The sequence below is a fragment of the Nonomuraea sp. NPDC049309 genome, from assembly GCF_043196965.1.
Taxonomy (GTDB): domain Bacteria; phylum Actinomycetota; class Actinomycetes; order Streptosporangiales; family Streptosporangiaceae; genus Nonomuraea; species Nonomuraea fastidiosa.
In genome coordinates, this window is the sequence record NZ_JBICSH010000001.1 from 1,007,686 (window position 1) to 1,065,356 (window position 57,671).

Here is a 57,671-nt window from a genome sequence, read left to right on the forward strand (position 1 = left end):
GGGCGTCCGCGCACGGCATCGGCTACCTCGACGGCGCCATCATGACGCCGGCCCCCACCATCGGCACGCCGGACGCGGTGTTCCTGCACAGCGGGCCCGAGGAGCTCTACCGCGAGCACCAGGGGACGCTGGCGGCGCTCGGCGGCACCCACACCCACCTGGGGGCCGACATCGGGCGGGCGGCCGCGTACGACCTCGCGCTGCTCGACGTCTTCTGGACCGCCATGGCCGGGTACGCCCACGCGCTGGCCCTCGCCAAGGCGGAGGGCGTCACCGCCGCGGAGCTGGCGCCGTTCGCGAAGGGCATCACCGCGATCCTGCCGCCGCTCTTCGAGCGGGGCGCGCAGCAGGCCGACGCGGGCGACTTCCCCGGTGACATCAACCCGATCACCTCGGCGGCGTCGTCCATGCGGCACATCGTGCAGGCGTCCGAGGAGCGCGGCATCGACGCGAGCGTGATGCGCGCGGCCGAAGGGCTGGCCCGCCGCGTCATCGGGCTCGGACACGGCGGGGACGACTTCCTGCGCATCACCACCCTGCTCAATCCCCGCTGAGCGTCATGAGCCGGGCGGCCCCTTCTCGCCGACGCCGCCGACCGGCTGGGCGCACCGCGACACGCACCCTCCGGCGGCTCCCCGCCCGCCGACGCCACTGACCGGCTGGGCGCACCGCGACACGCGTCCGGCGCGGCTCACGGCCCCCAACGCCGCCGACCGGCTCGGCGCACCGCGACACGCACCCTCCGGCGGCTCCCCACCCGCCGACGCCGCTCACCGGCGGGCGCGCGGTGACGACCGCGCTCGGGCGTGCTGATACTCCTCACCGGCCCCGGCTCATCGAGTCGGGCCGCTCGACGGCGGGCCCGGCCCGTCACCGCTCACCCCTTCACCCCTCCCCCCAGTGGCCGCCCCGCTGCAACGGGTCGGCAGGCGCCCGCTCCGGAGGCGGGCAGCGGGGCCCCAGGGTGCCGGCATGGCCCCCTTGTGCGGCGGGTCAGCGGCCGCCGGTCGCCGAGGCGGGGAGCGGGATGGTGGGGAAGGGGTTGTCGGGGAGCAGTACCACGCGGCGGGGCCGGTCGGGCGTGCCGGCGGCGTCGAGGTGGAGCAGCGCCGCGCCGATGCCCGCCGCGCCCACCATGTAGCCGGTGTCGGCGGTGACCTCGCCGGGCCGCAGCCTCCGGTACGCCTGGTACCAGCGGTAGCCCCGGCCGTTGTGGTCGGTGGCGCGGGAGATCAGGTCGGCGGCCAGCGTGTGGGCGTACTCCAGGTGGGCCCGGTCGCCGGTGACCGCCCACAGGCCGACGAACAGCTCGATCACCCCGGCCGTGCCGCAGCACTGGCAGGCCACGTTCCAGTAGCCCTCGGTGCGGCGGCGCGGCGCTCCGCTGCTGACGATGCCGCGCGCGAGCCGCTCGGCCCACTCCAGGTCGGCGGGGTCGCCGCCCACCCGGTACAGCTCGTAGAACATCCTGGCCACGCCGGCCGAGCCGGAGCAGAAGCCGAGGTAGTGCAGGCCGCGCGCCTGCGGCACGTGGTGCGGCACGACCGCGCAGCGCCCGCTCACGATGCTGACCTCGCGGACGAAGGCGGCGCCGCTGCGCGCCGCGTCGAGGAAGCGCCGGTCGCCGGTGACGCCGTACAGGCGGGCCAGCAGGAACGCGGTGCCGGACGTGCCGGCGAGGAAACCCGGGGTGACGGCGTCGACCGGCAGGTCGGCGCAGTCGCCGAAGCGGTGGCCGGGCACCGGCACGCGGGCGACCCGGAGCCCCGCCTCCACGGCGGCCTCCTCGTACGCCGGCACGCCGAGGTGCGTGGCGGCCCGCAACAGCCCGAGGATGATGCCGCCCTCGCCGCGCTGCGCGGGGTCGTGCGACCATTGGACCCCGTCGCCGCCTTCGGTGCCCTTGCGCACGATGTGGTCGGCGATGGCGGCGGCCTCGGCCTCGAACTGCGTTTCTCCGAGCGTCCATCCGGCCTCCATGAGGGCGATCATGATGCCGGTGAGCCCGTGGTAGAGGGTCAGGTCCTCATGCTCGCGCCAGGTGGCGGCGAGCCGCCTGGCGCCGGCCCTGGCGTCCTCCAGGTACGCCTCGTGCCCGGTGGCCATGGCCAGCTCGAGGAAGAACAGCACCACGCCGGCCGCCCCCGAGTACAGGGACCAGGGCTCGGCGGTGACGGCGGACGCGCCGCGCGTGTCGGGGTTGGCCTGCCACCAGCGGCCGTGCTCGTCGTCGACGGCGGCCGAGCGGACCCACCGCCCGGCCAGGATGGCGGCGGTCAGCGGCGTGTCGGCGCGGGCGCTCGACGCGCGCATCTCGTCCAGGCTCATGGAATTATTTTCCCATAGATTTAGTAGGAAGACTCGGAAAGCGGGCGAACCAGATGTGGTCGGACACGATGCTCCACCCGTCCGGGCCTCGGCACAAATAGCCGCGCGGGAGCGACGGCACTGGCGGTTCCGGCGGCACCACCGGTCCATATGGCGAGAACGGCTCCGCCGCCGCAGAGCGCTTTACCGCCGGAGCGGGCTCCGCGCCCGGAGCGGGCTCCGCCGCCGGCGAGCGGTCCATCGCCGGGGCGCATTCCACTGCCGGACAGCGCTCCGCCGCCGAGACGCGTTCCGCTACCCGACAGCGCTCTCCTGCAGGGGTGCGTTCCACTACCGGACAGCGCTCTAGTGCCGGGGCGCGTTCCACTGCCGCGGGCGGCTCCGCTACGGAGGGCGGCTCTCGAAGCGCCGGTCGCGCGGATCCAGTCGGCCGTCGCCATCACTCGTCCCCGGTGACGCCGAGCGCCCGCAGCAGCTCGGCGCGGACCTCGGCGGGGTCGGTCGTGGCGTCGAGCCGCTTCTCGACGGCGATCCTGCCGCCGTCCAGCACCAGCACCCGGTCGGCCAGCGCGATGGCCTCGTCCACGTCGTGGGTGACCAGGAGCACGGCCGGGCGGTGCTGCTCGAACAGGCGGCGCAGCAGCCGGTGCATCTTCAGCCTGGTCAGGGCGTCGAGGGCGCCGAACGGCTCGTCGGCCAGGAGCAGGCGGGGCTCGCGCACCAGGGATCTGGCCAGCGCCACGCGCTGCTGCTCGCCGCCCGACAGCTCGTTCGGCCAGGCCCGCTCGCGCCCGGCGAGACCGACCTCGGCCAGGCTCTCCCTGCCGCGCTCCTCGGCCCCGGTGAGCCCGAGCACGACGTTCGGCAGCACCCGCTGCCACGGCAGCAGCCGGGCGTCCTGGAACACCACCGACACCTGGTCGGGCACCTGCACCGTGCCGTCGCCCGCCACGTCGGCGTCCAGCCCGGCCAGCGCCTTGAGCAGCGTGCTCTTGCCCGAGCCGCTGCGGCCGAGCAGCGCCGTGAACTCGCCCGGCGCGAGCTCCAGGTCCAGGCCGTCCAGCACCCTGCGCGAGCCGAAGACGCGGGTCAGTCCTTCGACGCGGATCAGCTCGCCAACGTCCGTCGCCACGACAGCGCCCTCCTTTCCACGAGGCGGACCGCGGCGTCGGAGAACAGGCCGAGCAGGCCGTACAGGACGATGCCGACGAGGATCACGTCCGTCTGCCCGTACGTGCGCGCCAGGTCCATCATGTAGCCGATGCCGCTGGTGGAGTTGATCAGCTCGGCCACCACCAGGAACAACCAGGCCGTGGTGACCGCGAAACGCAGGCCCAGCAGGAAGCCGGGCAGCGCCCCCGGCAGCACCACCTTCCTGATGAACGCGCCGCGCGTGAGATCGACGGTCTCGGCCAGCTCGACGTAGCGGCTGTCGATGCCGCGCAGCCCGTTGTGCGTGTGGATGTAGATCGGCACGAGCACGCCGACCGCGATGACGGTGATCTTCATGGTCTCGCCGATGCCCAGCCACAGGATCAGCAGCGGCATCAGCGCCAGGGACGGGATCGCGCGCTTGATCTGCACCGGGCCGTCGATGATGGCCTCGCCCCAGCGGCTGAGACCGGAGATCAGCGCGAGCACCGTGCCCAGCGGAACGCCGATGGCCAGGCCGGAGGCCACCCGGCCGAGCGAGGTCAGCAGGTTGTCCTGAAGGCGGCCGTTCTCGATCAGCTCGCCCGCCGTGGCGACCACGGTCCACGGCGCGGACAGGAAGCGGGGGTCGAGCCGGCCCGTCGCCGACGCCACCGCCCAGAGCGCGAGCAGCAGCAGCGGGCCCACCAGGAAGCCCAGCTTGATCGGGCGGCCCGGCCTCAGCCGGCGGCGGGCCCGTACGCGGGCGGGCGCGACGGGACGCGAGGCGAGCAGAGTCATGTCACGCACCCTCCTTGAGCGCGTCGGCGGCGATGTGCTCGAAGCGGCGGTCGTACAGGTCCTCGGCCTTCAGCGGCTCGTTGCCCGTCTCGGCGGCCAGGATGTCGATGGTCTCCTGGTGCCGGGCGATGACGTCCGTCCAGTCGGACGGGATGTCGGGCTCGCCCGACTGGTCCACCAGGTACCGGCCGTCGTCGGCGTTGAGTCCCTGGTCTTTGACGTAGTAGCCCTCGATCCACTCCTTGGGGTGCTCGTAGACCCAGCGAGTGGCGCGCGCCCACGCGGCGACGTACTCGCGGATGGCGGCCGCCTTGGCCGGGTCCTTCAGCGTCTCGGCGCGGACGTAGAGGTGTGCGGGGTCGTCGCGCAGGCCGTGCTGGATGGTGGTGGCGCCGTCCTTGCCGAACTGGCCGGTGTAGCGCTTGATGTTGACGCCGCCGATCGGCGCGACGTCCACCTGGCGGGACGCCAGCGCGTTGGGGTAGACGTCGCCGGTGCTCGGCAGTTCGACCAGTTCGACGTCGTCCTTGGTGAGCCCGGCCTTCTTCAGCACCCTGAGCACCAGCGCGCCCTGCGCCTGGCCGGGACTGTAGGCGATCTTCTTGCCGCGCAGGTCGGCCAGGCTCTTGACCTGGACGCCTGGCGCGATGCCGAGCTCGTAGATGGGGTGGCCGATGGGGTCCTTGCGGAACTTGGCGGCCACGATCTTCACCGGCAGGCCGGTCCAGGTGGCGTGGATCGGCGGGATGTCGGCCACTGCTCCGACGTCGAGCGCGTTGGCCCTGAAGGCCTCGGTCGTCTGCGGGCCGCCGCTGATGTTGGCCCACTCGATGTCGAACGAGAACTTGTCGATCTCACCGGACAGCTCCAGCGCCACCTTGGTCGACGGGTCTCCGACGATCAGCTTGGTGCCTTGCGGGACCGCGGTCGGCAGCGGCGCCTGCGCAGGCAGCTCGGGCCCTGAGGACTCTTGGGCGGCACCCGGCGTGCAGGCGGTCAGGACCAGCGCGAGGAGCGCGGCGAGCACGGGTCGTAACGAGGACGTGTGGTAGGGGCCCTGGCTCATGACCACGAAGGTACGAGCGCCAGGACCAAAAGTCAACATTTCCTACCAGGTTTACATGATTTTGTGCCGGCGCAGGCCGTGAGCCGGGAGCGACGGCGGTGCGAGCACGCGCCGCTGGAGGGTGCTTTCCCGCGGCGGTCAGCGGTTGCCGGCGATGCGGCGGAAGTCCTCGAGGCTCTGGCGGAAGAAGGCGTGGTCGCTCTCCAGCTTGGCCCTGGTGAAGCGGCCCGGGTCGGCCTCGCGGGCGGACCTGCCCATATCACTCCAGAACGCCTCGGGCGGCAGCTCGGCGGCGCCCTCAGGCAGGAACTTCAGCGCCTCGGCCATCGCATCGGCCGCGAAGGTCCAGTCGGCCTCCACGGCGCGGAACCGCTCGGGATCGGGCGGGCCCGCCACGTAGTGAATCTGGCCCTCCAGGGCCCGGCTCGCGTACGTGCCGCCGACCAGCACCCACTGGCCGGCGTCCAGCAGCTCGGACACGCCGGTGCCGAACGTGACGCCCGACCGCCTGGCCGCGTGCTCGCCCTCGTACGAGACCGGCACCTCCACGCCGCCCGCCCGCACCAGCCACCCGTCCGGCACCTCGATCACCGACGCGCCCGCCGACCCGCCGGCGACCGTCAGATCGAGGTAGATGCGGGCCTCGGCCAGCGAGCGGGCCGTGGCGCCGTCAAGCATGCCGAGCCGCCAGATCCCGGTAGGAGTCACGGACGATCAGCAGCCGGTCGAGCTGGAACCTGCCGGGCTCGGCCGCCCGCATCTCCCGGCCCCGCTGCGACCAGAACGCCTCATCGGGCACCTCGTCCGCGCCCGGCGGGATGAACTTCACGACCTCCTCGACGGCCGCGGTGGCGACCGCCAGCGTGCGGCGCGCCTCGTCCGCGTCGTCCACCGGCACGTTGCCCGCCGACAGATCCGCCACCCACAGCCACTCCCCCGCGTCGAGCAGCTGCGACGGCTCCTCGCCCCCGAACGTCGGGTAGCCCGACGGCATCACCGGCCGCTCCGGCAGGCCGAACAGGTATTCGCGCCGCCTGCCGCAGTCGTCGCAGGCGCCCCAGTAGCGGCTGGCCAGCCCTCCGTCGACGGCGACCAGGCCGTTCTCCCAGGTCGTCTCGACCGCGCCGCACTCGCACGGGTGCAGGTCGAGGTACAGATGCGCCTCATCCCTCGTCCGCGCTACCGCGAAGGCCATAACCGTCCTCTCCTCGCCGTTCTCCTATGATGCCCGCACTACGCGACGGCCCGCTCATACCCGCATCACGCGGCGGTCGGTGTCACGCCGCTCGCGGAGGCCGCAGTGGCACGGACCGGTCTCCGGGCAGTGGCACTTCGCGTCCGGCAGCCTGCGGGCACCGGCGGAGGTCTTGCGCCCCTCCTCCAGGAAGACGCGCGCCCCCTCCAGGCGGTCGCCCCTGCCGCCCGGCCGCGGACCGGCGAGCAGCCGGGACAGCTCGGCGGCCACCGGGGCGGGCACGAGGTGCATCGGAGCGGCGGCGGCCAGGTCGTACAGCACGCCGAGCCGCGCCCGCCGCTGCGCCGCCGTCGCGGCCCGCACCTGGCGGGCGGCCTCGACCAGCGCCGCGACGTGCCGGTACGGCTCGGGGGGCAGGCCCATCGCCGCCGCCAGGGCTCCGGCGGTGGCGGCCGCGGCGGCCCGCTCGTTCGCGCCGACCGTCTGCAGCCCGTCCACCTGGAACGTCACCACGCCACCGCCCATCGGCCCCGCGGCCCCGCCCGCGCCGTGCACGCCGGACGAGCCCGCCCCGCCGTTCGCCGAAGCCGCGCCGCTGGACCGCACCGTGCCGTTCGGCGCGCCCTGGCCGGCGGGTGAACCGTCGGCGTTGCGGTGAGCGACGCCCGTGTAGGGTGCCTCGCCGTTGCGGTGAGCGCCGCCGGCGGGGAAAGCGGTGTTGTGGCGGGCGGCCCCCGCGTACGGAGTCGCGGCGTTGTGGTGGGCGGGGGCCGCCGGCTGGGCGGGGATGGTCAGGGCGGGCGGGCGGATCTCGATGGCCAGGGGCGGGCGGCCGGGGAGCTGCACGTCGATCAGGCCGGGGCCCAGCACCCGGGCCTTCGCGCCCATGAGCGCGGCGGCTCTGCCGGCCGCGTTGGCCGCGGCCAGTTCAGGCAGTCCCGGCTCGCCGCGCAGCGCCGCCACGTGCTCAGGGGCCAGCTCGCCGGCCCGGGCCAGCGCCGCGAGCTTCGCGGTCGCGCCCGGCTGTCCCGGTGCCAGACCGGCCCGCTCGGCCTCGGCCCGGATCGCGGCGGCCGCCGCGGCGGCACCGGACCGCCCGCCGCCGGACACCGCACCGGGCGACCGGCGCGCGGTGGGGCGCCCGCTGAGCGCATCGGCCAGCGATGCGGCGGGCGAGCCGGGAGCGGCACCGTTCAGGGCGGCGGCCAGGGAGGGTGCGGCCGGGTGCCCGTTGGCGAGCGTGTCGATGAGGTCGCGCAGGCGGGCGGCGGCCGCCGCGTCCGCGTCGCTGACCCGCGCGCCGTCCACGGCCGGAGGGCCGGACGGCGGGTGGGTGGGCCAGGGCGGGGGCGGCGGGGTGTGGCCGCGTCTGCGGATGTCCGTGGCGACGGCGTCGATGGCGGCCGCGAGCGTCTCCCTGAGCCGCGGGTCGGCGGTGGCGCTCCACCGGCGCGACAGGTGGGCGTGCTCGTTGAGCCGGGGCACCAGGCAGTGGTCCGCGCCCTCCTTCTCGGGCGACAGCGACTCCCTGATCGTGCCCTGCGGCCTCCCTGCCGCCTGGGCGGCGCGTTCCTGGGCGATGTGCGAGAGCTCGTGGACCAGGACGGTGGACACCATGTCCGGGTGCACCCGCGGGGCGACGAACGTGATGTGCGGGTCCTCGGCGGTGCCGGCGTGGAAGTCGGTGCGCCCGATGAATCCGTCGCCGGGGTTCGCGGCCACCACCCGCACGTGCTGGTCGGCGGCCCCGGGCAGCCGCAGGACGAGGCGGTCGTCGCCGGTCCAGCGCACGTCGGCGACGGCCCCGCCGAAGTCGGCGGGGGCCGGCTGATGGCCGCGCATCTCGGCGACGGTGAGGTCGGGCTCGCCTTCGGGACGGGCCGAGGCGCCCAGCGGGCTGCCGGGCAGCGCCTCTTCGTTCGCCGACGCGGGCGTGCTGTGGGAGGTGGTGACGGCCGGCGATTCCGACTCCTCGACGACGACGATCTTCCAGACCGGTTCCGGTGCCGGGGGCAGGGCGCCGCGTTCGGCGAGCGCGGCCGAGACCTGGTCGGTGAACGTGCCGGACACCGGCGAGGTCAGGAAGACCTCGCGCAGGTTCAGGTTCTGCTCATCGGCCGCCTCCAGCAGGTGAGGCGGCAGCGTGGAGAACGCCTCGGCGAATCCGGCGTCACGGTGGGTGTTCCGCCCGGCGTCGTCGCTGCGCACGGTGCCGTCGGGAGCGGCCAGGTAGTGGTGGAGGCCGTCGGGCTCCTGCACACGGACACGGGCCACCGCGCCGCGCTCACGGGCGGCGACGCGGGCGTCCTGGAGGACCTGGATGAGCCCTTCGCGGCCGGGCTCCGGCGTGAACCCGAACGTGGGCAGCCCGTCGAGCGGCGCCGCGATGCGGACGCCCGCCTCCATCCTGGCCTGCAGCTCGTTCAGCTCCTCACCGGACAACGTGATCATGGCGGTGCCGCCCGTCGCCGCGGGCACGTGGACGGCCTCGCCCGTGGGCACGACGTCGCCGTCGCGCCGCAGCTTGACCCGTTCGAACGTCAGGTCGTAGTCCACCCGCACCTGGACGGTGTAGAGCTTGCCGCTTTCGAACATGCTGCGCTCGCTGCGCCCGCCCTGGTGCACGTTGACGCTCTGCGAGGCCTGGGCGCCCGCGCTGGTGCCGACGCTCAGCCCGAGCGCGCTGTTGCTCTGGGCGCCGTTCACGCCCACGGGCGTGATCCGGCCGCGGCCGACGGAGACGTTCTGCGCCTCGGCCCGCCTGTCCACCTCGCCCTTCTCGCCGTCGAACGGCCCGGCCACGAGCGTGAGGTCCGACATGCGGGCCTTGATCCTCACGTCCACGCCCTGGTCGCGGAACTTGGCCTCGGCGACGTGCGGCACCACGGCGCCGTCGCGTCCCGACATCTGTTCCAGGCCGGTGAGCAGGCCGGAGTGCGACACCCAGTCCGACAGCGCTCCCGAGCGCTCTCTGACCGCGGCCTCGCCGACCATCTTCGTCAGCTGGCGGCTGATGGCGTCGTAGAGCGTGGGCCGGTCCGGATCCTCGGTCAGGATGTCGGGGAAGAAGCCCGGCTCCAGCTCGACCGCGCGCGGGTCGATCACGGTGCGCACCGGACCCGGGTCCTCGGCGACGGGGAGCACCATGTCACTGGGCACGTCGCGTTCGAGGACCGCGTCGTACGTGCGCCGCAGCGGCTCGCTCGTGCGCCCCATCGCGTGCACGGTCTTGCGGATCCTGGCGGCCGTGCCCGGCAGGCGCCGCTCGAACGGGATGGGCCGCACGTGGGCGGGGCGGGTCCAGACCTCGAGGACGGGCGTCATCTCCTGGGCGACCGTGGTCATGCCCACGAACCTCGCGAGCCGGAGCAACCGCATGAAATAGTTGATCTTGGTGCTGGAGAAGGAGCGGCTGCGCTTGGTGGACGCCCCGATCCCGCCGGCGCCGCCCTCCTCGGTTGCACTGTAGTCGACGCCGACGGACAGCGCGACGGAGTGCGACTCCGTGCGCGTGTGCTCACCGCCGCGGTAATGCTGGACGATGCCGCCCTGCTCGCCGGTCTGGCTCACGACCACGGCCCGGCGCGGGTCGCCCTTGGGCCTCAGCGTCGCACGGACGGTGACGATCTGCGGGGCCGCGTTGGGGCTGCTCGACTGCACGGCGTACTCGCGTATGAACCCGCGCCGCGACATCATCTCGGCGACATGGGCCTCGGAGCGGGTGTCGTTCAAGCTCACCCTGACCTGCCTGGCCAGGTTCGGGGTGGCGGCGTTGGCGCCCGGCACGGCCTCCTCGATGAGGTCGAGCGCCTCGTCCATGAGGTTGACCTCGTGGCCTTGCGCGTTCTTCACGGTCAACGACACCGGGATGCTGGCGCCCATGCCGTTGACGAACTGGGGCGCGAGGACGACCTCCTTGCGCTGGTCGTTGACCTCGGCGGCCTTGCTCAGGGCGTCATTGAGGTAGGTGAAGCCCTTACCCGGGTCGTAACGGGTGGCCTCGACCGCCGGGGCGATGACGGGCTCGAGGTCGGCGACCTTCTTGAGCGCTTCGAGCAGATCGGACGGATGGTGCCGCGTGCCGAGCCCGAGGTCCTCGCCTTGCTCGACCGCCTCCTTCCTGGCCTGGATGTACTGGGTGATCAGCGGAACGGCGACCGTTCGGTGCAGCTTCAAGTGGCCGTTGATGAAGCGGTCGACCGCGTCGGCCACGACGGCGATCGGCAGCTTCAGCTCTCCGGCGGCGAACATCTGCAGCGCGTTGTGCTCGGAGACGAGGAACACCGCGCCGCCGTGGCTGCGCAGCGTGCCGGTCTGCAGGGTGCGGCTCTCGTCTCCGGCCAGGCCGACCTTGCTGCTGCTGACGGTTGCGATCACGTCGAGCGGCACCTTGAAGCGGTATTTCCTGCCCACCGCGATGCCGAGGAACTCGGATCCGAAGATGGCGACGAGCGCGGTCAGCAGCGTCCTGGCGCGACTGCGCGAGGGCAGCGACGCGCTGCCCTCGCTGGTCGCGCCGTTGGCGTCGGAGTCGCCGACGCTGTTCGCCAGGCCGAGCAGCCAGCCCTTGACTCCGTTCCAGGAGACGCCGACGCTGCGCAGCGCGAGCGCGATGCGGCCGGAGACGGGTTCGGCGATGTCGACGAACTCCGCCTCGCCGAGCTCCGCGCGCACGTCCACCTTGACCCGCGTGGGCTTCGGCCCCCGGGGGTCGAGCACCAGGTCGTTGGAGATCGGGCCCTCGATGAGGTGACCGGCGAGGTGGTGGCGGCTCAGCATCGGCCAGAGCTGGGCCAGCGGCGCGCCCCGCTTCCTCAGCGCCTTCGGCAGCAGGCCACGGACCTTGTCGAAGTCGCTGAGCTCGCGTCCGGCGTCGATGTGTTCCAGCGTGGCACGCCGTAGGAGCTTCTTGCTCGGCTTGCCCATCGGGCCGGAGAGTCGCGGCCCGCCATCGCGGGGCATCATGTCGCCGTGCACCATCAGTATCGCCGTGATGGGGCGCGGGGCGACCAGGGGAACAGGCTTGCCATCGACGACCAGGAAGGCCGCGAGCATCGCCCTCTGCGCGATCGGTGCGGTCGGCTGGTTCTTGCCGTTCTCGTACATGTCGACGTTGTTCTGCGTCACGCCGGAGCTGGTCGTGACCGAGTACGAGGCGTCGCCGCCGCCATTCGGTTCCGCCGTGTGCGAGATCCCGTCCTGCCCCTGCGCCGGGCCGTCGGCCTTGGACAGCGAGCCGCCGATCGTCCCCGCCACCGACCGGCTCAGGCTCAGCCCGGCGCTGTCGCTGGCGATCGGAAGGCCCGTGTCCGTCTTCGTCTCCAGAGGGCCGGCGAGGGTTCCGGTGTCGCCCGGGTCCTGCAAGACGGCCAGGTACAGCATGGACTCGTCGAGAGCGCGGTTGACGCCGTGCTTCTGCAGCGGGACCATGACGCCGCTCTGAGCGAGCTGGTCGAACGCGCTGCGGACCGCCCTCTCATCCAGGTGCGACGTGATGTCGCTCTCGTTCATCCGCTGGCCGGCGCGGACGAGCGGGTTGTCGCTGTAGACGCGCTCGCCGTCCACGTTCTCAGCTACCAGCCCGGTGCTGGACAGCGCGTCGAGCACCTCGTCGGCGAACCCTTCAAGCCCGCGAACCTCGCGCACGGGCATGGGGCCCGCACCGCGCAGCCGGCCCGGCCCACTGCCGGCGAACTCCGGCAACTGTATCTTGCGGCCCGGGATCGTCTCGGGCGCCTGGGGGTCCTTGAACACCGGGCGGCCGTCGTCATCGATCTTGATCCGGCCGTCCTCCGTGACGAACAGCTCGACCGGCACGGGGTCGCCGGCGAAGAAGGCGTCCAGCACCTGCTGACGCAGCAGCAGTTCGGTACGGAACGGGCCCAGCGTCTGCGGCCGCTTGTTCTCCCGTTCGATGGTGAACGTCACCTTGGCCACCTTGCGGTAGGCCTGCGACGGACCGGTGCGCTTGTCCACCTGCGGATAGACGGCGACCTCGTTCGCCGTGGACGACGCCGACCGCGACACCGGCCTGCTGGTGCTGACGCTCGGGCCGATGGAGTCGGGCCGGTAGTCGCTCAGCGGCCCGGTGACGTCGATGTTCTTCATGGCCGCCACGGGGAGTCCGGCGGACAGCTTGCCCTCGCGCGATGCGCCGTACTCGGCCCCGGTGGTGGAGGTGGCGGTCTCGGTGAGCACCTCCTCCTCCAGCGCGTCGCGCGTCCACCCGCCGACCATACGGGTCTCTTCCTCGACGATCTCGCTGGTGGCGGTGATCTTGGTGTCGGTGACGCCCGGCACCATCAGGTCGATCGACAGGCCGTAGTCGAGGCTCTGACGGAAGCGCGTCTGCAGCTCGCGGACGACGAACTTGCGCAGGTTCTGGCGGGCGGTGGTGCCGACCTTGGTGTACTCGCCGCCGAGCTCCGCGGCGAGCGCGTCGAACGCCTCCTCCAGGCCGGTCATGCTGATGACCTCCTGGTTCGGCGGCTTGGGGCTGCGCAGCTGCGGGTCGATGGTCTGCTGGGAGGCCGGGACGGGGCCGGCGTACGAGTGCCACACCCAGAAACGCTGGGTGCGGGAGTCGCCGCGGCTGCCCTCGCTGACCCGGATGGGCGCGCTCCACGTGGCGTTCTCGCCAGAGCGTTCCTCGATCGTCCACTCGGCGACCGCGTCGAACAGCAGCGACTCGGTGCGGTTGTCCGCGACGGAACCGCCCTGGTGGAACATGCTGCCCCCGCCGGAGGACGACCAGTTACGGCCGTACTGGGCGCCGACGGAGATGCCCGCCGCCCGCAAGATGCCGGCGGTCACGCTGCCCGGCATCAGGTACTCAGCCGCCTTCGCCGTGTTGTAGTCCACGTTGACGCCGACGCTGCCGGCTTCGGTGGCGGTGTAGGTCTGGCCCGTCTGATAGAACAGGCCGACCGTCACCTGGGATGCCCGCACGGCGGGACTGTCCACCTCCACGAGGTCCGACAGCCTGAGCTTGATCCGCAGCTCGATCGCGTTGTCGCTGAAGCCGATCGGCAGCACCAGGCCGTCGCCCGCCACCGCCTTGTGCCAGTCGGCGCGGATGAGCCCTTCGAGCTCGTTCGGCGTGAACCGGTGGGCGGCCTTCTTCCGCTCCAGCAGCGCGTTGACCTCGTCGGTGAGCGCGTCGAGGTGGGCGAGCCGGCCGGTGGGCATCGCCTCGGGCAGCGAGATCTCGTCGGGCCTGGTCCGCCCCAGCGCCTGCTGATACCGCGCGTGCGCCTTCTCCGCCTCCCGCCGGGCATGCCCGATGAGGTCGGTCAGGGTGGGCTGGGCGGGATGCGGCCCGAGGCTGACGGGCGGCGCCGCGAGCAGCCGCGCGTACCGCTCGTACGCCTCCCTCGCCGCGATCGACGCGTTCACCGCGTTCCCGTACATGGCGGCGATCCGCTCGTTCCGCGCCTGCTTGTCCCGCGCCGCGCGGGCGTCCTCCGCGGCCGTCATGGCGCGCGCCTCGGCGCCGCTGTCCTTGTCCCGGCCAGCGGTCTCGGCCTTCCCCTCGGCCTCCTCGGCGTCTCTCGCGGCCTGCTGCGCGATCACCACGTGGGCCTTCTCCAGACGGCGCAGGGCCTCCTCGGCCGTCGTGAGCTGCGCGGCCGCCTGATGCAGCTCGTCGATGCCTTCGGACGGGCTGGGGATGTCGAAGCCGGTGCGCACGTGGTCCGGCCCGATCGTCCACGGCGGGGGCGGCACCTCGGCGCCGCGGGCGCGCAGGTCGGCGTCCAGGCCGTCGATGTCGATCGCCTTCTGCCGCTTCTCCGGCATCGTGGGGGCGTTCTCCCACTGCTCGAGCAGCAGCACGCGCTCGTTCCTGCGGGCGGTCACGCACTCGTCGGTCGCGTTCCGCGCCGGGCGGCCCGGCAGCATGCGGCGCAGGATGCCCCTGCGCCGGGGGCCGGCCGCCTGCCGCTGGAACGTGTCGGTGATCTCGTGCAGCCACACCCGGGCGAGCTGGTCGGCGGCGATACGCGGGGCGAACGTCACCATGTGCGGGTCGTCGGCGGTGCCCGCGCGCACCCGGGTCCGCGCCATCTCGCGCTGGCCGGGCTCGCCGACGGTGAACGTGAAGTGCTGGACGCCGCTCCCCGTGGTCACCGTCAGCGTGTCGCCGTCCCAGGACAGGCCCCGCACCTCCTGCGCGCCGTGCGCGAAGTGCCTGGCGTCGAGGGCCTGCGCCGCCTGCTTGATCTCGTCAGGGGTGACGTCGGTGTCGCGGCCGCTGTCCGTGACGTACGCGGTGCCGGGGATCGGCTGCGAGGTGACCGTCCCCGGGGCGCTGGCGTGCGTCCGCGGCGGGGCCACGCCGGTGACGTCCGAGGACAGCGCGTCGCTGGACGCGGCGAGCACCAGCAGCGCGGACGCCTCCACCACCAGCTGCGGGTGGCCGTCCACCTCTCCCGCGATCACGTCGAGCGTGCGGCGCAGGCTCGTCATGGTGTCGTTCGACAGGACGCGGAATCCGCCGTCCTGCTTCGGGACGATCACCTCGCCATCGGGGCCGATGACGGCGCCCGGGAACGTGGTCGTGAGCGCCTCCACCAGCGCCGCCCGCGCCCGCGTCGGCGCCCCGGCCTTGGACGCGGCTCCGGACGCCGCCCTCGCCCGGCCGCCCTGGTCCGCGGCGGGCTGCCCGGCCTGTCGGTCCGCCGGCAGGCCGGCCTCCTGGTCGGAGGTCGCCGTGCCGTTCGTACCGGGCGGCTGAACGGTGTCGCCGTCCGTCCGGCTGGTGGACGGGCCGGTCGGCGCAGCGGCCGCCACCACCGGCTGGGCCGTGCCCTCGGCAGCGGGGCCCTGCACGGTGCTCTGCTGCTGAGCGGTGACCGACTGCGGCCGGCCATCGGCGCGCGGGGTGGCCGGCTCGCTCGTCGTCGTCACCGTGTTCGCGCTGGTCGTGTCCCCCGCCGGCGTGCCGGTCGGGGTGCCGGTGGCCGTGCCGGCGGTGGCGGGGTCGCTGGGCGTGGCGGCCGACGGCGCGCCCGGCGCCTGCCCGCCGGCGGGCTGCTGGGAGGCCGTGCCGGGCCGCGGTGCGGAGGTCGCGTCCGGCTCCGGCGCGGTGGCCGCCTGCGGCTCCTGCGCGGTGTCCGCCTGAGAACGCGCCATGTCCGCCTGAGAACGCGGCGTCCCATCCGCCTGGAGTTCCTGCGCGGCGTTCGCCCGCGGGTCGGTGGCCGCCTGCGGCTCCTGCGCCGAATCCGCCTGCGGCTGCTGGGTCGTGCCCGCCTGCGGTTCCGGTGCGGTGGCCGGCTCCTGCTGCGGCGCCGTGTCCTGCTGCGCTGTGTCCTGCTGCGCCGTGTCCTGCTGCGCCGTGTCCTGCTGCGGCGTGCCGGTGTCCTGGCGCATGCCGGAGGTGGTGCTCGCCGGGGTCTGGGCGTCCGCGGCGAGCCGAGGCGCGGTGTCCGGGGTGGTGCGCGCGGGCTGCCGGTCGGGGGCCGGCTCGGGGGCGTCGTCCTGGTCCGGCTGCGGGGTCCGGACGGGGTCCGGGGTGACCGGCTGGCCGGGAGTGCGGCGGCGCTGCGCGGGGTCGGCGTCGGGGACGCTGACGCCCGGACGGGACGCCGAGCCGGACGAACCGGCGGAAGAACCGGCCGTGCTCGCCGTGCGCTGCGCGGGAACGGTGACCGGCTCGGACGTGCGCGCGCCGCCGCCCATGCCGGGCTGGTTGCCGCCGGGGCCGGCCGGCGTGACGACGGGAGCGGAGGGGTCGGCGGACGGGCTGCCCCCGCCCGCCCAGGCGGCGGCGCGGGCGGCGTCGGTCCGCGCGGCGGCGTCGTAGGCGGAGGCCAGGGTGGCCGTCGGATGCGCAAGCGCCAGGGCCACGTCCGGGTTGAACGGGCTGATCGTCCCGGTACGCCCCACACCGCCCATGAAGGCGCCCATCATGGACTCGGCGGTGAACGGGTTCTGTAACTCCCCGTACACCAGCGCGTTGCCCATGAAGCTGCCGACCGGTGAGGCGATCACGTTGGTGGTGCCCGTCGCCAGCGCCCGTCCCGCGAACCCCGGCACCAGGTGGGTGACTCGCGAGATCGGCCCTCCGACCGCGGTCCCGGCGAGTCCACCGCCGCCGCCGGCGACCGTGGCCATGGTGATCTGGCGCCAGTCGAAGCCGTCCCGGGTGCCCTTCTGCTGCTGGAGGTACTGGGCGGCGAATTCGATGAAGAACTCCTCGCCCATCTCCTCGATCAGTTCCCTGCCGAGCGGCGAGGCGAGCACCCGCAGCAGCAGCGCCCGCCCGGTCGCGCCGCTCAGCACCGCCACCTTCGCCAGCTGGGCCGCGGCCATCTTCTGCCCGGCGGCGCCCACCAGCCTGGTCAGGATCCGGCTGATCGCCGTGCGCGCCGCCAGCGCGTACGGGCCGATCAACGGGGTCGAGACGCCCGCGCTGAAGAACGACACCAGCAGCGTGATCGCGATGGAGATCACCGTCACCCAGAAGGCCACGTTGATGGACAGCTTCGAGTACTGCGTCTGCACCGCGAAGTTGCTGGTCTGCACCGCGAAGGCGTTCGCGGTGTAGCTGACCCCGGTGATGCCGCTCTCTTTGCTGTACAGCTCGCGCGCCCGGCGCACGAACATCGCGGTCGCCGGCGCCGCCCATCCCGTGACGATCGTCCGCACCGCCGTTCCGGCGGGTTCCGCGGAGGAGATCGCGCCGTCCGACAGCGCTGCGTACCGGCGGGCGAGTTCGGTCAGCCTGGCCTCGCTGGCCTCCGGCCACGACTGGCCGGCCGACAGCATGGGGAGCAGCCAGTGGTTCACCCAGTCCGGCAGCGATTCGGTCTCCCAGACGGGCAGGACGTCGTTGCCGATCTCGACGATCTGCTTGTGCGCGGACTGCCCGCCCGGGGTCTGGATGTTGTAGTTGGAGTCGCCGTTGACGTTGGAGTCGCCCGAGTACGCCATGGACCCCGTCTCAGACTTCCCGCGCCATGCGGGTGAGGTCGTGCCGGATGTCGGCGTCCGTCTGCAACGTGTTGTCGATCGCGGCGCGCAGCCGGTCTCCGGCGTCCACGAGCTGCTCGGCCAGGTGCCTGGCCTGGCGGACCATCTCGATGGGCCCGCCGTCGCCGCAGTGGGCCTGGTAGAAGGCCTGGCCCTCGGCTCCGCCGCCCCACGGCGCGGTGTTCAGGTACGACTCGACGTCGTCGGCGAGCTTGGGCAGGGTCCTGGAGACTTCTTCGGCGGTCGTGGACCAGGCCGTCATGCCGCGGTCCACGACGGCCTTGGAGACGTAGGCGCCCGACCAGTCCTCGATCACCGGTCACCTCCGATGCCGTCGGCGAGCTGGGCCATCACGGCCTCCACGTCTCCGTCGAGGTGGGCCTTGAACTGCTCGGGCGGGATCACCGGCTCGAAGATCTCCATGACCCGCTGCTGGGCGGCCTCCGCGGCCTTGCGCGCGGTCGCGGCGATCGTGTCGGCGAGCGCCCTGGCGTCGGGCCGGCGGTAGATGCGGGGGTCGAGGTCGAGGCGGATAAGGTCGCCGCGCGGGCCGACGGTGACGGAGACCAGGCCGTCGCTGGAGGTCTCGGTGACCTGCACCGCCTTGGCCTTGGCGTGCAGCTCCAGGCCTTGCTCCTGCAAGCGGGTGAACGTCTCGCGCAGCTCGTCGGCGTATGCCCGCATCGCGGCCACGTCCGGCTGTTCCGAAGCCCCCATAACCCCCTCGCTACCTTTGCCCATGTGACGCCACATGTGCCTAAGAGGTCAGTTTCCGTCACATTAACACCAGGAAACAAGGTCTTAACTCAAACGTTCAGAAACTTCGAAGTGAGGGGCACCGCCTCCTCCCGCATGCCGGTCACCTCGGCGCGCGGCGCCCAGGCCCGCCACACGCCGCGTTCCACCCGGTCGAGCCCCAGGTCACGGGCCTTGAGCGCGGACCCGCCGAGGTATTCGAGCAGCAGCCGCCCGTCCCGCTCGTCGTGCACCTGGAAGGGCTCGTCGCGCCACCGGCACACGACGGTCACGAAGTGCAGCGACTCGCACTCCTCCACCGGGACCGTGCGGACGTGGCAGCCCGGCTCCACCTCCTCGAAGCCGTCGCGCGGCGTCTCGCTGCGCAGCCGCACCCAGAGCTCCAGCGCGTGCGGCTCGGGGCTGACCGGGTACTCCTCGCCGTTCCAGCGGGCCCGGTAACCGTGCCAGGACGTCATGACCGCCTCCCCACCAAGAGCCAGCGGCGCAGGTCGCCGTGGTAGAACGCGCGGCGGTACTCGGTGCCGGCCTGGGTGAGCTCCCAGATCTCCGCGCCGTGCGGCAGGCCCACGCCGTACACCTTGTACTCGCGGATGACGTTGTCGACGCTGGGCACCAGGCCCATGCCGAAGAACGGCGGCTCCTCCACGACCCAGCCCGCCACGGCCTGCCGGCCCTCCTCGTCGGTGCCGCCGTACGGCGTGCGGTAGAGGTCGAGCCCGACGGGACGCCAGCGCAGCATGTTCAGCGAACCCGTCTCGGTGAGCATGTCGGTCTGGTTCAGCGCGGCGGCCAGCACGGCGGGGGTGGCGATGTGCGAGACGTCGAGCGCGTGATGGCAGTAGCCCGACACGCGCGGCTCGGACGCGGCGAGCAGGTCGGGGATGTCGGCGGCCGCGATGAGCTTCTGCAGCACCGGCACGCCCGAGCCGGGGGCGATCCGCAGGTCCTGCTCCAGGGTGGGGACGGCGAGGCGGGCCACCGTACCGGATTCGAGCAGGAACGACGCCGGCAGCCCCGGGTTGATCGCCAGCCCCCAGCGCAGGTCGGGCCAGCCGGCGGCCAGCTCGGTCATCGACGCGACCCGGCAGTGCGTGGCGGCCCCGCCGGAGGCCAGCGTCATCGCCTCGACCGAGGTGAAGGCCAGCACCCAGGTCCGCTCGCCGTCGGCGGCGGTCGCCCAGGCGGGACGCTCGGTGCCGGCGGCCGCGGCGGGGGTGATCGGCAGCGCCAGGTCGGCCTCGCGCAGCAGGCTCAGGCACGCCGCCTGCTGCCCGTCCTGGTAGGCGGCCAGCAACTGCTCCTCGAAAGGGCTGGCCGGAAAACGATCATCGACGGTCACCCGACAATTCTGTCCCGTTCTCAACGGTCATAGGCCCCGCCTGTCCGCTGATCCGGCCCGCCCTCCCTCCCGGCCGCGCCACCGTGCCTTCGAGAGGTGGGGAGCGGAGCGCGCGGCGAGCCCGCACGGCATCAGCCGGCCCGCCGCCTCCGCCGCGCACGCGGCGGCAGCGGAAGCGGGAGCGGGGACAGGCGGCGAGGCGGCAGAGAACCTGCCTCGCCCCGCGCCCTACCGCGCCTTCCCCGCGGACGAGGAGCACGGAATGAGCCCGGCCCCCCACGGCCGCCGCACCCCCAGACGGCCCACACGGCAAAGCCGCGCGATACCGACCCGACCCCACACACCCACCACACGCCCAGACGACCCACACGGCGAAACCACACGAAACCGGCCCGGCTCCGCGCGGCCGCCGCACGTTCCCGGCGGATGAGCAGCGGGGTGGCGCGGAAACTCGGTCCGGCGCCGGGTCCTTTTCCTTGACCGGTCAGCGGGCGGGGAGCGGGGTGCGCGGGGTGGCGGGGCGGGGGCGGCGGGCGGCGGCGCGCAGGGCGCGGTAGAGGAGGCGGGCGTCGCCGAGGCGATGGCGCAGCAGCTTCTCGAGCCCGCCGATGGGCACGAGGTTCTGCGGGGCGCGCGGGTCCTTGTAGTCGACGCCGGCGAGCGGCGGCAGGGCGCGGGTGAGCGAGTCGGCCAGCCGTACGAGGTCGCCGAGCGGCAGGTCGGCGCTCGCCTCGCAGCGCACGATCCCCGCCCACGGCATGTCGGAGGAGGTGGGCAGCCGCAGGTACCAGGTGTGGCGGCGCCAGCTCGTGCCCATGAGGAAGACCGGGGTGCGCTGGCCCGGCTGCAGCGCCGACACGGTCGCGGCCTGCGGGGCGGGCAGGTAGGCGGTGTGGTGGGTCTTGACGTAGCCGACCGTGCGCGGCAGGTGCGTACGCCCTCGCAGCGGCCCGTCCACCAGCAGCAGGTCCTCCTCACCCGCCTCGGCCCGGTGGCGGACGGCCAGGCCGACCTCCAGCTCGGTGAGGTGGCGCTGCAGGGCCAGCGTCAGCTCGTCGGGCCCTGAGCCGGAGACCCTGCGCGCGCGGTAGGCGGCGGAGGAGGTGACGACGTCGGCCGCGTGCGGCGAGGCGCTGAACAGCGACCGGCTGACCTCGACGGCGACCGGCGCGGCCCCCGTCCCGGGTGCGCAGCGGACGATCCCGGCCGCGCACGAGGCCGCGATGCCGGGCAGCACGCCGGGCTCGCCGTCGGCGTACGTCCACAGCCGGGCGTCGATGCGGCGCACCCCGTCGGCGATGAGCAGCACGCCGGGCGGCGCGTTGGCGGGGTCGGGGGTGACCGGCCGCCATCGGGCGGCGGGCAGCTCGATGTCGAGGTCCAGCTCGGCGCTGGTGGCGTCAAGCTCGGCCAGCGCGTCGGCGTCGAGCGCCGCGGAGTAGGCGGGGTCCCACGCGTCGACGGTGAACCCGGCGGTCATGCGGTCGTCCTGCACAGGTGTGATCCCTTGGCGTCGCGGCTGACCTCGAAGCGTACCGGGATGCGGTCGGCCAGCGCGGGCACGTGCGTGACGACGCCGACCATGCGGTCGCGGCCGGCGGCGAGGCGTTCGAGCGTGGTGGCGACCGTGTCGAGGGTGGCCGGGTCGAGGGTGCCGAAGCCCTCGTCGAGGAAGAGCGAGTCGAGGCTGCGCGCGGCGGTGGCCGACAGCCCGGCGACCTGGTCGGACAGGGCGAGCGCCAGCGCGAGCGCGGCCTGGAACGTCTCGCCGCCCGACAGGGTGCGCGCGTTGCGCCGCATCCCGGCCTCGGCGTGGTCGATGACCTCGATCTCGTTCCGCGCGCCGAGCGCCAGCTCGTACTGGCCGTCGGACAGCTCGCGCAGGGTCTCGGACGCGGCGGTGACGAGCAGGTCGAGCGCCTCGGTGCAGAGCCAGCGTTCGAAGGCGTCGGCGCGCAGGCACTGGGCCAGCTCCTTGGCGACCTGGGCGCGTTCCTCCTCGGTCCTGACGCGCTCTTCCAGCTCGCGGGCGGTGGCGCGGTTCTCCCTGACCTGGGCGAGCCTGGCCTCGGCCTGGGCGATCGCGGCGCTGACGGCCTCGCCGATGCGCGCGGCGGGCCTCGCCCGGCCGGCCTGTTCGCGGGCGTCTTCCGGCGGGGTCACGTCGTGCTCGGCGAGCCGGGCGACGAGCGAGGTCCACAGGGCGCGGGCCTGCCGGCCGGTCTCGGCGATGCGGGCCTCCTGCTCCTCCAGGGCGGCGCGCTCGCGTACGGCGGCCTCGTCGCGCCAGGCGAGCAGGGCCGTCCAGGCGTGGTGGAGGTCGGCACGGTCGAGCGGCGGCGCGCCGAGCGGGACGACGGTGTCGCGGGCGGCGTCCAGGTCACGCCAGAGCCGCTCGGTCCTTCCGGCCAGCTCGTCGGCGCGGCTCCTGGCCGCCGTGAGTGCGGTACGGGCCTCGCGCGCGGCCCGCCGCAGCTCGGCGGCCCGCTGCTGCGCCGCCTTGCCCGCCGCCAGGCGCCGGCTCAGGTCGTCCCGCCACTTGGCGATCCGCTCGGTTTCGAAGCCCCTGTCGATGGCCTCCGCCCCGGACGGCTCACCCGTGTGCCCGGCCCCCTCCGTGGCGTCGGCGCGCGCCCCGGCGTGGGCGTGCGGCTCGCCATCCGCATCGTCCGTGATGGCGGCGTCGTCGAGAACCGCCGCCAGCCTTCCGCGCAGCTCGGCGGCGCGGGCGGCGAGGTCGTGGACGGTGCGGTCGAGATGGCGCAGCTCGGTACCGGCCTCGGTGTGGCGGCGGCGGGCCCGCTCGGCCTCCTTCCGCGTGGTCGTGACCCGCTGCTCGGCGGCCCGCAGGTCGTCCGTGGCCGAGTGGTGCGGCAGGGCGGTGACGGTCTGCAGGCAGGCGGGGCACGGTTCGCCGACGACGAGGCGGCGGGCCAGGTCGGCGCCGGCGTGGGCGTCGCGCAGCCGGTCGCGGTCCTGCTCGGCCTGGGCCAGCGCGGTCTCGAGGTCGCGGGCGCGGGCGTCGAGGGGTCCGAGCGCGGCCCGGGTCTCGGCGGCCCGCGACTCGGCGGTGCCGAGGTCGGCGAGCAGCCGTTCGTACGCATCGAGCGCCTGGAGGCGTTCCAGCAGCGCGGCCGGGTCGTCACAGGCGGCGGCCTCGTCCTCGGCGCGCTGCTCGGCCGCCTCGGCGGCGGCCACGGCCGCGGTGCGGGCCGCTACCTCGTCGGCGGCGGCGCGGGCGCTCTCGGCGATCGTGGGCACGTCGGCGGGCAGCGCGAGCGCGGTCAGCGCGGCCAGCCGGTCGCGCAGCGCGTCGCGCTCCTCTGCGAGGCGGCGCAGCTCCTCGTCGTGGCCGCGCAGCGCGTCGAGGTCGGCCCTGAGGCTCGCGTCGAGGTCGCGCAGCGCGGCGAGCCGATCGGCGGCGGCGCGCTCGGCCTGCTCGTCGGCGTCGGTGAGCTTGGCCAGGCGCTCCCTGGCGAAACCCGCGGCCTGCGCGGCGGCGGCCTCCTCCTGGACGGCGCGCTGCCGGATGCGTTCGTAGACGTCGGCGTCGAGGAGCTGCACGAGCAGGTCCTGCCGCTCGCGCGGCTGGGCGTGCAGGAACTCGGCGAACCTGCCCTGCGGCAGCACCACGCACTGGGTGAAGAACCGGTATTCCAGGCCCGTGATGCGCTGCACCTCGGCGGTGACGGCGGCGCCCTCGGCGACGGGCCGCACGACGGCGGCCAGCAGCTCCTCCAGCTCGGCCGAGCCGGGCACGGCGGGGTCCAGCTCGTCGAGCCGGGCCTCGGCGGTGTGCACCTTGCCCTTGGCATCGCGCTTGAGCGCCCGTACGACGGCGTAGCGGCGGCCCGCGCTCTCGAAGACGAGCGCGACCTTGGCCGCGACCGCCGACGGCGCCAGGGCATGGGCGATGACGTTCTCCTTGCCCCAGCGCGGCACGGTGCCGTAGAGGGCGAAGCAGATGGCGTCGATGAGCGTGCTCTTGCCGGCGCCGGTGGGGCCGACCAGGACGAAGTACTCGACGCCGGAGAAGTCGGCGGTGGCGGGCTCGCGGAAGCTGCCGAAGTTGTCGAGGTGCAGCCGCAGCGGGCGCATCAGCCGGTCACCTCCTCGTGGAGGCGGTCGAACAGGGCGGCCACCCGGTCGTCGTGGCGTCCTGAGGCGGCGAGGTAGTCGCGGAAGAGGTCGCGGGGGCTGCGGGCGGGCCCGGTCGCCGGGGCGCGGCCGGGGGTGCGTACGGGGCGGAACCGCTCGTGGACGGTGACCTCCAGGGCGGTGGGCAGGATCTCGCGTACCGCCTCGGCCAGGCCCGGCCTGGGCGGCTCGGTGACGACGACCCGCAGCCACGTCTCGGCCAGATCGGGCGCCATGGCCGCCAGCTCCTCCAGCGTGCCCGTCCTGGTCGCGAGGGCGCGGGCCGAGGTGATGGGCACCTCGCGGACCTGGGCGGGGCGGCCCGGCTCGACGGTGACCAGCAGCGCGCCGGGGGTGTTGTCCTCCTCGCCGAAGTCGACGGCGATGGGCGAGCCGCTGTACCAGATGGGGCAGGGGCCGGGGATCTGCTGGCGGCGGTGCAGGTGGCCGAGCGCGGCGTACTGGGTGGCGGGCGGGAACGCGGTGGGCTCGAAGTAGTAGGAGAAGATCGACTGGGCGCGCCGCTCGCCGCCGCCGAACAGCCCGCTGGGCAGCGTGCCGTGGGTGGTGACGAGGTTGACGGTGTCGGCGGAGAAGCCGGCGGTGAGCGCGGCGATCAGCTCGGCGATGCGGGCGGCGTAGTCGCGGTTGTGCTCGGCCTGGGTGCCGGCGAGCACCTCCGCGGCGCGGACGACGTACCGGTGCGACAGGAACGGCAGCACGGCGAGGCGCACGGGCTCGCCCGAGCGCGCGGTGAAGGAGAGTGTGCCGCCCTGGTCTGGCCGCCGGAACGCGCCGACGACGTGCACGCCGATCCTGCCGAGCAGCGGCCGGTAGACCTCCAGCAGCTGCGGGTTGTCGTGGTTGCCGGCCAGCACCACGACCTGGCGGCCGCCCTCCTGCAGCGCCATGAGGGCGTTGAACACCAGCGCCTGCGCCTCGGGCGTGGGCGCGCTCGTGTCGAACAGGTCCCCGGCCACCAGGACCGCGTCGACGTCCTCCGTACGGGCGATGGTCACCAGGTCGCGCAGCACGGCGCGGTGCTCGTCGATGCGGTGGCGGCCCTTGAGTACCTTGCCGACGTGCCAGTCGGCGGTGTGCAGGATCTTCATGCGCTTTCCCTAGAAGGGCGGGATGTCGTCGTCGGGGCCCGGCAGCCCGGTGAACGGGTCGGCGGCGGCCCTGTTGCGCAACACCGGGCTCGCGGCGGGCCGCGCCGCCGCCTCCGACGGGCGGGTGGCCCAGGCCGGGAAGGGGAACGTGACGGCGAGCGGCACGGGGATCTCGGGCTGGGTGACGAACATCGTGCCGGGACGGGCGATCGTGGCGCGGTCTCTGGCGGCGGCGGGCAGCCAGCCGTACTCGGGGCGGGTGGCCTCGGCGGGGTCGAGACGGCCGGCGATGCGCACCGAGCAGTTGGCCACGATGCGCCGCTCCACCTCGGAGGCGGTCTGCTGCGCGCCGATGAGGATCACGCCCAGGGAGCGGCCGCGCTCGGCCACGTCCAGCAGGATCTCCTTGATGGGCGACTCGCCTTCGCGCGGCGCGTACTTGTTCAGCTCGTCCAGCACCACGAACAGCAGCGGCCGTGCGGTGCCCGCGCTCTCCTTGCGGGAGAACTCGCCGCGCAGCGTCACGCCGACCACGAACCGCTGCGCCCGGTCGGGCAGGTTGTGCAGGTCCACGATGGAGACCTGGGCGTCGGACGTGCCGATCCCGTGCGGCCGGCCGCCGGGCAGGTCCCCGCGCACGATGGGCGACAGCGCCCTGACCGCGCCGCGCAGCCGGCGCAGGAACGCGTTGACGGTGCCCAGCGGGGTGGGCGCGCCGGTCCAGACGGCGCGGGTCCCCTCGTCGGCGAGCTCCGCGCCGATCACGTCCACCAGGTCGCCGAACGTACGGCAGACGGGGCCGTCCTCCGCGCCGGGGCGGCGGATGCGCACGGCGCCGCTGTCCCCCACGGGCTCGGCCCACGACTGCAGCCGCGCCGCGACCTGGCCGACGAGCAGCGAGTACTGGGCCCGCTCGTCGTCGGCGTCGGTGAACACGAACCGCAGCAGCTCCTCGGCGCAGAACTCGGCCAGCGTCCAGTAGTAGGCGCTGACGTCGCGGGTCCGCGCCGAGACGTCGGGCACGCCGTTGGGGTCGCGGGGGCGCGGCGGCGCGAACACGTGGACGCTGCCGAACGGCCCGGCGGGCAGGCCGAGCCGGGCGTACTGGGCGGTCGCGGCGGCGTCGAGCCGGGTGTTGGCGTGGTCGAGGAAGAGCAGGTCCTCGCCTTTCACCGAGAAGATCAGGGCTTTGGTGTTGGCGGCCTCCGCGCCGAGCACGCCGGAATGGAAAATCGAATAGAGGAGAAATGTGGCGAATGACGTTTTGGTCGCCACACCGGAAACGCCGGAGATCGACACGTGCGCGCCGCGAGTGCCGTCCAGGAAATCGAAATTCACATACATCGGCCGCCCGTCGCGGCCCAGGCCCATGGGGACGCGCCGGTCCATGACGTCGAAGTAGAGCGCCTGGTCGCGGTCGCCGCTCGCGGCGCGGTAGACGGGCGCGCCGGGCAGCGGCGGCACGAAGACCTCCGGCTCGACCCGGGTGACGCGCACCTCCGCGCACTCGACCACGGCGGCGGGCAGCGCGCCGTCGGCGATGAGGAAGACGTCGGAGTCGAACCCGGCGCCCTCGTGGCGCGCCTCGACGGCCGACACCACGCCCGCGACCAGCACCGGACCGTAGTCGGGCGTGTCGCGCCTGGTCACCACCACGTCGTCGAGCTGGACGACGCGGCCCGGCTCCAGGCCCACCCAGAACGACAGCGGGGAGGCGGCGTGGGTGCCGAGCACCCGGCCGACCGCATCCGCCGAGACGGCGCTCCCGCCGGAGGCCGTCCCGTTTCCCGACGCCGTCGCGCCGTTGCCCGAGGCGGTCGCGCGCCCTGCGGTGTCGCCGGTGGCCCCGTTGGCGGCCGCCGCCTCCGTCTGCTCGCTCACCGATCTCTCCCGCCCCGTGCGTTCACGTACTTCCCGCAGAATCCTAACGACCGACCTGCCGCCTCTTGGCACTGTTGTGACATTGCCGACAGGCGGGCGCGCGGGCAAGACCGCACTACCGCAAAATGCGGGTAAAGAATTTCACCGGTAACGGGGCGCGTGCGCGCGATACTCGCCGTAACGGCGAGCCCGATGCAGCGCCTCCAGGAACGTCCGAGGGCCGTCGAAGTCGGGCATCTCCACGTACGCGGCGCCGATCCCCTCCGGGTCGTGGGCGTCGGAGCCCACGGTGCCGGGCAGCCGGTGCGCCCGCGCCGCCCGCAGCGCGGCCCTGTTGTGCTCGGGGTCCTCGATCTTGGCGTTGAACACCTCGACGGCGTCGATCAGCCCGTCGCGGCACAGCTCTTCCAGGCGGTCACCGAGGCCGGAGCGCTCCGGGTCGTACGGGTGCGGCGCGCACACCAGCCCGCCCTGCGCGCGGATGCGCCGGATCGCCTCCCTGGTGGGCAGCACGTACGGCACCCGCTCGGTCAGGAACAGCCCGAGCAGCTCGCCCCACCCCGTACGGATCTCCTCGCCCGGCACGACCCGGCACCCGACGGCCCGCGACAGCTCCTCCGCCGTGCCGGCGAGATGGTTGTGGTCGGTCAGGCACACGACGTCGATGCGGTGGACGGCCACGCGTTCGGCCAGCCGGTCGAGCGTGGTGACCGCGTCACCGGAGGCCACGGTGTGCACGTGGCAGTCCACCCGCACCCATCCGGCGGGCGCGGGCCGCAGGGTGTCGGGCGGTGAGGCCAGCTCGATCGCGGGCGGCCCGGACGTCACGGGCACCGCTCCCCTGCCGGCCCCGGCGTGCCGCCGGGTGCCGGAACGGCGTCTTGCACCGCCGGTGAGGCCGGCCGGCGGGCGCGGCGGCGCAGGCCGCCCAGCGAGGCCAGCGCGGCCAGCGCCGACACGGCGGCCAGCACCCCGAACGTGATCCGGTACCCGGTGATCAGCGCCCCGATCCCCCCGGGGGCCACCCGTGACAGCGTCCCGGCGAAGACGGCGGGCCGCAGCGCGGCCGGCAGCGGCCCGGTCACCAGCGACAGGGCGAGCGCGGTGCTCACCACGACGCCGGTGTTCTGCACCATGAGCCGCATGGCGTTGACGATGCCGATCCGGTGCGACGGGAGCTGGTCGAGTATCGCGGTGGCGGTGGCCGGCAGGAACATCCCGGCGCCGATCCCGACCAGCACCGTGCCGGCGCAGACGGGCCCGTACCCGACGTCCGGCGACACGCACGCGAGCAGCACCACCAGCCCCGCGGTGCCGATGACGTTGCCGAGCAGCCCCACGAGCCGGGCGCCGAGCCAGGCGTGCAGCGGGCCGGCGCTCATCGACGCGATCATCATGGCGACCGACAAAGGCAGCACCTTCAGCCCGGCCGCGACCGGGTCCTCGCCGCGCACGGCCTGGTAGTACAGCGCGACGAGCAGCACCACCGCCATCCGCCCGACCGTGCTGAGCAACGTCGCCAGCAGGTCGAGCGCGAACACCCGGTCGGCGAAGAGCCGCACGTCCACCACCGGGTGCGCGCTGCGCCGCTCGACGACCACGAAGACCGGCATGAGCAGGGCGAACAGCACCACCCCGCCCACCACGACCGGGTCCGTCCAGCCGTAGTCGGCGGCCTGCGACAGCCCGAACAGCAGCCCGCCCAGCGAGACCAGCACCAGCAGGTTGCCCGGCAGGTCGATGCCGCGCTCCCCCGCCCCGGACGCGGTGCGGCGCAGCGTGATCGCGCCCCAGATCAGGCAGAGCACACCGAGCGGCACGTTGTACCAGAACACCCACTGCCAGCCGAGCCGGTGCGTCAGGAAACCGCCGAGCGTGGGGCCGACGAGCTGGGCGACGGAGAACGAGGCGATGTAGATACCCATGCCGCGGCCCAGGTGGCGGCGCGGGAAGGCGTCGGTGAGCAGGGCGGCGCTGTTGGTCAGCAGCATCGCGCCGCCCGCGGCCTGCACGACGCGCAGCGCCACCACGTGCCACTCGCCGGGGGCGAAGCCGAGCAGGAGGCTCGCGCCGGTGTAGGTGGCCAGGCCGCACAGGTACATCGCGCGGCGGCCGAACATGTCGGCCAGCCGCCCGAACACCACCATGAGCACGGTGTTGGCCAGCATGAACGACAGCAGCATCCAGCTCGCCGCGGCGGCGCCCGCGCCGAAGTGCCGTACGACCTCGGGCAGGGCGACGTTCAGCGAGCTGCTGCCGAGCGCGGTCAGGATGCTGGCCAGGCCGACGACCGACAGCACGCGCCAGGCGTAACGGAGCTGCGCGCGCTCATCGGGGCCATCGAGCGCCGGTCCTTCCGGCTCCTCCCGCGCCGGCTCTTCCGGTGCGTCTCGCGCCCGCTCTCCCGGCTCTTCCCGCGCCGGCCCTCCCGGCTGGTCCCGGTCCGGTTCTCCCGGGCCTGTCATGGGAACGTGACCAGCGAGCGGATCACGTCCCCCGATCCCATGGCCTCGAACGCCGCTCCCACGCCGTCGAGCGTGATGCGCCTGCTGATCAGCCCCTCCAGGTCGAGCCGCCCGGCCCGCCACAGCCGCAGCAGGCGGGCGAAGTCGGTGCGCACGTCGCCGGAGCCGTACAGGCAGCCGACGAGCCGGCGCTCGGTGGCGAACAGCTCGGCCGCGCTGAAGGTGACCGGGTCGTCGGCGCTGCCCGCCCCGACGACGACGGTGGTGCCGCCGCGCCTGGTGGACTTGTACGCCTGCCTGATCGTCTCCGAGCGGCCCACGACCTCGAAGGCGTAGTCGAACCCGAGCCCGCCGGTCAGCTCCTTGGCGGCCTCGCGCAGCTCGTCGGGGGTGACGGTGTGGGTGGCGCCGAAGGCGCGGGCGGCGGCCAGCTTCTCCGGTACGCGGTCCACCGCCACGACGGGCGCGGCGGCGGCCAGCGCGGCGCCCTGGACGACGTTGACGCCGACGCCGCCGCAGCCGATCACCAGGACCGACGAGCCGGGCCGCACCCGGGCGGTGTTGATCACCGCGCCGACGCCGGTGAGCACCGCGCAGCCGACCACGGCGGCCACCTCGAACGGCACGTCGCCGGGGATGGGGATGGCGGCGCGGGCGTCCACGACCGTCTCCTCGGCGAAGCAGCCGACGCCCAGCCCGGCGTACGCGGGCTCGCCGCCGACGGTCAGCGTGGGCTCGGCGGGCGGGCTGACGGAGGTGCACAGGTTGGGCTGCCCGCCCAGGCAGTACGCGCAGCCGCCGCAGGGCGGGATCCACGACAGGATGACGTGGCTGCCGACGGGCGGCCCCGTCACGCCGGGCCCCAGCTCGACCACCTCGCCCGCGCCCTCGTGGCCGGGCACGAGCGGCAGCCGTGCGGGCAGCCGCCCCTCGCACATCGACAGGTCGGAGTGGCAGACGCCGGCGGCCCGCAGCCGTACGCGCACCTCTCCCGGGCCGGGCGGCCGGATGGCCAGCTCGTCGCTGACTTCGACCGGCTTGCCGGTCTCGCGCAGGATGACGCCTCGCATCGATGGTTCTCCCCGGGGCTTCAGAGCTGGATGGACGTGGTGGTGAGGAACTCCCCCAGCCCGAACCGGCCGTACTCGCGGCCGTACCCGGACTGCTTGTAACCCCCGAAGGGGGCGAGGCCGTTGTGCGCGCCGCCGTTGACGCTGATCTGCCCGGCGCGCAGCCGCCGGGCGACGCGGTAGGCGCGCTCGGGGTCGGCGCCGGAGACGCCGGCGGCCAGCCCGTACGCGGTGCCGTTGGCGATCCTGACGGCCTGGTCCTCGCCGTCGTACGGCAGGATGACCAGGACCGGGCCGAAGATCTCCTCCTGGGCGACGCGCGCCTCGGGGGTGACGCCGGTGAGCACGGTCGGCCGCACGTAGAAGCCGCGTTCCAGCCCCTCGGGCGCGTCGGGGCCGCCGGTCAGCACGGTCGCGCCGTCCTCGGCCGCCGACCGCAGGTAGTCGCGTACGCGCTCGCGCTGCACGTCCGACACCAGCGGGCCGAGCCTGGTGGCGGGGTCGCGCGGGTCGCCCACCGTGTACGTGGCCGCCTCCTCGGCGGCCACCCGCTCGGCCCGCTCCAGCCGCTCGCGCGGGACGAGCAGCCGGGTCAGCGCCGAGCAGGTCTGGCCCGAGTTGAGGTAGCAGGCGGCGACGCCCTTGCGCACGGCGTCGTCGAAGGCGGCGTCGTCGAGGTCGTCGAGCAGCACGTTCGCGGACTTGCCGCCGAGCTCCAGCGCGGTGCGCTTGACCCCGGCGGCGGCCAGCTCGGCGACCCGCCGCCCGGCCCTGGTCGAGCCGGTGAAGGAGATCATGTCCACCAGCGGGTGGGCGGCCAGCGCCTCCCCCGCCTCCGGGCCGGTGCCGGAGACCAGGTTGAACACGCCCGCGGGCACGCCGGCCTCGTGGATGACGTCGGCGAGCACGAACGCGTTCAGCGGCGTGACCTCGCTGGGCTTGAGCACCACCGTGCAACCGGCGGTCAGCGCGGGGGCGACCTTGGCGGCGATCTGGTGCAGCGGGTAGTTCCACGGGGTGATGGCGCCGACGACGCCGATGGGGTCGCGGTGCACGACGGAGTTGCCGAGCCGTTCCTCGACCGGGATCTCGGCAGCGACCTGCGGCATCGAGGCGAACGTGCGGATCGGCGCGCCCACCTGGATGGCCTTGGTGAGCTTCAGCGGCATGCCCAGTTCGTCCACGATCATGTCGGCCAGCTCGTCAGCGCGTTCGCGCAGGGCCTCCGCGACCTTCGCGCACAGCTCGGCCCGCTCGGCGATCGGCCTGGCCGACCATTCGGGCAGGGCGGCGGCGGCGGCCTCGACCGCGCGGGCCACGTCCTTGACGCCGCCGCGCGGCACCTCGTCGAAGACCTCCTCGGTGGCGGGGTTCACCACCGGTATCGGCGTGCCGCCGCTCGCCTGTACCCATTCACCGTCGACATAGATCCGATGCGGCATGACCCCACCTCAAGGAACCGACTTCAATTCTAGATTTGGATTCTAGATTCGCCGTACGTTCCCGTCCAGGGCGGGGATCGCCCCTTGGCCCGCCGGACCAGGTCAGGGGGCGTCAGCCGATGCGGACGGGCAGCGTCCTCGGACCGCGTACCTGGCTGGCCGCCCACGTCACCGCCGCCGGGTCGGCCAGCTCGAACACGGGGATGCGCTCCAGCCACACCTCCAGCGCGACCCGCAGCTCCATGCGCGCCAGATGCGAGCCCACGCACCGGTGGATGCCCAGCCCGAACGCGACGTGGCGGTTCTCCTCCCGGTCGATCACCACCTCGCCGGCCCGCTCGAACTGCGCCGGGTCCCGGTTGGCCGCGGGGAACGACAGCAGCACCCAGTCGTCGGCCTTCATCTCCACGCCGCGCCAGGTCATGTCCTCCTTGACCAGGCGGGCCATGGTGACCGGCGCGTACGCCCGCAGGAACTCCTCCATCGCCGTCGGCAGCAGCTCGGGCTCGGCCACCAGCCGCTCGCGGTCGGCCGGGGTCTTGGCCAGATGCCACAGCGAGGCGCCGATCGCGCTCCACGTCGTGTCGATCCCCGCGATGAGCAGCAGCGTCATCATGCCCACCACGTGGATCGGGTCGAGCTTGCGCCCGTGCAGCTCGGCGTTCATCAAGTACGTGGTGAGGTCGTCACGCGGATGCTCGATGTGGTCGTGGATCTGCGCCACCAGGTAGTCCGTCAGCCGGTCGAAGCCCTCAACGCGCTCTTCCTGCGGCCGGTTGATGCTCTCCAGCGCCGACTCGACGAACTCGGCGAACTTCGGCCCGTCCTCGGGCGGGAAGCCCAGCATGTCGGCGATCACCCGCATCGGGATGTGCTGGGCGTAGTCGGCGGCCGCGTCCACGACCTCCTTGCCGCGCATCCCGTCGATCAGCGCGTGACAGTACGCCCTGGTCGCCGCCTCCCGCTTGGCCACCGCCGACCTGGTGAACGCCGGAAGCAGCAGCTTGCGGGCATCGTGGTGGAACGGCGGATCGGAGGAGATCGGCGGCACCGCCCCCACCGGGGCCAGCTCCTTGGGCGGGCGCACGTTGCTGACGATGATCGCCCGGGAGGAGAAGCGGTCGGTGTCGTAGGCGATCGAGGCGATGTCCTCGTACCGGGTCGGCAGCCAGACGCCGCCGAACCGCTTCGTGTGCGCGATGGGACAGCGCTCGCGAAGATCATCCTGGATGGGGTAGGGATCGGCGGCCCACTGGGGATCGACGTGAGAGAAGTCGGTCGCCCAGTCCGTGACCGGGTCGGTGACCGGGTCGGTGGCCGTGCCTATGGGGCGGCTCCTGCGCGCCCGCTCGAGCTCCTCGCCGAAGCGGTCGGTGGCGGTCATCGTACGGCTCCGCTCGGGGACCCGGGGTCGATCTGTACCTGCATGCCCTCGTTCCCGTCTGTGCTGGGTCTAGGTCCGGTACGTCCTTGAGCGAATTAAAAATTCGTTCATTTGCTCCGTCAAGAGCCGCACAGCGGGCGCCGGCACCGGTTTCGTCGAGGGCCGCCCGCTCACGCGTGAAGCCCGCACGTTACGCGGATGTCACCCCGGTGAGCGCAATGGTGCAGGCGTATTGCCGGTGTGTCACGGCGATGGAACGGCCCGGCGTGACCCTCCTGGTAACCGCACCCGGAGGGAAGGTCATCAATGGCGTCCATCTTTGACCAGATCGGCGGCGCGAGCGCGGTCTCGGCGGTGGTAGACGAGTTCTACGACCGGGTCGTGGCCGATCCCGCGCTCGGCCGCTACTTCACCGGCACCGACATGGGCAAGCTCAAGGCGCACCAGCGCAGCTTCGTCGCGGCGGCGCTCGGCGGGCCACAGGAGTACCGGGGCAAGACGATGGACCAGGCGCACGCCGGCCTGGGCATCACCGGCGCTGACTTCGACGCGGTGGTCGGGCACCTGGCGGGCGCGCTGACACACTGCGGGGTGCCAGAGGAGACCATCGCGACCATCGCGGGCGCCCTCGCCCCACTGCGCGACCAGATCGTGGCCGACGAGGTGTCCACGGTCTGAGACGTGCCCGGGAGCGGCGGGCCGGGCACGTCGCGGTCAGGGGTGACCGCCCGTCCCGCCACTCCCCGCCTCCTCACACCCACCGCATCCCACCTTCGCCCCAGCCCTCATCAGCAGGCACCGGCTCCGCACCCCCGCCTCCACCCGCCCCCGTCCCACGCCCTCCCCACCCGACCTCGATCCGCACCGCCTTCGCCCCCGTCCCGCACAGACCCGATCTCCACCCCCACGCGAACCCGCCCTGCACGTCCGCCTCCACACGAACCCGGCCACGCCCCCCTCTCCCACACGACCTCGATCCGCACCCACTCGAACCCAGCCCGCACACCCCCACACAGGCCCGGCCCAGCACGCCCTCCCCCACACAGGCCGGGTCTCCACCCCTCTCCACGCGCGCCCTGCCCGCGCGGGCCCGGTGCGGGGAGTCTCCGCCACGACCCCCGGCCACACCCGCCCCCGCACAGGCCCGATCTCCGCCCCTTCCTCCCTTCCTCCCTTCCTCCGAACGACCTCGATCTCCACGCCCTCCTCCATAGTGCTATAGCTATAGATAAATGGAGGAAGTCGCGTGATCGAGTTCTATCTGGACGGCCGTTCCGGCCTGTCGCCGTACCTGCAACTCGTCCAGCAGGTACGGCACGCGCTACGCCTTGGCATGCTGCGCGAAGGAGACCGGCTGCCCACCGTCAAAGACGTGGTGTCCCGGCTGGCGATCAACCCCAACACCGTGCTCAAGGCCTACCGGGAGCTCGAACACGAAGGGCTGGTCGCCGCCCGTCCCGGTGTCGGCACGTTCGTGACCAGGACGCTGGCCGACACCACGCTGGCCGCGCACGGCCCGCTGCGGCAGCGGCTGGAGCGCTGGCTGGCCGACGCCCGCAGGGCCGGGCTGGACGACGAGAGCATCGAGGCCCTGTTCATGACCACCTTTCGCGGCGTCGCTCAAGAGGACATAGCGTGAGCGCGCCGGGTGAACGCAAGGCGGAGCGGCCGGCATGACCGCCGGCCAGGCGCCGAGCGTCCGGGCCCGGGCGCTGACCAGGCGGTTCGGGCGGCGTACCGCTCTGGGCGGCCACACGTTCGACATCCCGCCCGGTCACGTGACCGGCCTCGTCGGCCCGAACGGCGCGGGCAAATCGACGCTGCTCAACCTGGCCGCCGGGATGCTCACCCCCACCTCGGGCACGATCGAGGTGTGCGGCGGCCGCCCCGGCGCCGATTCCGGGCAGCTCGCCAAGGTCGGTTACGTCGCCCAGGACGCCCCGTGTACGCCACGCTGACCGTCGCCGACCACCTCCGCCTCAGCGGCCGGCTCAACACTCGCTGGGACGACGCCCCGGCCCGCGACAGGATCGCCCGCCTCGGCCTCGACCCGGGGCAGCGGGCGGGCCGGCTGTCGGGCGGCCAGCGCGCCCGGCTCGCTCTCACGCTGGGCCTGGCCGAACGGCCCGAACTGCTGCTCCTCGACGAGCCCGTCGCCACGCTCGACCCGCTCGCCCGCCGCGAGTTCCTGCAGGACCTCATGGAGGCGGTCGCCGAACACGGGCCCAGCGTCGTGCTCTCCTCCGGGCACGGCAAACCGCGCTCGGAGCCGACCGGGCTCGCCGAGGAGCCGGCGAGCAGGGGTACGCAGGGGTACATGGTGGCGGCGATCGACCACACGTGCGAGAGCGTCGCGACGGCCTTCCCCGACGGGCGCGTCACCACCTGCGTCACCTGCTAAGTGACGAAGACCCCCGAGTGGCGGGTGGGGCTGGTGAAGAGCCGGGCGCGGGACATGTCGTTCTCGACCGGCTGACGGGGCCGCGGGCGGCGTGGAAGAGCGCCTGGCTGATCGACCCGTCCGGGATCGCGATGGCCGGTCGCTCCGTCGGAGGCTCCAGCACGATCCCGGCGCTGCTGAGCGTACGCGCCGGCATCGACATCGACGGCACCACGGACATGGCGATCCCGGAGGGCGGGCTGTCGCTGCCGTTCATGGTCCTCGGCAAGCCGTCCACGTACAGCCCCGGGCAGGGCGACGCCGCCACGTGGAGCGAAGCGGCTCATCGGGTGGAAGCGCCGGCTCCTGCAGTCGGGGCGGAGCACCTGTCGTTCACGGACCTCGGGGTGCTGGTCGATCAGCTCGGCATCGACGCCGGCGCCGGCATCCCGGGCGCCCGCGCCATGGCGGTCACCCGCGCCTGACGGCCTTCCTCGACGGCACCTGCGCGGCGAGCACCGGCCCCTGCTCGACAGGCCGTCGCCCCGCAATCCCGAGATCGCGTTCTGCTCCCCGGAGAGCACGACCTGCAGGCAGCTCCGGCGCACCGGTCCGAGCGGCTGCGCCACGACGAACCGTTCGGCCGCACCGGCTCGGACCTCGCCTCGGCGCGCGGCTCAGAACTGGAACTCGCGCCGCGGCTCGCGGCTCAGAACGGAACTCGCGCCGCGGCGCCACGGGGCGCTGCAGCGGGTTGCCCATCGGCTCGGACGCGTGGCGCGGTCGGCGCGAGCTCGGCTCCTGGCACAGGCCCCCTCAAACCACGTCCACCTCGGACAACCAACACACCCCAACCTCGGACAACCAACCCACCTCCACCTCAGACAACACACCCACCTCCATCTCGGACAGATCTTTAGTTATGCGAATATAATCGTTCTGTGCCTATAACTGCCCCCGCGGCCACGGCCCCCGCGCTCAGCCCCCGGCGGCGGATGCTCGTCCTGGCCATCTGCTGCATGAGCCTGTTCATCGTCGGCCTGGACGTCACGATCGTGAACATCGCGCTGCCCTCCATCCGGCGCGATCTCGACACCTCCGTCTCCGGCCTGCAGTGGATCATCGACGCCTACACGGTGGTGCTGGCCGGCCTGCTCATGCTGTCCGGCTCCACCGCCGACAGGATCGGGCGGCGCCGCACGTTCCAGACCGGCCTGGCGCTGTTCACGCTGGGCTCGCTGCTGTGCTCGCTCGCGCCCGGCCTGGGCTGGCTGATCGCGGCGCGGGCCCTGCAGGCCGTGGGCGGGTCGATGCTCAACCCGGTCGCCATGTCGATCATCACGAACACGTTCACCGAGCCGCGCGAGCGGGCGCGGGCCATCGGCGTGTGGGGCGGCGTGAGCGGCGTCAGCATGGCGCTGGGGCCGCTCGTGGGCGGCTCGCTGGTGGGCGCGGTCGGCTGGCAGTCGATCTTCTGGATCAACATCCCGGTGGGGGTGGCCGCGTTCGTGCTGTGCGCGCTGTTCGTGCCCGAGTCGCGCGCGCCGCGCCCGCGCCGGGTGGACCCGGTGGGTCAGGTGCTGGTCATCGTGATGCTGGTGACGCTGACGTACGGGCTGATCGAGGCGCCGGCCGTCGGCTGGGGATCGCCGCGCACGCTGGGCTGCTTCGCGGTGGCGGCGGTCGCGCTCGCCGGGCTGGTCGGCTACGAGCTGCGCACCGAGGAACCGCTGATCGAGCTGCGGTTCTTCCGCAGCGTGCCGTTCGCGGGCGCCACGGTGACCGCCGTGTGCGGGTTCGCCGCCTTCGGCGGCTTCCTCTTCGTCAACACCCTCTATCTGCAGAACGTGCTCGGCCTGTCCGCCCTGCACGCCGGCCTCTACACGCTGCCCATGGCCGGGCTGACCGTGATCTGCTCGCCGCTGTCGGGCCGGATCGTGGCCGCGTCAGGCACCCGGATCCCGCTGCTGCTTGCGGGGGTCACCATCGGGGCCAGCGGCCTGATCATGACGGGGCTGGCGCCCGACACCCCGCTCTGGCGGCTCATGGCCGCGTACGTGCTGTTCGGGCTGGGCTTCGGCATGCTGAACGCGCCGATCACCAACACCGCCGTGTCCGGCATGCCGCGCGCGCAGGCCGGGGTGGCGGCGGCGGTGACCTCGACCAGCCGGCAGATCGGGCAGACGCTCGGCGTCGCGATCATCGGCTCGCTGGTCACCTCGGCGGTGGCGGGACCGTTCGCCACGCACTTCCCGCAGGCGAGCCACATCGGCTGGTGGATCGTCACCGGCTGCGGCTCGGCGATCGTGCTGCTCGCTATCCTGACCACGACCGGCTGGGCTCGCCGCAGCGCCACGCGCACCGCCGAACGGCTCGCCCACTCCCCCGACAGAACGGCGGCCACGTCATGACCGGCACCTCGGACCACGAGCACCCCCAGGAGCACCCCCAGGAGCACGGCCAGGAGCAGGGCCAGGAGGCGGTGGGCCGGGTCTGGGAGGCCATGCAGGAGTTCGTGCTGCGGCAGGAGAGCCGCCGCAAGGAGGTGGCCGACGCGCTCGGCATGAGCTTCTACCGGGTCAAGGCGCTGCGCTACCTGCTGTCCGGGCCGATGACCATGCGGGAGCTGACCGCCGGGCTCGCCACCGACAAGCCGTACTTGAGCCTGATGGTGGACGACCTGGAGCGGCGCGGCTACGTGACCCGCAGCGTCTCCTCCGAGGACCGGCGCCGCAAGATCGTCGCACTCACCCCGGCGGGGGCGGCGGCCGCCGAGGAGGCCGAGCGGATCCTGGCCAGGCCGCCCCGCTCCCTGCTGGAGCTCGACCCGGCCGACCTCGCAGAGCTCGACCGCATCATGGCCAGGCTCCGCACCCCCGCTGAGAGCCCCGGCGAGCGCCCTGAGGAGCGGGCCGCGGGCCGGCCGTGAGCCCCGGCCGGCCGCGCTCCGCCCGCCCATCGGGCGCCTACAGCGTGAGCGTCGCGTCCGCGTCGAGCGGGAAGATGGGGCGGTTCAGGTTGCGGTACGGCAGCCGGTGCAGGTCCTGGTCCACGCCGCCCGGCGTGAGCGCCAGCAGCCAATCGGCGGCGGCCTCGTACAGCTCCGGCTCCAGGTAGCCGATCTTCACGGTGACAACGTCCACCTCGGCGACGTCCACGCCCAGCCGCCGGTACGACTCCAGCAGCCGGTACTGCATGCGCCGCGAGGTGAGGAAGACGCTGAGCCCGCCGATGCGGACGCTGACCACCCGGCCGCCGTCGGGGTCGTCGGCCACGGCCTCCAGGGTGCCCTCCAGCTCGATCGGGCCGGGCGGGCGGGTGTCCACCCGGCCGCCGGCGCGCACCTTGACCGAGGACCCCACCGGCAGGTGGCCGACGCGCGCCACCGCCTCGGGGTCGAAGAGCGAGGCGTAGACGGCGCGTACGGAGCCGTCGCGGATCTCGGGCCTGGCCAGCAGGCGCGACAGGGCGTAGGTGACGTCGTCGGCGCCGCCCGCGCCGGGGTTGTCGCCGGAGTCGCTGATGAAGTACGGCCGGGCCGCGCCCTCCTTGAGCGCCGCGTCGAGGCATTCGTCCATGGTGCCGGTGGGCGCGACGAAGGCGAAGTCGTCGCGGGCGTCCCAGAACGCCTGGGCCAGCTCGCGGGCGGCCTCCTCGGTGGCGGCGGCGTCGGTGCCGGTGGCGACGACGGCGCCCGTGCAGCGCGGCTCGTCGGCCCAGGCGAAGCCGATCCAGATGGCCGCGTCGATCACGCCGGGCCTGGACTCGACCTCGGGGATGCGGGCGTACAGGCTGCGGGCGGGCTCGACGCGGGTGCTGGTCATCTCGCCGGGCAGCAGGATCGGCACGTGCACGAGCGACTTGTGCGGCCGTCCCTCACCGGCGCGCAGGCGGTGCAGCGCCTCGACGAGGTTGCGGGCGGCGCGCTCGCGGGTCTCCCAGACGTCGACGTGGGGCGCGGTGCGGTAGCAGGTCAGCAGGTCGCAGCCGCCGAACAGGACGTGGGAGACGTTGCCGTGCAGGTCCATCGCGGCCGACACCAGCGGCTCCGGGCCGATGACGGACCGGATGGCGGTGATGAGGTCGCCTTCAGCGTCCTCGCGGCCGGCGACGCTCATCGCGCCGTGGATGTCGAGCAGCACGCCGTCGAACGTCCCCTGACCCAGGCCCTGGACGATCTCCTCGCGCCAGGCGTCGTACGCGGCGGGCTCGACGGCGCCGCCGGGCAGGGCGCGGGCGTGCACGAGCGGCACCCACTCCACTTCGGCCGCCCACGGCCGCTCCAGCCAGTCATAGCGGCCGAGCAGGGCCTGGCCTCGGGTGACGTCGAAGTCGGCGGTGCCGCTCAGGTGCGGTGAGAAGGTGCTGGACTCGATGTGGATGCCGCAGATGGCGATGCGCAGGGACACGGTGCTGCTTTCCAGAGGCTTCGGGGCTGTTCGGGGCTAGGTGGTGGCGTCGGCGGCGGGCCGCTGGTCGGGCGAGAGGTTGACGCCGGCCGTCTCGCGCAGCAGGCGGCCGAGCCCGATGAGGGCGGCGTCGGGGCCGGCGGCGCTCGGCTCGATGACCAGCGACTGGGTCAGGGGCGGCAGGCAGCGCTCGTACAGCATGCCTTTGACGGCCGCGACGTAGACGTCGAGGCTGGACAGCGCGCCGCCGATGACGACGCTGTCGGGGTTGAGGAAGTTGACCAGGCCCGACAGGGCGACACCGAGCAGCCTGCCGGCCTGGCGGACGAGCGTGACCACGGCGGGGTCGGCGTCGACGGTGGCGGCCACGACGTCGCGCAGGTTGGTGACGGGCCGGCCGCGGCCGGCCAGCTCGCGGGCGAGCGCGGCGCCGCTGGCGACGGTCTCCAGGCAGCCGCGGCTGCCGCAGGAGCACTCGCGCTCGCCGCTGTCGGCCACCCGCACGTGGGTGAGGTCGCCGGACAGGCCACGCCCGCCGCGGTAGATGCGTCCGTCGGTGACCAGGCAGCCACCGATGCCGCTGCCGGCCTTGACGTAGATCATGTCGCCGGTGGCGCGGCGGGTGACGTACTCGCCGATGGCCGCGGCCTTGGCGTCGTTCTCGACGACGGCGCTCACCTGGAACCGCGCGCGCAGGTCGCTCTGCACGTCGTAGCCGCTCCAGCCGGGCATGCGGGCCGGTCCGACGAGCCGGCCGTGCGGGAAGTCCACCGGGCCGGGCAGCGCCATGCCGACGGCGAGCAGCCGGCGTCCCGGCGCGTGCGCGGCCCTGATGCGGTCGAAGGCCTCGGTGATCTCGTCGAAGATCGCCTGCGGGCCTGCGCTTATATCGCAGGCGAACTCCTCGGCCGCCTGGAGCTCTCCCGAGGGGGAGCAGAGGCCGACGCGGGCGTGCCGGCCGCCGAGCTCGGCCACGGCGTACACGCCGCCGTCCTCGCGCAGCCGCAGGATCTTGGGGCGGCGCCCGCCGGTGGAGGCGCCCACGCCCTCCTCCAGGATCGCGCCCTCCTCCAGCAGGCGGCGCACGACGCTGGAAACCGTCGAGGGAGCCACTTCCAGCAGCTCCACCAGGTCCGCCCGGGAGGCGGCCTTGCCACTGGCCAGCAGGCTGAGCACCTGCTCGCGCAGATTGGCGGGCGGCTCCGGCATCTCTCTCCTCCCCCCTGGCGACGCAGGGCGAGCACGGGGGCCCGCGAGCGGGCCCGACCCCAGGGCCCGGCGACGGGCCATCACAGCAGACGCCCATCATCGGGCACGAAGACGATCACCGAAAGATGTCGCGCGGATGTCGCGGACGTTCCGCGCGGATCTCATCGGCGGATCGCTCCGCCGCGGACTCTATCCCGAAATAAGTGTCCCGAACAAAGTGGATTTTTCACATTGACTTACTACTTGCACCTCTATACATTCTCCGGACTGAAGGCCCCCAGAAGGGCCCGCGCACGTCTCGACGAGGAGAAACATGGGGACGAGAACCCGCATCGTGAGCGGCGTGATGGCCATCGGCCTCGGTTTGACCGCCTGCAGCGCGGGCGCCGGCGGCGGTTCGCCGCAAGGCGGAGCGGCGCAGGCCAAGGACACCGTGACCGTCGCCCTGCGCACGCCGAACTGGATCCTGCCGATCTCGGCCCCCGGATTCACCCAGGGCGAGAACGACATCTTCTCCACCGCCCTGTACCGCAAGCTCTACAGCTTCCAGCTCGACGGCAGCTCCGAGGACAACATCAACACCACGCGGTCGCTGGCCGAGCCGCCCGTGGTCAGCAACAAGGGCAAGACGCTGACCATCACGCTCAAGGACGACACCTGGTCCGACGGCAAGCCGATCACCACCAAGGACGTGCAGTTCTGGTGGGACCTCGTCACCGCCAACAAGGACAAGTGGGCCTCCTACCGGCCCGGCGGCTTCCCCGACAACGTCGCCGAGTTCAAGGTCAAGGACGACAAGACCTTCTCCATCACCACCAAGAAGGCGTACAACGCCGCCTGGTTCGTCGGCAACCAGCTCAACCGCATCGTCCCCCTCCCCCAGCACGCCTGGGACAAGGGCGACCCCAAGAAGACGTTCGACGAGCTGACCGCCGCGTCCAAGGACCCCAAGACCTACGCCACCAACCCGCTGTGGAAGACCACCAGCGGCCCCTTCAAGCTGGAGAGCTACGTGCCCAGCGGCGAGGTGGTGCTGGCCAGGCAGGACGCCTACTCCGGGCCCGACAAGCCGAAGATCAACAAGATCGTGCTGCGCCCGTTCACCGGCGACGACGCCGAGTTCAACGTCCTGCGCGCCGGCGACATCGACTACGGCTACATCCCGCCGGCCAACCTGTCGCAGAAGTCGTACCTGGAGTCCAAGGGCTACAAGGTCGCCCCCTGGTACGGGTGGTCGATCACGTACCTGCAGCTGAACTTCAACAACCCCAAGACGGGCCCGCTGTTCAAGCAGCTCTACCTGCGCCAGGCGCTGCAGATGCTCATCGACCAGCCGACGATCAGCAAGGTCATCTGGGCCGACATGGCGCAGCCGACCTGCGGCCCGGTCCCCGCCAAGCAGGGCACGCCGCCCGGCGAGGGCTGCGTCTACCCGTTCGACCCGGCCAAGGCCAAGCAGCTGCTGGAGAGCCACGGCTGGAAGGTCGTCCCCGACGGGCAGACCACCTGCGCCGACCCGTCGCTGTGCGGTGAGGGCATCGCCAAGGACACCCCGCTGAGCTTCACCGTCACCAGCCAGTCCGGCTTCTCCGCGACCACCAAGATGTTCGCCGAGATAAAGTCGCAGATGGCCAAGGTCGGCGTGCAGCTGACGATCAAGGAGGTGCCCGACTCCGTCGCGGTCACCCCCGCCTGCAAGCCGGAGGAGTCCAAGTGCGACTGGGACATGTCGTTCTTCGGCTCCCAGGGCAGCTGGTACTACCCGGCCTTCGCCTCCGGCGAGCGGCTCTTCCAGACCGACGCCCCTGTCAACCTCGGCAGCTACAGCAACCCCGAGGCCGACGAGCTCATCGAGAAGGCGCAGTTCTCCGACGACGCCGGCGCCCTCCAGGAGTACAACGAATTCCTGGCCAAGGACCTGCCGGTGCTGTGGATGCCCAACCCCGTCTACCAGATCTCGGCGTACAAGTCGGACCTGCAGGGCGTCGAGCCGCAGGACCCGATGAACCTCATGTACTTCCAAGACTGGTCCTGGAAGAGCTGACCCTTGGCCCGGTACCTCCTCACCCGCCTGGGCCAGGCCCTGGTCATCGTGATCCTGGTGACGCTGATCACGTTCGTGATCCTGCACCTGCTGCCAGGAGGCGCGGCCAGGGCCATCCTGGGCAAGGAAGCGACGCTCGAGCAGATCGCGGCCTTCAACCACGAGATGGGGTACGACCGGCCGCTGTGGGAGCAGTACGCGATGTACCTGCGGCGGCTGGTCACCGGCGACCTCGGCTACTCCTTCCAGCTCAACCAGTCGGTGGCCGAGGCCATCGGGCAGCGGCTGCCCAAGACCATGCTGCTGTCGCTGGCCTCGACCCTGCTGGCGGTCGTGGTGGCCGTCCCGCTCGGCGTGGTGCAGGCCGTGCGGCGCAACCGCTGGCCCGACTACACCATCAACGGGCTGTCGCTGCTGGCCTACGCCACCCCGATCTTCTTCATGGGCCTCATGATGATCATCCTGTTCTCCCAGGTGTGGCCGCTGCTGCCGCCTGAGGCGCCGCAGGGCTTCACGCTGGCGGAGATGCTGGCCGAGCCCGAGGGGCTGGTGCTGCCGACGGTCACGCTGGCGATCCTCACCGTCGCGGTCTACTCCCGCTACGTGCGCTCGTCCATGGTCGACAACCTGAACGAGAACTACGTGCGCACCGCCCGCAGCAAGGGCCTTTCGGAGAGCCGCGTGATCGTCGGCCACACCCTGCGCAACGGCCTGTTCCCCGTCATCACGCTGCTCGGCATGTACCTGCCGGCGCTGTTCAGCGGCGCCCTGGTCGTCGAGCGGCTGTTCAACTATCCCGGCATGGGGCTGCTGTTCTGGCAGGCGGCGCTCAAGCGGGACTACCCGATCCTGCTCGGCGTGACGCTGCTGATCTCGGTGGCCACCGTGGTGGGCGCGCTGATCGCCGACCTGCTCTACGCCGCGGTCGACCCGCGCGTCCGGCTCAAGGCAGGCCGCTCATGACCGCGATCCCCCACGAGGACGAGGCGCCCGTCCGCGGCATGTGGCGCCAGGGCCTTGAGGTCTTCTGCGAGAACCGGCTCGCCCTGGTGGGCGTGGGCCTGTTCGTGGTACTGGCCGCCTTCAGCTTCCTGGGGCCGCTGTTCTACCAGACCGACCAGGTGCACACCGACCTGACCAAGGTGTTCCTCACCCCGGGCACCGAGGGGCATCCGCTCGGCACCGACGGCGTCGGCTACGACCAGCTCGGCCGGCTCATGCTGGGCGGGCAGACCTCCATCGTGGTCGGCCTGGCGGCGGGCCTGCTCGCCACGGTCGTCGGCACCGTCTGGGGCGCCGTCGCCGGTTTCGCCGGCGGCTGGGTGGACGCGGTCATGATGCGCGTGGTCGACGCGTTCATGTCGATCCCGGCGCTGTTCCTGTTCATGCTCATGGCCTCGATCGTCACGCCGACCGTGCCGATGCTCATCGTCATCATCGGCGCCTTCGCCTGGCTCGGCCCGGCGCGGCTGGTGCGCGGCGAGGCGCTGACGCTGCGCACCCGCGAGTACGTCATGGCGATGCGCGGCATGGGCGGCACCGGCGGGCGCGCGGTGCGCCGGCACATCATCCCCAACGCCATCGGCACCGTGATCGTCAACGCCACCTTCCAGGTGGCCGACGCCATCCTGTACGTGGCCTACCTGTCCTTCCTCGGCCTGGGCGTGCCGCCACCCGCGGCGAACTGGGGCGGCATGCTGTCGGACGGGCTGTCGGACACCTTCAGCGGCCACTGGTGGCTGCTGTACCCGCCGGGCATCGCCATCATCCTCATCGTCCTCGCCTTCAACTTCATCGGCGACGGCCTGAGGGACGTCTTCGAGGTCCGCCTCCGGCGGCGTTGACAGGAGTTTTCCGTACCATGGGGCACCCCACCAGCGGGCCGCTGCTGCGGCTGCGCGACCTCAGCACCGACATCGCGCTGCGGCGCGGCACCGTGCACGCGCTCGACCGCGTCAACCTCGAGGTCGGCCAGGGCGAGACGCTCGGCATCGTGGGCGAGTCGGGCAGCGGCAAGACCATGACCGTGCTGTCGATCATGGGGCTGCTGCCCGCCGGCGGCTCGGTCGTCGGCGGCGAGATCCTCTTCGACGGCCGCGACCTGCGCACGATGCAGCCGGCCGAGCTGCGCCGGGTGCGCGGCGTGGAGATGGGCATGGTCTTCCAGGACCCGCTCACCTCGCTCAACCCCACCATGCGCATCGGCGCGCAGGTGGCCGAGCCGCTGCGCGTGCACCAGAAGGTCGGCAAGGCCGAGGCGCGCGAGCGGGCGATCGAGATCCTGCGCCGGGTCGGCATGCCGCGCCCTGACAAGATCGTCGACGACTATCCGCACCAGCTCTCCGGCGGCATGCGCCAGCGCGTGGTCATCGCCATGGCGCTGATCCGCTCCCCGCGCCTGCTCATCGCCGACGAGCCCACCACGGCCCTGGACGTCACCACCCAGCGCCAGATCCTGGAGCTCATCGACGACCTGCGCGAGGAGTTCAAGATGGCGGTCATCCTGGTCACCCACGACCTCGGGGTGATCGCCGGCCGCGCCGACCGGGTCGCCGTCATGTACGCCGGCCGCGTGGTGGAGACCGCCACCACCGCCGAGCTGTTCCGCGCGCCCAAGCACCGCTACACCGAGGCGCTGATGCGGGCGCTGCCGGAGGCGGCCGCCGACGGCGACGGCCGTCTCTACAGCATCCCCGGCCTGCCGCCCGACCTGTCGCGCCCGCTGACCGGCTGCCGCTTCGCGCCGCGCTGCCGCTTCGCCACCGACGAGTGCCGCACCACCGACGTCGAGCTGGTCCCGGCCGGTGACGGGCACGCCTTCGCCTGCCTGCACCCGGTCACCGAGCCGGTCGTGCTCGCCCCGCCCACCGGGCGCGAGCGGCCCGCCGCATCCGCCGCCGAGCCGATCCTCAACGTGCGCGACCTGGTCAAGGAGTACGAGGCGGGCGGCGCGGGGCTGCGCAGGGCCAAGGGCGGGGTCAGCGCCGTGGCCGGGGTGTCGTTCGAGGTCGCGCCCGGTGAGACGCTGGGCATCGTGGGCGAGTCCGGCTGCGGCAAGTCCACCGTCGGCCGCCTCGTCGCCGGGCTCGAACCGGCCACCAGCGGCCGGATCGTGGTGGACGGCACCGACATCGCCACGCTCGACCGGCGCGCCCGCCACCGCATGCACCGCCAGGTGCAGCTGATGTTCCAGGACAGCTACGCGGCGATGAACCCGCGCATGCGCATCGACGCGATCCTCACCGAGCCGCTGGAGATCCAGGGCGTGGGCGACGCCGCCTCACGGCGCGCCCGGGTGAGCGAGCTGCTCGACCAGGTCGGGCTGCCCCGGCGGGCGCTGGAGCGCTACCCGCACGAGTTCTCCGGCGGCCAGTTGCAGCGCATCGGGCTGGCCAGGTCGCTCGCGCTCAACCCGCGGCTCATCGTGGCCGACGAGCCGGTCAGCGCGCTGGACGTCTCGGTGCAGGCGCAGGTGCTCAACCTCATGCGTGACCTGCAGGACGAGCTGGGCCTGTCGTACGTGTTCATCAGCCACGACCTGTCGGTGGTCGACTACATGGCCGACAGGATCGGCGTGATGTACCTCGGCAAGATGGTGGAGATCGGGCCCGCGCACCAGGTCGTGCGCGCGCCGCGCCACCCGTACACGCAGGCGCTGCTCGACGCCGTGCCGTCGCCCGACCCCGATCACGTGCCGAGCCCCGACACCACGATCAAGGGCGAGCTGCCGAGCGCGCTCAACCCGCCGACCGGCTGCCGCTTCCGCACCCGCTGCCCGCTGGCGCAGGACATCTGCGCGACCGAGCCGCCGCTGCGGGGCGGCAGGCACCAGGTCGCCTGTCACTTCCCGCTGCGTGAGGAGCCGGGCCAGGCCGAAGCGGCCGCTCCCCTGCGGCCATGACGGGGTGACCGGTGCGGGCCGCGCCTTCGCGGGCGCGGCCCGATCAGGCCGAGCCGACCCGGTCCCCCCGCGCAGCCGGATCAGGCCGAGCCGACCCGGTCCCCCCGCGCAGCCGGATCAGGCCGTGCTTCTACGGGCCCGCCCCCGCGGGGACAGGCCGGGGCGGGAGGCGAGGCGCTCGCCGTCCAGGTACCGCTCGCCCGCAGGGGTGAGGCGGGACCGGCGGAGGATGAACCGGGACCGGTGATGCGGTCGGCGTGCGCGGCGCGCGGCAGGGCCGCGGTGTGGCGGGGAGTCCGTGGGCTCGTCCATGCCAAGTCCCTCCCAACCATTGGGGGCGGGTCAGCATATCTCTCGCGGAAATGCGCAGCACCCACAATGCGTGCATTCGCCACGTTGTGTGTATGGTGCACATCGCTTTCAAGATCGACATGACGTGAACGCGATCGGGGGGAAACCGCGTGGAAGAAGAGCCCAGCCGACCCGCCGCCCGGGACGGCCGCCACGGCATCGTCACCGTGATGGCCGTCGCCGGCATCGTCGCCGCACTCTCCCAGACCCTCGTCGTCCCCCTCATCGGCCGCCTGCCGGACATGCTGCACGCCGGCGCGTCCGACACCTCCTGGGTGGTCACCGTGACCCTGCTGGCCGGCGCCGTCACCACCCCGGTCATGGGACGCCTCGGCGACCTGTACGGCAAGCGCCGCATGATGCTCGTCTGCGCCGTCCCGCTGATCCTCGGCTGCGTCACCTGCGCGCTGGCCGGCTCGCTCGCCCCCATGATCGCCGGGCGTGGCCTGCAGGGCATGGGCATGGGCCTGATCCCGCTCGGCATCAGCGCCCTGCGCGAGATCCTGCCGCCCGACCGGCTCGGCTCGGCCATCGCGCTCATGAGCTCGTCCCTGGGCATCGGCGGCGCGCTCGGCCTGCCGCTGGCCGCCGCGGTCGCCGAGTACGCGAGCTGGCGCGTGCTCTTCTGGGTCACGGCCGCGCTCGGGCTGCTGGTGGCCGCGCTCATCCGGCTGCTGGTGCCGTACACGCCGGCCTCGGCGCGCGGGCGGGTGGACGTCGCGGGCGCGCTCGGCCTCGGCGCCGGGCTGGTCTGCCTGCTGCTCGGCGTCTCCAAGGGCGCCGACTGGGGCTGGGACAGCGCCCCCACGCTCGGCCTGCTGGCCGCCGCCGCGCTGCTGCTGCCGCTGTGGGGCTGGTGGGAGCTGCGCACCCGCGACCCGCTGGTGGACCTGCGCGTCACCGCCCGCCCGCAGGTGCTGGTGACGAACGTCGCCTCCATCGTGGTCGGCTTCGCCATGTACGCCCAGTCGCTGATCATCGTCCAGATCCTGCAGCTGCCCGCCGAAACCGGCTACGGCCTGGGCCAGTCGATGCTGGCCGCCGGCCTGTGGATGGCGCCCTCCGGACTCATGATGATGATCGTCTCCCCGATCGGCGCCCGCCTGTCGGCCGCCCGCGGCCCCAAGATCACGCTCATCACCGGCAGCCTCGTCATGGCGCTCGGCTACGGCCTGTCGGTGGCGCTGCTCGGCTCCACCTGGGGGCTGCTCGTCATCAGCTGCGTGTGCAGCATCGGCGTCGGCTTCGCCTACGGCTCGATGCCCGCCCTCATCATGGGCGCGGTGCCGCGCTCCGAGACCGGCGCGGCCAACAGCTTCAACACGCTGATGCGCTCCATCGGCACCACCGTCTCCGCCGCCGTGGTCGGGGTCGTGCTCTCGCACCTCACCATCGACTTCGGCGGGCATCGGCTGCCGTCGGAGGACGGCTTCCACACCGGCATGCTCATCGGCTGCGGCGCGGCCCTGGCCGCCGCGCTCATCACGATGGCGCTGCCGGGGCGCGGCGGACCGCCCCGCCGCGTGATCATCGCCACCGACCCCGCGCCCGCCACCGAGTAGCGCCGACGCGGAGCCGGGCGCGCCCCGCACCCATGAGCCCGGCTCACCCGGGCCCGATCACTCCGGCAGGGTGAAGACGAAGCGGTGCTCGCCGGTCGCCACCCTGGCCGACAGCCGCACCCGGTGCACGGTCTCCGGCTCGCCGTCGTGGCCGCGTACCTCCAGCTCGTCGGCCTCGGCGTGCCACCCGTCAGGCACCTGGAGCGTGACCGGGCCCCACGCGACGCCGCCCGCGCCGAGCTCCGGGCGGCGGCGCGAGACGAACAGCTCGGCCACCAGCGCGTCCGGCGTGCTGAAACAGAAGGCGTCGGTCAGCTCCAGCCCGCCGGGCCGCCACCGGAAGGTGCGGGTCAGCCGCTTCAGGCAGGGCACCTCATAGGCGGCGGTGAGGTCCAGCGCGAACGTCACCGCGTCACCGGTGGCGGCGTGCTCGATCACCTCGGCGCGCCGCTCCCGTCCCGGCACCTGCCCCTGCCCTTCGACCAGCGGCACCGAGTGCCACTCCGCCGACGCCTGCGGCACCAGGTAGCGGCCCTCGCGGAAGTAGTCGCGGGTGTACTCGGGCGCGCCCAGGTCGTCCAGCAGCGTCTCGCCGCGCACGTGCAGCACGAACGTGCCGACGTCAAGGTGATTGTGCGGCTCGTCGTTGTGCCCGCCCTTGGCCGCGAACGCCGACGCGCCCGCCCTGGCCACCACGATCCCCGCGTCCGGCAGGTACGAGTGCGGCTCCGGCGCGGCGGGCGGCTCCTCCCGCGTCCACCACAGCGTGCGCGACAGGTGCGCCCACCGGTAGCAGGCGTCGTCGTGGAACGACGGCTCGCCCTGCCGCACCGGCAGCGGCACGCCGAGCCGCTCCGACAGCCGCGACAGCAGCCCCGCCGGGTACGCGCCGCGCGCCTGCGCGTCGGCGAACGCCGGCCTGGTGCCGTCGCCGAGGTCCACCCGGGCCGGGTAGGCGGCCATCTCCCGTACGTGGGGGTCGTCGAGCAGGTCCTCGCCGGTGTGCTCGCGCAGCGCCTCGGCGAAGTAGACGAAATAGCCGAACCCGTACGCCCAGTAGTCGGGGCCCTCCAGACAGGCGCCGTCGGCCCCCGTGCCCGACAGGAAGGCCTGCATCGCGCCCTTCAGCCGCGACACCACGTGACCGGCGTCCAGCGCGAGCGCCGCCGCGCCGGCCGCGCCCGCGCACACCGCCGACCAGTTGTGGTGCGCCGACTCCCACCACATCGTGCGCTCGGCGAGCGGCGCGAAGACCCGCCGCTCCACCTCCTCGCGCACCCGGTCGCGCACCCGCGCGTCCACGTGCCCGCCGAGCAGGCGCACGCCTTCGGCCAGCGTCTGCGCGGTCTCGGCGGCGAACAGGTCCACGAACGCGTTGGGGTCGCCGCCCTCCGGCTCGTGCGCGGGCAGCACCCACGAGCGCTCGTCGCACACCGACCACAGCAGGTCGTCGAGCGCCGGGTCGGGGCGGTCGTCGAGGTGGGCGGCGAGCAGCAGCGCGGCGAGCCGGCGGCGCCGCTCGAAGTAGGCCCCCTCGTACGCCAGCCGGTCGCCGGTGTCGGCGAAGCGGCGCCACAGCGAGAAGGTCAGCTCGGGAGCCGGGGTGGCGCGCGCCCGCTCGGCCTCCTCGTGGATCTCGCGGACCAGACGGGTCAACGTGTCGGCAGGCATGCGGTCCATGCGCTCCTTCCAGCAGGGCGTCCCGCGATTCTCCCAGAACCCCGCACACCGCCCATCGCCGGGCACCTCCGTACGACCGGCGAGAAATCTCCTCGCGGCCGGCCTACCGCCCCGGCTAGATTCGGCAGCGTGTCGCAACCTGTCGAGGTCGCGTGCGACGAGTCCGGCGCGGAAGGCGAGAAGCTCGTCGGCGGCAACAGCAGCGTCTTCGCGCACGCCAGCGTGCTCATGGACCGGGAGACCGCCACCGCCTGCGTCGCCGAGCTGCGCCGGCGGGCGCCCACCCCGGCCACCGAATACCGCGCGGGTCACGTCCTGCGCGAGAAGCACCGCGCCGCGCTGCTCTGGCTGCTCGGCCCGAGCGGCCCGGTGCTCGGCCACGTGCGCGTCTTCCTCACCGACAAGACCTTCTACATCGCCGGCAAGGTCGCCGGCCTGCTGCTGGAGGACCACACCCCGCGCATCGGCCTCGACCCGCGCGCCAGGCAGGCCGCCCTCACCCTCTACCGCGAGGGCCCCGGCGCCTTCGGCCCCGGCCTGTGGGCCGCCTTCCTCGACTCCTTCAACTACCTGCTGCGCGCCAAGAACGGCCACGGCATCACGATCTCGGTCGCCGAAGCGTACCTGCTGGTCGACGAGATGCGCGCGGCCCGCGGTCCGGCGGGCGAGGTCATGCAGGCGCTGTGGCGGGCCCGCGACCGGGTCGAGGAGTTCAGGGAACGCCTGCTCGCCGACCCCTACGTCTTCCCCGCGCTCGACCCGCTCATCCCGGCCATCGTGCAGGCCGTCACCGCCTGGGGCGACGGCCGCGGCCCCGTCGTCGTCGTGCACGACCTGCAGACCACGCTGACCGACGAGCGGATCGACCAGATGCGGCGCATCCTCGGCGGCCGCATGGCGGGGCTGCGCCTCATCAGCTCGGGGCTGGACGAGCGGCTGCAGGTCGCCGACGTGCTGGCGGGCATCGCCCGCAGGGCCGCGGCCCAGGAGCTCGCCGGTCGCCCCGACCGCGAGGTGGCCGAGCTGCTGCGCCCCTACGTCGACCCGGCCTCCATCTGGGCCGGCGAGCGCGGCCCGTTCTGCTGATCTCGCGCGAGCGCCCAGGTCAACGCGCGGTCAACTACCCCACCCCCACACGATCGCCACCAAACGTGACGTTAGAGTGACGTAGTGTGAACGAGACTAAGCATGTGGAAATATCGTGGCCCAGCCTCGGCATCACCGTGGCCGCCGAACTCGACCAGCGCAACCCCTCGCTCGCCCAGGCCCTGTGGGACGCGCTGCCCTACCGCAGCCTCCAAGGACACGCCCTGGTCGCCGGGTACCACCTGTACCACGTCGCCCCGGTCCACGCCCTGCTGCACACCGCCGCCGAGTACAAGGTGGACCGCCGCACCGTGCCCGACGGCACCCTCTTCTGCTCCCGCCTGCAGCACCTCGGCATCAAGTACGGCGAGCTCACCGAGCCCATGACCGCCACCCCGATCGGCCAGGTCGTCGAAGAGGACCTCGACGCCCTCGTCCATGCCGGCCGCGAGGTGTGGAAGTCCGTCTACACCACCAAGGAACCCGTCATCGCCGAGGTCCGCCGCGCCGGCGAGAGCGGCGGCCACGTGCTGCCCCGCCTGCCCGTCGGCGACCCCGAGCTCAACCAGCTCGCCAAGGAGGTGCACGCCGAGACCGAGCGCATCTGGCTCGAACCGCCGCAGGAGCTGCTCGACCTGCACCAAGGCCGCATCCCGTCCGGCGCGGGCAGCTACGAGACCGTCCTGACGACCCTGCTGTTCGTCAACGGCGAGACCCGCCCGCTCGGCTACAGCTGCTACGGCGGCCTCGTCCGCGCCGCGCTCGACGGCATGCCCATGCCGTGGCTGCGCCAGATGACCCGCCAGCTCGCCCACACGCCCGCCGAGTTCCTCGGCTACTGCGGCCTGGACCGCCTGTGGGACTTCACCCAGCGCCTGCTGGACGGCCTCGAACGCCTCGACAGCCACGAGGACTACGTCGCGATCATGGCCCACATGGCCCTGTACTGCAACTGCCTCGGCGGCTGGAACCTGCACCTGTTCCCGTGGGAGGCCGGCGACCACCTGCGCAGACTGCAGGTGACGGCATGAGCGCCGGATCGCGGGCGGTGGTGATCGGCGGCGGCGTCATCGGCCTGTCGGCCGCCTACCACCTCGCCGAGGCCGGCGTCGAGGTCACCCTGCTGGAGCGCGGCGCGCTCGGCTCCGGCGCCTCCCGCGCCACCGCCGACGTCGTGCGCTCCTACTTCGCCGGCAACCCGGTCAGCTCCGCGCTCGCCGTCCGCAGCCTCGCCGCCTACCACGCCTTCCCCGAGCGGCCCGGCATCGAGCTGCCGCTGCGCCGGGTCGGCTACCTGGTGCTGTTCACCGAACCCGAGCAGGTCGCCGCCTTCGAAGCCGACCTGCCCGCCCAGCAGGCCGCCGGCGTGAACGTCGGCCTCATCGGCGCCGACGAGGCCAGGCAGCGCAACCCGCTCATCGGGGACATCCCGCTGCGGGCCGCCGCCTACTCGCCCGACGCCTTCATCTCCGACACCACGGCCATCGTCAGCGCCTACGCCGTGGCCGCGGAGAAGGCGGGCGCCACACTGCGCACCGGCTGCCCGGTCACCGCCATCGACATCGAGGCGGGCCGCGTCCAGACCGCTGAAGGCGAGATCTCCGCCGACGCCGTCGTCTGCGCCGCCGGCGCCTGGTCGGCCTCGCTCGTCCGCTGCGCCGGCGTGGACCTGCCGCTCACCGAGCCCATCGAGCAGGAGCTGCTCACCACCGACCCGCTCCCGCCCGGCACGCCCGACATCCCGGTCACCCTGCACGCCGCCAGCGGCCTGCTCGTCCGCGTACGCGACGGCCGGCTGCTCATCGGCATGGGCTACCCGGGACCCGACCGCGAGTCCTGGCGCCGCGACGTCGCCGCCCGGCTCGCCGAGACGTACCCGAGCCTGGCCGGGCTCGCCCTGCACACCGCCGTCACCGGGCTGCGCGACGCCAGCCCCGACAAGACCGCCTTCATCGGCCACCAGCCGGGACCTCCGGCCTTCCTGTACGCCACCGGCTTCTCCGGCCACGGCCTGTGCAACGCGCCCGCCGCCGGCGAGCTGGTCCGCGACCTCTACCTCGGCCGCGACCCCGGCATGGACGTCACCGCGCTCGCGGTGAGCCCACGACGAACGGGATGACCCATGACCGACGACCGTTTCATCCTCGACCCGGCCACCCGCGACATCCACGGCGACAACGAGCGCCTGCGCGCCGCGGGACCGCTCGTGCCCGTCACCGCCGAAGACGTACCGGTCTGGGCCGCCACCCGGTACGCCACCGTCATGACCGTCCTCACGCACCCGGACATGTCCCGCGAGCTGCGCCACTGGTCCGGTCGTGACGCGCTGAAGCCCGGCACCGCCATCGACCGCATCGTCACCGACACCTCGATGCTCAACGCCGAAGGCGAGCGCCACCGCCGCCTGCGCATGCCGCTCACCGCCGCGTTCTCGCAGCGCCGGCTGAACGCCCTGCGCCCGCGCATCGAGGAGCTCACCGGCCGGCTCATCGACCACCTCGCCGAGCAGCCGCCCGACGAGCCGGTCGACCTGAGGGCCGAGTTCGCCTACCCGCTGCCGCGCGAGGTCATCTCCGAGCTGATCGGCATCCCGCCCGAGCACCAGGACGAGCTGCACCGGCTCACCGACGCCGTCGCCCAGGTCGGCGACCTGGAGGACTCGCCCGGCCTGCGCAAGGAGCTGCGCGAACTGCTCGACCAGATCATCGACGAGCGCCGGGAGACGCCGGGAGAGGACCTCATCACCGACCTGTTCCGGCTGCACGAGAAGGACGGCGGGCGGCTGTCGGAGGACGAGCTGTTCGCCACCATCGAGCTGCTGTTCATCGCGGGGCACGTCACCACCGTCAATCTCATCACCAACGCCATCGGCGCCCTGCTCAGCCGGCCGGACCAGGCCGGGCTGCTGCGGTCGGGGCAGTGCCCGTACAGCGCCGCCGTCGAGGAGACACTGCGCTGGGACTCGCCCATCGCGTACTTCCCGATGCGCTACGCCGTCCAAGACGTCGAGATCGACGGCGTGCGGCTGCGCGCGGGCGAGCCCGTGCTGGCCTGCTTCGCCTCCACCGGACGCGACCCCGACCAGTTCGGGCCCGACGCCGACACCTTCGACATCACCCGGCCGCCGGCCCAGCACCTCGCCTTCGGGCACGGGCCGCACTTCTGCCTCGGCGCACCGCTGGCCAGGCTCGAAGGCGAGATCGCGCTGCGCGCGCTGTTCTCCGCCTTCCCCGGCATGCGGCTCGCCAGGCCCGTCGAAGAGCTGCCGCCGCTGGACACGCTGCTCGGCAACAGCACCCGCGCCATGCCGGTCCTGCTCGGCCCGCGCGCGGCCTGACCCGGCACCATCCGTCACCACCCGGCACCATCCGTCAAGGGCCGCCTCGCGCGGCCCGCCCCCGGGTACGCACGCCGCCCCCGCGCGTTCTACGCTCCATGAACGATGATTGGAGCCAACGCCGTGCCACGACCCGACCTGCCACCGGCCACCGCACCCATGCGCCTGGCCACCACCATCCGCCCCTACGACTGGGGCTCGGTCACCGCCCTGCCGCGCCTGTTCGGCACGGAGCCGACCGGCGAACCGCAGGCCGAACTCTGGATGGGCGCGCACCCCGGTGCCCCCTCGACCGTCGGCGACGTCCCCCTCAACGAGCTGATCGCCCACGATCCCGACGCCACGCTCGGCGGCCCGGTCGCCGCCCGCTTCGGCGGCGAGCTGCCCTACCTGCTCAAGGTCCTGGCCATCGAGCGGCCGCTCTCCCTCCAGGTCCACCCCACCACCGAGCAGGCGCAGGCGGGCTTCGCCGCCGAGAACGCGCGCGGCATCCCGCTCGACGACCGCACCCGCACGTACAAGGACGCCTCGCACAAGCCCGAGATGGTGTGCGCGCTCACCCCCTTCCACGGCCTGTGCGGCTTCCGCGACCCCGCCGCGACGGCCGCGCTGCTCGACCGGCTCGGCGTGGCAGGGCTGCGCCCCTGGATCGACGCGCTCACCACCGGCGAGCCGGGCCAGGCGCTGCGCGAGGTGTTCGCGGCCATGCTGGACGACGCCGCGGCACCACTGCGCGCCGAGGTCGAACGCGCCCTGCTGGACGTCTCCCCCGGCGACGATGACGAGCTGGCCCCCTACGCCGGGATCGCCCGCGCCTACCCCGGCGACCCGGGCATCGCGGCCGCGCTCCTGCTCAACCACGTCGACCTCGCCCCCGGCCAGGCCCTCTACCTCGGTGCCGGCGTCCCCCACGCCTACCTCGGCGGCATCGGCGTGGAGATCATGGCCAACTCCGACAACGTGCTGCGCTGCGGGCTGACCTCCAAGCACGTGGACGTGCCCGAGCTGATGCGCGTCGTCGACTTCGCGCCGACGGCCCCGCACCTGGTCGAGCCGGTGCAGGACGCGCCCGGAGCATACGCCTACCGGCCGCCCGCCGCCGAGTTCGCGCTCACCCGCCACGAGCCGGCCGGCGAGCCCGGCCAGGAGCTGCCCGGCGGGGTGCCGCAGATCGTGTTGTGCGTGGACGGCGAGACGCGGCTCGGCGACGACCTGGTGCTGCGGCCCGGCGAGTCGGCGTTCGTGCCGGCCGCCGTCCCCTCGGTGACGCTGTCGGGCAAGGGGACGGCGTACCGCGCCGAGCCCGGCGCCTTTACAAAGTAGATCGCAGGCGGCGGAGCGTCAGCACGTTGTCCCTGCGCGTGCCGTGCTCGCCGCCGGGGCCGGGCTGGGGGCGGTCGAACTCCTCCTCGGTGAGGATCTCCCACTCGTCCTCGGCCGGCTCCAGCGCCTCGTACACCTCGCGCGTCGTCGGGAAGTGCACCTCAGGGTGCGGGTGCTCCTCCCAGCTCGGCCAGCCGGCGTGCCCGGCCACCAGCAGCACCCCGCCCGGGGCGACGGCCGCGGCGGCGGCGCGCAGGATCTTCTCGCGCGGCAGGTCCTGCGGCGAGTGCAGGTAGCAGGCGGTGACCAGGTCGTACGTCCCTTCGGGAAAGGACTGGCCGAGGTCGTGCCGCTGCCAGTCGATCCGGTCCGATACCCCGGCCCGCTCGGCGAGCTCGGCCGCCCGGCGCAACGCGACCCCGGACACGTCGGCCGCGGTGACCCGCCAGCCGCGCCCGGCCAGCCACACCGCGTCGCCGCCCTCGCCGCTGCCCAGGTCGAGCGCCCGGCCCGGCGGCAGGTCGCCCACCTCGCGGACGAGCACCGCGTTCGGCTCGCCGCTCCAGATGCGCTCCTTCTCCACATAGCGGGCGTCCCACAGCTCCTCGGCGGTGAGCGCCGCCTCCGTGACGCCCTGGGCGGCCCTGCGGGCGGCGACGAGGGCGCGCGTCTCCTCCTCGATGAGCTCGGCGTTGATCGCGGCCCCGGCCTTGACGCCCGCCGCCGCCGACCCGATGACCTGCTCGGCCGGGCCGGTGACGTTCCCCGCCGCCCACACGCCCGGCACCGCGGTCTTCCCCATGGCATCGACCGGCACGTACGTCCCGACGACGTGGCCGCTCATCTCCATCTCGGCCGTCTCCAGCCCGAGCCGGGCCAGAGCTCCGACGTTCGCGGTCACCTTGGAGGCCACGGTCAGCGCCCGGCGGTGGTACTCGCGGCCGTCGGCCATCCTGACGCCGGCGAGCCGCCCATCCTCGATGATCAGCCCGGCCACCTCGCCCTCGACCATGGTGACGCCGCGCGCGTCGAGCCGCTCGCGCTCCTCGGCGTCCGGCTCGGGCATGGTGTGCGTGAAGAGCGTCACGTCGGCGCTCCACTGCCGCCACAGCAGCGCCTGGTGCACGGCGAGCGGGCTCGTGCCGAGCACGCCGATGGCCTGGTCGCGCACCTCCCAGCCGTGGCAGTACGGGCAGTGCAGCACGTCCTTGCCCCACCGTCCGGCCAGGCCGGGCACCGGCGGCAGCTCGTCGGCCGCGCCGGTGGCGACCAGCAGCCTGGCCGCCTCCACCGCGCTGCCGTCGT

At 73.3% G+C, this 57,671-nt stretch carries 42 protein-coding genes (2 of these 42 only partly in view); 18 read left to right on the top strand and 24 right to left on the bottom strand.

The window, feature by feature from the left end; genetic code table 11:
* Positions 1-554, top strand: partial view of an NAD(P)-dependent oxidoreductase gene (locus tag ACGFIM_RS04820; protein ID WP_393194661.1) — the 3' portion only. Its footprint begins 334 nt before the window's first position; 554 of the gene's 888 nt are visible here — the last part of the coding sequence; its start codon lies beyond the left edge, outside the window; its stop codon occupies positions 552-554.
* Positions 555-993: 439 nt separating this feature from the next.
* Here the strand turns inward: ACGFIM_RS04820 and ACGFIM_RS04825 are convergent, their stop codons facing one another.
* From ACGFIM_RS04825 to ACGFIM_RS04920, 20 genes are all read right to left on the bottom strand, one after another.
* Positions 994-2,328, bottom strand: a complete 1,335-nt coding sequence (locus ACGFIM_RS04825) for a lanthionine synthetase LanC family protein (RefSeq protein WP_393194664.1) — start codon at positions 2,326-2,328, stop codon at positions 994-996.
* 439 nt (positions 2,329-2,767) lie between these two features.
* Entirely contained in the window at positions 2,768-3,460 is a 693-nt protein-coding gene (locus ACGFIM_RS04830; RefSeq protein WP_393194667.1) for an ABC transporter ATP-binding protein, read from the bottom strand.
* Complete coding sequence (locus tag ACGFIM_RS04835) at positions 3,436-4,260, bottom strand: ABC transporter permease (protein WP_393194670.1); 825 nt, start codon at positions 4,258-4,260, stop codon at positions 3,436-3,438. The genes ACGFIM_RS04830 and ACGFIM_RS04835 overlap by 25 nt, the downstream gene beginning before the upstream one ends.
* A gap of 1 nt (position 4,261) precedes the next feature.
* Positions 4,262-5,326 carry an ABC transporter substrate-binding protein gene (locus tag ACGFIM_RS04840; protein WP_393194673.1) on the bottom strand — a complete coding sequence of 355 codons (1,065 nt, stop codon included), beginning with the start codon at positions 5,324-5,326 and terminating at the stop codon, positions 4,262-4,264.
* A 138-nt stretch (positions 5,327-5,464) separates the two neighbouring features.
* The gene (locus tag ACGFIM_RS04845; RefSeq protein WP_393194676.1) at positions 5,465-6,004 is read right to left on the bottom strand and encodes a hypothetical protein; all 540 of its coding nucleotides are present in this window, start codon (positions 6,002-6,004) and stop codon (positions 5,465-5,467) included.
* Entirely contained in the window at positions 5,997-6,521 is a 525-nt protein-coding gene (locus tag ACGFIM_RS04850; protein ID WP_393194679.1) for a hypothetical protein, read from the bottom strand. Before ACGFIM_RS04850 ends, ACGFIM_RS04845 begins: the two co-directional genes overlap by 8 nt.
* A gap of 54 nt (positions 6,522-6,575) precedes the next feature.
* The gene (locus ACGFIM_RS04855) at positions 6,576-17,456 is read right to left on the bottom strand and encodes a hypothetical protein (protein ID WP_393194682.1); all 10,881 of its coding nucleotides are present in this window, start codon (positions 17,454-17,456) and stop codon (positions 6,576-6,578) included.
* A gap of 10 nt (positions 17,457-17,466) precedes the next feature.
* Entirely contained in the window at positions 17,467-17,811 is a 345-nt protein-coding gene (locus tag ACGFIM_RS04860; RefSeq protein WP_393194685.1) for a hypothetical protein, read from the bottom strand.
* Positions 17,808-18,212: a YbaB/EbfC family nucleoid-associated protein gene (locus ACGFIM_RS04865; RefSeq protein WP_393194688.1), complete on the bottom strand. Its 405-nt coding sequence runs from the start codon at positions 18,210-18,212 to the stop codon at positions 17,808-17,810. Before ACGFIM_RS04865 ends, ACGFIM_RS04860 begins: the two co-directional genes overlap by 4 nt.
* Before the next feature lie 89 nt (positions 18,213-18,301).
* A complete protein-coding gene (locus ACGFIM_RS04870) occupies positions 18,302-18,709 on the bottom strand; it encodes a hypothetical protein (RefSeq protein WP_393194691.1) in 408 nt (135 codons plus the stop codon).
* Positions 18,706-19,593, bottom strand: a complete 888-nt coding sequence (locus tag ACGFIM_RS04875; protein ID WP_393194694.1) for an SseB family protein — start codon at positions 19,591-19,593, stop codon at positions 18,706-18,708. The genes ACGFIM_RS04870 and ACGFIM_RS04875 overlap by 4 nt, the downstream gene beginning before the upstream one ends.
* Before the next feature lie 484 nt (positions 19,594-20,077).
* Positions 20,078-21,088 (bottom strand): hypothetical protein, encoded by a 1,011-nt coding sequence (locus ACGFIM_RS04880; protein WP_393194697.1) that lies wholly within the window; start codon positions 21,086-21,088, stop codon positions 20,078-20,080.
* Positions 21,070-23,691, bottom strand: a complete 2,622-nt coding sequence (locus tag ACGFIM_RS04885) for an AAA family ATPase (protein WP_393194700.1) — start codon at positions 23,689-23,691, stop codon at positions 21,070-21,072. The genes ACGFIM_RS04880 and ACGFIM_RS04885 overlap by 19 nt, the downstream gene beginning before the upstream one ends.
* Complete coding sequence (locus tag ACGFIM_RS04890) at positions 23,691-24,842, bottom strand: exonuclease SbcCD subunit D (protein ID WP_393194703.1); 1,152 nt, start codon at positions 24,840-24,842, stop codon at positions 23,691-23,693. The genes ACGFIM_RS04885 and ACGFIM_RS04890 overlap by 1 nt, the downstream gene beginning before the upstream one ends.
* A gap of 9 nt (positions 24,843-24,851) precedes the next feature.
* Entirely contained in the window at positions 24,852-26,723 is a 1,872-nt protein-coding gene (locus ACGFIM_RS04895; RefSeq protein ID WP_393194706.1) for an ATP-binding protein, read from the bottom strand.
* 141 nt (positions 26,724-26,864) lie between these two features.
* The gene (locus tag ACGFIM_RS04900; protein WP_393194709.1) at positions 26,865-27,551 is read right to left on the bottom strand and encodes a CehA/McbA family metallohydrolase; all 687 of its coding nucleotides are present in this window, start codon (positions 27,549-27,551) and stop codon (positions 26,865-26,867) included.
* A complete protein-coding gene (locus tag ACGFIM_RS04905) occupies positions 27,548-29,023 on the bottom strand; it encodes a DHA2 family efflux MFS transporter permease subunit (protein WP_393194712.1) in 1,476 nt (491 codons plus the stop codon). Before ACGFIM_RS04905 ends, ACGFIM_RS04900 begins: the two co-directional genes overlap by 4 nt.
* Before the next feature lie 161 nt (positions 29,024-29,184).
* A complete protein-coding gene (locus tag ACGFIM_RS04910) occupies positions 29,185-30,258 on the bottom strand; it encodes a zinc-binding dehydrogenase (RefSeq protein WP_393194715.1) in 1,074 nt (357 codons plus the stop codon).
* Positions 30,259-30,278: 20 nt separating this feature from the next.
* The gene (locus tag ACGFIM_RS04915; protein ID WP_393194718.1) at positions 30,279-31,700 is read right to left on the bottom strand and encodes an aldehyde dehydrogenase family protein; all 1,422 of its coding nucleotides are present in this window, start codon (positions 31,698-31,700) and stop codon (positions 30,279-30,281) included.
* Positions 31,701-31,812: 112 nt separating this feature from the next.
* Positions 31,813-33,084: a cytochrome P450 gene (locus ACGFIM_RS04920; protein ID WP_393194721.1), complete on the bottom strand. Its 1,272-nt coding sequence runs from the start codon at positions 33,082-33,084 to the stop codon at positions 31,813-31,815.
* Positions 33,085-33,390: 306 nt separating this feature from the next.
* On the opposite strand from ACGFIM_RS04920, the gene ACGFIM_RS04925 reads away from it, so the two are divergent.
* The 7 genes from ACGFIM_RS04925 to ACGFIM_RS04955 all read left to right on the top strand — a co-directional run bounded on the left by ACGFIM_RS04925 (position 33,391) and on the right by ACGFIM_RS04955 (position 38,393).
* The gene (locus ACGFIM_RS04925; RefSeq protein ID WP_393194724.1) at positions 33,391-33,762 is read left to right on the top strand and encodes a group 1 truncated hemoglobin; all 372 of its coding nucleotides are present in this window, start codon (positions 33,391-33,393) and stop codon (positions 33,760-33,762) included.
* 568 nt (positions 33,763-34,330) lie between these two features.
* Entirely contained in the window at positions 34,331-34,723 is a 393-nt protein-coding gene (locus ACGFIM_RS04930; protein ID WP_393194727.1) for a GntR family transcriptional regulator, read from the top strand.
* A 34-nt stretch (positions 34,724-34,757) separates the two neighbouring features.
* Positions 34,758-35,042: an ATP-binding cassette domain-containing protein gene (locus tag ACGFIM_RS04935; protein WP_393194729.1), complete on the top strand. Its 285-nt coding sequence runs from the start codon at positions 34,758-34,760 to the stop codon at positions 35,040-35,042.
* Positions 35,027-35,485, top strand: a complete 459-nt coding sequence (locus ACGFIM_RS04940) for an ATP-binding cassette domain-containing protein (RefSeq protein WP_393194732.1) — start codon at positions 35,027-35,029, stop codon at positions 35,483-35,485. Before ACGFIM_RS04935 ends, ACGFIM_RS04940 begins: the two co-directional genes overlap by 16 nt.
* A 17-nt stretch (positions 35,486-35,502) precedes the next feature.
* On the top strand, positions 35,503-35,949 hold the full coding sequence (locus ACGFIM_RS04945; RefSeq protein WP_393194735.1) for a hypothetical protein: 447 nt from the start codon (positions 35,503-35,505) through the stop codon (positions 35,947-35,949).
* Between the two features lie 456 nt (positions 35,950-36,405).
* On the top strand, positions 36,406-37,875 hold the full coding sequence (locus ACGFIM_RS04950) for an MFS transporter (RefSeq protein ID WP_393194738.1): 1,470 nt from the start codon (positions 36,406-36,408) through the stop codon (positions 37,873-37,875).
* Complete coding sequence (locus ACGFIM_RS04955; RefSeq protein WP_393194741.1) at positions 37,872-38,393, top strand: MarR family winged helix-turn-helix transcriptional regulator; 522 nt, start codon at positions 37,872-37,874, stop codon at positions 38,391-38,393. The genes ACGFIM_RS04950 and ACGFIM_RS04955 overlap by 4 nt, the downstream gene beginning before the upstream one ends.
* 37 nt (positions 38,394-38,430) lie before the next feature.
* On the opposite strand, the gene ACGFIM_RS04960 is transcribed toward ACGFIM_RS04955, so the two are convergent.
* A complete protein-coding gene (locus tag ACGFIM_RS04960; protein ID WP_393194744.1) occupies positions 38,431-39,873 on the bottom strand; it encodes a M81 family metallopeptidase in 1,443 nt (480 codons plus the stop codon).
* 36 nt (positions 39,874-39,909) lie between these two features.
* Positions 39,910-41,082 (bottom strand): ROK family protein, encoded by a 1,173-nt coding sequence (locus ACGFIM_RS04965; RefSeq protein WP_393194747.1) that lies wholly within the window; start codon positions 41,080-41,082, stop codon positions 39,910-39,912.
* Between the two features lie 313 nt (positions 41,083-41,395).
* Between ACGFIM_RS04965 and ACGFIM_RS04970 the strand changes: the two genes are divergently transcribed.
* The 5 genes from ACGFIM_RS04970 (at position 41,396) to ACGFIM_RS04990 (ending at position 48,940) form a co-directional block, all read left to right on the top strand.
* Positions 41,396-43,126, top strand: coding sequence for a peptide ABC transporter substrate-binding protein (locus tag ACGFIM_RS04970; RefSeq protein WP_393194750.1), 1,731 nt, complete (start codon positions 41,396-41,398; stop codon positions 43,124-43,126).
* Between the two features lie 3 nt (positions 43,127-43,129).
* Positions 43,130-44,089, top strand: coding sequence for an ABC transporter permease (locus ACGFIM_RS04975; RefSeq protein WP_393194753.1), 960 nt, complete (start codon positions 43,130-43,132; stop codon positions 44,087-44,089).
* The gene (locus ACGFIM_RS04980; RefSeq protein WP_393194756.1) at positions 44,086-44,970 is read left to right on the top strand and encodes an ABC transporter permease; all 885 of its coding nucleotides are present in this window, start codon (positions 44,086-44,088) and stop codon (positions 44,968-44,970) included. Before ACGFIM_RS04975 ends, ACGFIM_RS04980 begins: the two co-directional genes overlap by 4 nt.
* A 17-nt stretch (positions 44,971-44,987) precedes the next feature.
* Positions 44,988-47,027 (top strand): dipeptide ABC transporter ATP-binding protein, encoded by a 2,040-nt coding sequence (locus ACGFIM_RS04985; protein ID WP_393194759.1) that lies wholly within the window; start codon positions 44,988-44,990, stop codon positions 47,025-47,027.
* 461 nt (positions 47,028-47,488) lie between these two features.
* Positions 47,489-48,940: an MFS transporter gene (locus ACGFIM_RS04990; protein ID WP_393194762.1), complete on the top strand. Its 1,452-nt coding sequence runs from the start codon at positions 47,489-47,491 to the stop codon at positions 48,938-48,940.
* Between the two features lie 57 nt (positions 48,941-48,997).
* Here ACGFIM_RS04990 and ACGFIM_RS04995 read toward each other — a convergent pair whose 3' ends face one another.
* Positions 48,998-50,620, bottom strand: a complete 1,623-nt coding sequence (locus ACGFIM_RS04995; protein WP_393194765.1) for a heparinase II/III family protein — start codon at positions 50,618-50,620, stop codon at positions 48,998-49,000.
* A 129-nt stretch (positions 50,621-50,749) separates the two neighbouring features.
* On the opposite strand from ACGFIM_RS04995, the gene ACGFIM_RS05000 reads away from it, so the two are divergent.
* From ACGFIM_RS05000 to manA, 5 genes are all read left to right on the top strand, one after another.
* Positions 50,750-51,706 (top strand): hypothetical protein, encoded by a 957-nt coding sequence (locus ACGFIM_RS05000; RefSeq protein ID WP_393194768.1) that lies wholly within the window; start codon positions 50,750-50,752, stop codon positions 51,704-51,706.
* A gap of 86 nt (positions 51,707-51,792) precedes the next feature.
* Positions 51,793-52,737, top strand: a complete 945-nt coding sequence (locus ACGFIM_RS05005) for a hypothetical protein (protein WP_393194771.1) — start codon at positions 51,793-51,795, stop codon at positions 52,735-52,737.
* Positions 52,734-53,825, top strand: coding sequence for an NAD(P)/FAD-dependent oxidoreductase (locus ACGFIM_RS05010; RefSeq protein WP_393194774.1), 1,092 nt, complete (start codon positions 52,734-52,736; stop codon positions 53,823-53,825). Before ACGFIM_RS05005 ends, ACGFIM_RS05010 begins: the two co-directional genes overlap by 4 nt.
* Positions 53,826-53,828: 3 nt before the next feature.
* On the top strand, positions 53,829-55,043 hold the full coding sequence (locus ACGFIM_RS05015) for a cytochrome P450 (RefSeq protein ID WP_393194777.1): 1,215 nt from the start codon (positions 53,829-53,831) through the stop codon (positions 55,041-55,043).
* A gap of 123 nt (positions 55,044-55,166) precedes the next feature.
* Entirely contained in the window at positions 55,167-56,366 is a 1,200-nt protein-coding gene (gene manA, locus ACGFIM_RS05020) for a mannose-6-phosphate isomerase, class I (protein WP_393194780.1), read from the top strand.
* On the opposite strand, the gene ACGFIM_RS05025 is transcribed toward manA, so the two are convergent.
* On the bottom strand, positions 56,356-57,671 hold the 3' portion of the coding sequence (locus ACGFIM_RS05025; RefSeq protein WP_393194783.1) for an FAD-dependent oxidoreductase. It continues 289 nt past the right edge of the window; the window shows 1,316 of its 1,605 coding nt (coding positions 290-1,605); its start codon lies off the right edge, out of view — the gene reads right to left on this strand; it ends in the stop codon at positions 56,356-56,358. The two genes, manA and ACGFIM_RS05025, sit on opposite strands and share 11 nt — an antisense overlap.

What these genes read in the sequence shown, in the direction of transcription:
- ACGFIM_RS04970 (WP_393194750.1), top strand. Translation starts at nt 41,396, where the DNA reads ATGGGGACGAGAACCCGCATCGTGAGCGGCGTGATGGCCATCGGCCTC.
- ACGFIM_RS04855 (WP_393194682.1), bottom strand. Translation starts at nt 17,456, where the DNA reads ATGGCGTACTCGGGCGACTCCAACGTCAACGGCGACTCCAACTACAAC.
- ACGFIM_RS05015 (WP_393194777.1), top strand. Translation starts at nt 53,829, where the DNA reads ATGACCGACGACCGTTTCATCCTCGACCCGGCCACCCGCGACATCCAC.
- ACGFIM_RS04965 (WP_393194747.1), bottom strand. Translation starts at nt 41,082, where the DNA reads ATGCCGGAGCCGCCCGCCAATCTGCGCGAGCAGGTGCTCAGCCTGCTG.
- ACGFIM_RS04955 (WP_393194741.1), top strand. Translation starts at nt 37,872, where the DNA reads ATGACCGGCACCTCGGACCACGAGCACCCCCAGGAGCACCCCCAGGAG.
- ACGFIM_RS04890 (WP_393194703.1), bottom strand. Translation starts at nt 24,842, where the DNA reads ATGAAGATCCTGCACACCGCCGACTGGCACGTCGGCAAGGTACTCAAG.
- ACGFIM_RS04870 (WP_393194691.1), bottom strand. Translation starts at nt 18,709, where the DNA reads ATGACGTCCTGGCACGGTTACCGGGCCCGCTGGAACGGCGAGGAGTAC.
- ACGFIM_RS04845 (WP_393194676.1), bottom strand. Translation starts at nt 6,004, where the DNA reads ATGCTTGACGGCGCCACGGCCCGCTCGCTGGCCGAGGCCCGCATCTAC.
- ACGFIM_RS04985 (WP_393194759.1), top strand. Translation starts at nt 44,988, where the DNA reads ATGGGGCACCCCACCAGCGGGCCGCTGCTGCGGCTGCGCGACCTCAGC.
- ACGFIM_RS04915 (WP_393194718.1), bottom strand. Translation starts at nt 31,700, where the DNA reads ATGCCGCATCGGATCTATGTCGACGGTGAATGGGTACAGGCGAGCGGC.
- ACGFIM_RS05010 (WP_393194774.1), top strand. Translation starts at nt 52,734, where the DNA reads ATGAGCGCCGGATCGCGGGCGGTGGTGATCGGCGGCGGCGTCATCGGC.
- ACGFIM_RS04980 (WP_393194756.1), top strand. Translation starts at nt 44,086, where the DNA reads ATGACCGCGATCCCCCACGAGGACGAGGCGCCCGTCCGCGGCATGTGG.
- ACGFIM_RS04920 (WP_393194721.1), bottom strand. Translation starts at nt 33,084, where the DNA reads ATGACCGCCACCGACCGCTTCGGCGAGGAGCTCGAGCGGGCGCGCAGG.
- ACGFIM_RS04995 (WP_393194765.1), bottom strand. Translation starts at nt 50,620, where the DNA reads ATGGACCGCATGCCTGCCGACACGTTGACCCGTCTGGTCCGCGAGATC.
- ACGFIM_RS04850 (WP_393194679.1), bottom strand. Translation starts at nt 6,521, where the DNA reads ATGGCCTTCGCGGTAGCGCGGACGAGGGATGAGGCGCATCTGTACCTC.
- ACGFIM_RS04840 (WP_393194673.1), bottom strand. Translation starts at nt 5,326, where the DNA reads ATGAGCCAGGGCCCCTACCACACGTCCTCGTTACGACCCGTGCTCGCC.
- ACGFIM_RS04910 (WP_393194715.1), bottom strand. Translation starts at nt 30,258, where the DNA reads ATGCGAGGCGTCATCCTGCGCGAGACCGGCAAGCCGGTCGAAGTCAGC.
- ACGFIM_RS04865 (WP_393194688.1), bottom strand. Translation starts at nt 18,212, where the DNA reads ATGGGGGCTTCGGAACAGCCGGACGTGGCCGCGATGCGGGCATACGCC.
- ACGFIM_RS04885 (WP_393194700.1), bottom strand. Translation starts at nt 23,691, where the DNA reads ATGCGCCCGCTGCGGCTGCACCTCGACAACTTCGGCAGCTTCCGCGAG.
- ACGFIM_RS04925 (WP_393194724.1), top strand. Translation starts at nt 33,391, where the DNA reads ATGGCGTCCATCTTTGACCAGATCGGCGGCGCGAGCGCGGTCTCGGCG.
- ACGFIM_RS04835 (WP_393194670.1), bottom strand. Translation starts at nt 4,260, where the DNA reads ATGACTCTGCTCGCCTCGCGTCCCGTCGCGCCCGCCCGCGTACGGGCC.
- ACGFIM_RS04935 (WP_393194729.1), top strand. Translation starts at nt 34,758, where the DNA reads ATGACCGCCGGCCAGGCGCCGAGCGTCCGGGCCCGGGCGCTGACCAGG.
- ACGFIM_RS04825 (WP_393194664.1), bottom strand. Translation starts at nt 2,328, where the DNA reads ATGAGCCTGGACGAGATGCGCGCGTCGAGCGCCCGCGCCGACACGCCG.